The sequence below is a fragment of the Desulfonema magnum genome (assembly GCF_017377395.1).
Lineage (GTDB): Bacteria > Desulfobacterota > Desulfobacteria > Desulfobacterales > 4be13 > Desulfonema_C > Desulfonema_C magnum.
In genome coordinates, this window is the sequence record NZ_CP061800.1 from 1,268,775 (window position 1) to 1,326,445 (window position 57,671).

Consider the following 57,671-nt stretch of genomic DNA (forward strand, 5'->3'; position numbering starts at 1 on the left):
TAGTTGTCTCACCGTTGTTCAGATTAAGCATTGATACACGAAATGCCTCAGCTTTTTCCTCCGGTAATTCCAAAATAAACGAAGCGTCCGTGGCATAGGTCTCTTTTCTGATTTTCGCCTCATATAATTTTGCCATATGCCTGAAAGCAGAGATATTTGAGTAGTTCACAGTGACGGACACGCATACGGATATGATTTTTTCTTTGATATTCAGGGTGGAAAGAGCTTTTCTGACCATGCCGGAATAGGCCCGGACCAAGCCGCCAGTACCAAGTCTGATTCCTCCGAAATAACGTGTTACAACCACTGACACCTCACCCACGCCTGAATGAAGAAGCATATTCAGGAGGGGACGCCCCGCGGTGCCATGAGGCTCACCATCGTCACTCATGCCAATCTGATCAGTGCTTCCGGGAGGCCCGGCCACAAAGGCCCGGCAATTATGCGTCGCGTCCGAAAATTCATCCCTGATCTGAGAGATAAATATCTTCGCGTCATCGCGTGCAGGGGTATGCGCGACCGTGGCAATGAACCGGCTTTGTTTTACTGTTTCCTCGACACGATGAATCCCCCGGGGGACGAAATAAGACAACATATTAAATTCCATATTAAGTTTAGCAATAGTTCGGACAGGGAAATGTAGGGTGGGTGGAGCGAAGCGCAACCCACCTTGTGCGGTGGGTTGCGCTTCGCTCCACCCACCCTACTTGATTATCAAGTATCAGCAAACTGAAAATGATTGAAAATTCATGCTTCGTTCGTAGTTCCGCCTTTAGGCGGTCTTTGTAAATACAGACCCCTGCGACCGCCCGAAAGCGGAACTGCGAACTTTTTCAATCTGCTGAGTATCATAAAGAACATATTTCCGGATGGTTATCTGTCTGAAGCATATAAGACGGCTTTCCTGTTATTCAGGAATTAAGATGCTGGAACCCGTTGTTATTCGAGCTTCGAGGTCCCGATGGGCCTGGACAGCTTCGGACAACAGATAACTTTGCATAATTTCAACCTTGACAATGCCTTTCTCCACCACTTCGAACAGATCCCGGGCATGGGCGAGCAAATCCTCTCGTTTGGCAGTATAGGTCATCAGACTCGGCCGGGTGAGGAATAAAGATCCCTTTTCAGCGAGAATACTGACATCAAAAGGGGGAACCGGCCCCGAAGCCTGACCAAAAGAGACCATCATTCCCATAGGACGGAGACAGTCAAGAGACTTCATAAAAGTGGCCTGGCCAACAGCATCATAAACCACATCAACGCCTCTGCCCTGAGTCATTTCTTTTACCTGTAAAACCATGTCTTCCTGTTTATAAAGGATGGTTTCATCGCAACCGTGGGCGCGGGCGAGTTCTGCTTTTTCCGATGAACCGACCGTGCCGATCACCCGTGCTCCGATATGCTTGGCCCATTGACAGAGGATAAGACCCACACCGCCCGCCGCAGCGTGAATCAGGAGGGTGTCCCCGGGTTTTACATGGTAGCAGCCTCGCAAAAGATAGCGGGCAGTCATTCCCTGAAGCATGACTGCCGCCCCCTGTGATGTTGAAATGCTTTCAGGAAGCTTTACCAGACGATGAGCCGGAATGCGACGAATTTCAGTGTATGCTCCCGGCGGCAGGCCGGCATAAGCCACACGGTCGCCCACGCTGACTTCAGTGACGCCTTTGCCAACTGCCCTGACTATCCCCGCACCTTCCATCCCTGGTATGGCCGGAAGAGAAGGGAGCGAATAAAGCCCGGTTCGGTGATACACATCAATAAAATTCACTCCCACAGCTTCATGGCGGATTAAAGCTTCTCCAAGTTCCGGGCTGCCCGGGTCATAGTCCTTCCAGTGCAAAACTTCAGGCTCACCTGTCTCATACATTATGATAGCTCTTGCCATATTTCTCCTCCTTTTTTAAGCTTTCATCTCAGTTGAAATCTTTATGCCGAGGATCAGGAGTGCGAAAATTTTATTTTCGCAAACATTGCATTTTCGCAAACATTGCGTTTATCGCAAAATACGGTGGTTGCGAGTGAATGCGAAAATAAAATTTTCGCACTCCGGAACTTTAATTCCTGGCTTATTTGCCTGCGTGATCCTCGTCTGACAGTTGCAGTATTTCCGGCGGAATTCCTCGTGATTCAATTGTTTCGGGTTTCTTCTTCCCTGGCAGCAAAACCGTAAGGGAGAATGAATGGAGTCCCAGCCGATGAAAACCGCAATGATTTTTCAAATAGTTCAATGAGCGTCGCGTACCATAACGCTGATCTCCCACCACAGGATGTCCCGCCATTTTTGCATGTCTGCGAATCTGATGTTTTCGACCCGTCAGAAGTTCGCATTCCGCCAATGTATAGCGGAGCGTATGACGAAGTACACGAAAGCGGGTCCGGCATTCAACTCGCTTTCCTTTTCCCGCGGGACAGTCACGTCCCCCCGGAGTTTTGGACAACGGCCACTGCCAAAGCCCTTGTTTGTCCTCGCCTTCTTTGACGGATAGTTTTCCGTGCAAAAGGGCAATATAATGTTTTTGCACGGATCGGGATTCAAACTGCTTGGAATAATATCGAAAGATATCAGGACGGCAGGCGAGCAAAATAACCCCGCTGGTCTCCTTGTCCAGGCGATGAACCGCGTGAAGGCCAAACCCCGGTTCATAGTTCAGCGCATGAGAAAACAAAGGGGTTGTTTCGATGTAAGTCTTCAGAATTGAGCAGAGGTCCGTTCCGGGTTCATTGTGAACGCTGATATCACAGGGTTTGTCAACTGCAAGCCACCCTTTTCCTTTTGCAAGCACCGGAATCGGAGCCCGAGGGGTTATAATTGTCTCCATTATAATATCTCTGATTTATTTAAGCACATTGTATTTCAGACAAACCGCGTTTTGATTTAACCTTTCCACTTCTCTGAGTTCCAGTTCCATGGAGATTTCCTCGGTAAAAAGAGAAAGCCCCGATCCAAAAATTTTCGGTGAAATGGTCACGACAATTTCATCAATCAGGTTCTCTTCTGCAAACAAAGCGTTCACCAGTGCGCCGCCCGCCAAAATCACTTCTGAGAAACCTTCTTTTTCCAGATTATCCAAAATTTTTTCAGGCGTCTCATCTGTAAAAATCAGATTTTCCCATTCGGATTTACGATGTTTGTCACGGGTCAGAATAATATTTTTCCGGTTTGGCAGGGGTCTGCCAATCGTGTCAAAGGTTTTTGAACCCATAATGATGACCCCTGCTTTTTTTGTCAGTCTGACAAAAAGCGTTTTGTCTGCCTTACCTGTCCAGTCCGGAAAGTGATCATGACTTTTTCCGATCTTCCCGTCAAGTGTCATTGCCATCAACAGGGTTACTTTCATTTTTGCCTCCGGCCCGAATTGTATGAAGTCATTTCATAAGTTGAACTGTCAGGGGAATAGTATAAAGTTCTCTGGAAACTCCCCGGGTAACACCAATCTGCCAGTCTGTACATTTGCCATGCCCGTTCAGAAGTCCGTCAATTTCCCGAACCAGCCCCTTGATGTTGATAATCGGATGGCGGGAGAATACTTTCGGCAGGCCGTAAGTAAGATGACACGCCAGACATTTGCCGGGACGCTGCTTCAGACAAAACTCAAATTTCAGTTTGTTTTGGGTGTGTCCTCTGAATTCAAGACTTATATTATAAGCACCTTCCGACGCATCTCCAAAAAGGGCATCAAAAAAGCGGTCTGTCCGGTCTTCAGGGAACAGCTTTTTTAATGTATCCTGCGTGAATATGTCGTTAATGCTGTTTTTTGGCATAATGAATTCGCTCCTCTCTTTGAGAATAGGTGTTAGGTGTTAAGTGTTAGGTGTTAGGTGTTAGGTGTTAAGTGTTAAGTGTTAGGTGTTAGGTGTTAGGTGTTAAGTGTTAGGTGTTAGGTGTTAGGTGTTAGGTGTTAGGTGTTAGGTCTGTACCTCATGACCGAGGGTCATCTCGGTTATGGGTCTTTATGATTGAAATTCTGATACATAGCCAGGCCATTCGTGACCAGGTATTCTTGTCAGTGTGTCCCGATTCTTTTCAGATATTTTTATAACTGAGACATCTCCCCGTGACTTTATTTTTTCGATAAAGCTGTCCCCTTTTAATGCAATGGAACCGATCACGAAATGATCTGAATCTAATATTGTTATCAGGGTGTTCTTAAACAGGGGGGAAAAGCATTCCATTTTACCGATTTCATCAATCACCACCAGCTCATCCGGTGTCCGAGGTATCACGGAGGGAACAGCGATGCGATCAATATCCTTGGTGCTGACGCGGTAAGGCCCTACCCTCTGTAAGGGCCTGAGATATTTTTATGCGCCAGCACCCCCTGTTTTCCGTCCAGAGTGCTGATGGAAAAACCGACTCTTTTTCCTTTTTTTCTGATTTCACGAGTAAAAAATCCTGTGGCGGGTGTGTTCGTGTGTCTCACGATTTTTTCAACGAGTGTCGTCTTTCCGCACCCGGGCGGACCTGTGAAAAGAATATTCAGCGGTGTCGTCATTGCATCCCCCTGAATTTTCCTCCGAAAATGGGCGTGAACCGCCATTTTCGGAGTGTCGGATAAGAGACTGAGTTTTTGAAAAAACTTGGTCTCTCGTTTTAAGAGTTATACAAATAATCCGAGGGTTTTTCCGTGTTTTAAATTTACCAGTCCTTGTTCGCAGATTCTCAGATAAGGAATGGCCGCACCAGTAAGTGTAACTAAGGTGAGTAACGGATCCGGAAAAGGAACGCCCAGTTCAGATACCGTATGCTTAATATCTTTCATTCCCTGGGAAATTGTTTCCATGGACTTGTCGGAAATCAGTCCGAAAACAGGCAGGGGAAGTTCTGTCAGGATGTTTCCGTTGACACACACGACCGCTCCGCCCTGCAACTCATAAATTCTGTTGACTGCGGCAGCCATATCCGCATTGCCGGCCCCGATAACAATAATATCTGATGTGTCCCAGGACGCGCTGGATGCAATGGCTCCTGTCCGCAGTTGAAACCCTTTGATCAGCCCCACAAAGGTTTTGCCCGGCTGGTGCGTTCTGTCTATGGCGGCAATTTTTAAGATATCCTGATTTACATTTGATCTGATTTCGCCATCAACGGCCGCCAAGATCATGTTTTCTTCTCTTGTCACCAGATCCGTTATCAGTTCGATGACTCGGACCTCAGCACGGGAGACTCCTTTTTCTACTGGTATGGCAAAATCAGAGGGTTGCAGTTTTTTCGGAATGCGGACCGTTTTCAGGCTTGTTTCCGCGAACACATGCTCCCGGGGAGGAGAGAGAAGTTCGCCATTCTGATAAATGACCTGTCCGTTGCTGATAACGCATTCCGCTTCAATTTTTCTGATATCAGGAATAATCACCAAGTCCGCGTATTTTCCCGGGGCAATGCCGCCGATGAGTCCGTCCAAAGAGAAATGCTCCGCCACATTCAGACTGGCCATCTGAACAGCGGCAACCGGATCAAACCCGGAATCAATGGCCTTCTGAACAACAAATTCCATATAGCCTTTTTCCATAAGGTCTTCGGGTTCCACGCCGTCTGTCACCAGTGTGAGACGTCTCAGGTCCGTTCCCGCGTCCTTTATCTTGGAGATTTCTTCAATTTCTCTTCGGATGCTCCCTTCTCTTGCCATGACATGGATTCCCATTCTTAATCTTTCCAGAACCTGTTCCGCGTTTATGGGTTCATGACACGAGGAAATACCTGCCGCGACATAAGCCGCCAGTTTTTTACCGCTGGCCCCGGCTGAATGGCCTTCCAGGGTTTTTCCGGCAACAAGGGTTTCCTCAAAAAGCGGCACCATGATGTCCAGGTTCTGAAAAACCCCCTGCCAGTAAGATTCGCCAAGTCCGATAATGTCGTTTCGTTCAAGAAGTTTTCTGAGGATTTCCTTTGGGATGCCGAATGTGGCTTTGCTGGTTGACACCATGGCCGGAGCCGTGGCGAGAATCTTAATGGGCTGGTCTTTTAATGAGTCAAGAAAATCCGCAATTCCCTCATATCCAGCTACTGGAAAGACTTCCAAGGTTTCAGTAACAATGGTGGTGGTTCCGCCTTTCATGGCGTATTTCAAAAACTCGCTGATATTGAAAAGCCAGGCAAGATGGGCGTGTCCGTCTATCAGACCGGGAATGACGGTTTTTCCCTTCGCGTCAATGACAAGTGTCTCCGGGCCTATGGTATGATCCGGATCATGGCCTGTGTATGCAATCCATTTTCCTTTACAGCTTACGGAACAGCCGCTGAGGATTTCTCCGGTATAGACATTGACAAGGTTTGCGTTAATAACTGCCAGATCAGCCTTTTCCTGACCCAGTGCGACGCTTATTAATTGCTTTGAATCCCCGTGGCACAATGTTTCATGTATTGTCATGGCAATTTCGCTTTCTTTGATCTGTTTCAATGGAATGGCTTTGCAGATTTAATTCTTTCCCCTGACGATTTTAAAAAAAACGATCATATCTGACTTGTAAACCATAACTTTTCAGGCATGTCAATAATTATAAGACGGATGGGCGGAATATGGGCTTTTGAGACAACTGAACCGGGCAGGGATATTGGGGTAGTTTTCAAAAAAACAGACATAATCAGCAGATGAAAAAATTTTCAGTAAGTACCCGGACAAAAGTTTTTCGATATCCGAAAACCTGTGAGATTTCGTAAACCTCGCAGGTCTTATGTCAGAATCTATACCTGAAAATTTATGTCCGGGTACTTCCCCAACCTTCCGGAAAAAGCCGGGTTTCTCTGATCATAAGTTTTCAATATTTGTAAGGGAAAGAAACCCGGGTTTTTTTCCCGGAATGATGGGCCTCGCCGTGAAGGAAAAAGCCGGGTTAGCAAACCGAACCGAGCGAGGGAAGCAGGATTACAATTCCACTGTTGTCTCCTGCAACATGAGATGCACCCCTTTTACAGAAGGAATTTTTTCGGGCAGCGTCCTGACCAGATCAGCATTGCTTTTGTTCCTTTTCAGCTTAATATGATAGGCATAGTCAAGACGTTCTCCCTGTTTCATATCTCTCAGGCTGATCAGGGCAAATTTTTTACAGTGAGTTTTTAAAATACGCTCCAGTTCGCTCCGATTTTCATCGTTGTTTTCAATATTAAAACGGAGCATGCCGTCAAAATGGCTTGTCTGCCCCAGCGGTGTGAAATGAAGCACAAATGCCGTAAAAACAAAGCCTGTTGTTCCCACCACGGCAATAATATAAGCCCCCACACCGCATGCGATACCGGCTGCGAGTGCGGAAAACATAAAGAGAATATCTTTGGGATCCTTGAAGTTTGTGCGGAATCTGATAATGGCAAGTGCGCCAATCATTCCCAGACCCCGGGCAAGACTGTCTCCGATGGCCTGCATCACCGTCGCAGCGACAATGGAACCTAAAATAAGACCCTGCACATAATTCCGTGAATAGGAAAGCCCTCTGAATGTTTTAATATAAGTGACACCCACCAGCGTGGAAAGCAAAAAAGAGACAAGGACAGTGTAAACAGCAGTGAGCATCGCCGGATCAGGTGATGTGGTCTGAAGTGTCAGAAAATCAAGCATATCAGTTTTCTCCTGTAATTTGAAACTTGAAACTTGAAACTTGAAACTCGGTTTTGAAGATTCAGAAGTCGGAGGTTAGAACTGAAATTTTAACCCAGTTTCAAGTTTCGAGTTTCAAGTTTCGAGTTTCGAGTTTCGAGTTTCGAGTTTCGAGTTTCAAGTTTCGAGTTTCGAGTTTCGAGTTTCAAGTTTCAAGTTTCGAGTTTCAAGTTTCAAGTTTCAAGTCTCAAGTTTGGCTATTCTTGCTCCGGAATCGTATTGATAAAGCCCTAGTACTTCGATAACGCCGGTCATATATTTTGAAAAGCTTGTCCGTTGGAGATCGAAATACCGGATCAGATCAATCATCCAAAGCGGAACCTGTGAAGTATAACATTTCAGTTCGAGAATCACGGAACAGCCGGGGGCAAACGCTGTTTCTGCGTCACATGACACCATCTCCGATTCTCTGGGAATAATATTGTATTCGGTTTCAGGCATGAATCTCAGATCCGTGTCAAAGGTCACACGAGCGTAATCATCCACATCGCTGACATACGCCTTTCGGACGTACTGTGTCAGCACTTTGGGAGAGGCATTGTGAGCAATGATGTTTCGCTCAAAAAGCTCCATATTTTTTATTTCCGAAGGAGACGCATTGTTTTTTTCATGGGATTCGAAGCCTGGCTCTGTCCAGACTTTATACCATTCTTCATCCCTGACAGTGGCGCGATACTTCCGAATAACCCCTCCCACTTTCTGTTTGATCTCAAGAAAATAGGGCATCACCGGATCATCGCCATAGGAGCGCACACGCATGTTAAAGCGGTTTTCCGCCCCCTCGATCCTTTTCCTCAGAAACAGATAGCCGGGAGAATCCAGATAAAGATTATTCACCCTATAGAAACCTTTTTCCGCCCGCTCTGAGTATTTGTCAAGAGAACAATAGACTGCGGCAAAATCGGAAATGGGTTCTGTCAGTTCAGGAGGAATTGTGAACTTGAGTTCGTACCGGTCAAGCTGCGGTGGCAGTCCTTTTTGTTTATTTTTTCTCATTTTATATCCTCGGCACGGGCTGAAAGATAATTCTTCAGCGGCTTCTCAGAAAGTTTGCCTGTGATATTCATCAGATCAATATATTGGCGGCGGATGAGATAACCGATCCGCTTCAGCCGCATTTCGCTTTCCAGAATGCTTTTCTTTATTTTCAGCAATGTTAGCGGATTGATGCCTTCCATTTCCATATATTTCTTGAAAGAAATTTCCGCGTTACTCTCTGGCTTCCGATTCACAAGAATGCGGTGCTGTCGGATGAGGCGATTCAGAGACGCTGAAAGCGATCTGATCTTTTCAGAGGCTTTGTTTTTTTCTTCTTCATATTCCAGTTTTTCATCCAGCCAGTTTCTTTTCCTGCGATTGATATCTTCTCGGTCGGGATTGACAAAAGGCAGGTTAAATCCCACTTCCACGGAGAAAGCTTTTTCCGGTTCGTCATAATCATCCGTGTCATATTGCAGCTTGAGAAAATTAAAATATTTTCTGTTTTTTGCTATCTCAAACTGATATCTGTTCTCTGCAAGTTCCGTTTTGAGCTTCTGATACCTGATGCGGACATTATCCGGAGCCGGAACAGGCTGGATATATCGGATCATTTCTTCGATGCGTTCCGGCCCGATGAGGTTTTTCTCATCAAACGATATTTCCTCGTAATATCCTGCAATGGTTTTTATCTCTTCAATAATACCGGTTAGTTTATTTTCAAGTTTCACCAGATCCAGTTGAAGGTCAACATACCGGTCTTCTGCTGAAACAAGGGTGCGGATATCAAATGACAGGTCCCTCGTACTCATTTTTCTGAGTACATTGACCTCGTCATCATAAACAATCAGCAGGTTTTTTTTCATATTCAGCAGAGATAAGGTTTCCAGAAAATCAAGTACAAGTTCATACCGGTTTTTCAACACGTTGTTAAACAGGGCATCGTGTTCTGCCTTGACAGCTTTTCCGGTGGTCTGAAAAATTTTTTTGCTGCATTTGGTTTCTCCCCAGCCCCTGGGATGAAAGCGAAGGGAATATTTCTGCTTCTCAATATCAAATTCCTCGGTTTCAGTGCGGAATTCAATTCTGTCAACATAAGGTGTGCTTTCCGGAGAAGTTCTTATATGCTCAACCAGCTCGCGATGGCTTTGAAGCTGATGGTCATTTTCAGCAGTGCCAAGAAAGCGGTTTATGGTGAGTGGTTCTCCATTTGAAAAGGGGACGTAAAAGAGAAATGCAGCGATAAAAAACGGAAAAAGTTTTCTCATAATGCCCCCCTGACAGCAGCGATTTTTGACGGATTATTTCCTCCCTGATCAAAACTGATCATCAGTGTATCTTTGTCTTTGCCTGCGGCAATGCCTTCGGGCCGGAGTCCGTCAAACCTTGCAATGTGAATCATTTTTCCGGTATTTTCATCCAGTTTCCAGAGACTTCCGCCAATTTTCTGAGAAGATGTCCCTGTCACATAAAGCGTTCCGTTATGATGGAACATATCTGAAATATGCTCCTGATTTGATGCCTTATCTGTCTTCAGAATGATCTTTTTCCACAAGGAAACTTGATCATCATCTAATTTTTTCTTCCCCAGCATCTCCTCAATCCGGTCAATCCTGAGAATAACAGAATGCCCCCTATGAAAAGGAGATTTAAAACCGAGATACAGCGCACCGTCACGATGAAACATTCCTTCCATATCAAGCGAGCGTTCTCCCATGGCTTTCAGAATAAACTGTGCCCATTCCTCATTGTTATTTCGCACTGCATTTTCTCCAAGCAGTTCATAAAGATCAGCATTTCGGATAAGACTGAAATCATTTCCTTTCCGCTTTACAGAAATCAGAAGCCTCCGGGATTTGCCAAGGTTTCCCTTTTTGCTGGTACTTAGTGAGGACGCGATATAAAGCGTTCCGTCGTTGCTGACAGTTGCAGACTCCATATCACTGATCTCTTTAAGTCCTTTGATCAGGGTCTCTTTCGTAATTCTGCCCTGGTGATCCATGAGAAAGAGCAGGGGCGTTTTGTTCGGTGTATCATCGCTTAACATCAGCCAGCGGTCAATATCTTCCAGCCATACCAGGGCTGATGCTTCAATGCCCGAAGTCTTCAAAGGCGTCACCGGCAGTATTTCGTACATGGAGGTATCCGCTTTTTCGGGAAGTTCCGAATCTTTCTGCGGACGGTTTCTGGCGTATGTTTCTCCAGGTTCAAGCAGTCTTTTTAAATAAGAAAAAAATGTTGATTGCTGTTGTTTTAAATAAGAGATAAAACTTACTCTGGGTTCGGATGAAGTAATCACTACTTTTTCCCCGAGAATAAATCTGTTATTCCCGGGAATTTTAACCAGAACTTCCCTGCCCCATGTCTGCAAAACAGGATTTTTTCGCAGCCTCACGGGATATTCCACAATACGTGCGCCCACGCCCACCACAGTCCCGGCAACACTGCTTTTTGAATCTGTCTGAGATATGATTGTGACTTCTTTTCCCAATGACATACGGGTATAGACGTTCTCATGAATATAACCCTTGACAAACGAAGGATTCTTGGTATGCAGGGTCAGTATGGGAGCAAATGGCGACACTTTTTCCCCGGGCTTGAAATTCACGGATCCGATAATCCCCGATATCTGAGCATAAATATTCAGCTTGCTGTTTTCCGCTTTCAGCAGCGCAAGTTCTTTTTCAAGCTGCTCAACCTGTATTTTAATCGGGCTTGCAGATTCATCCAGAGATTTCTGAAGCAGTTCTATTTGGATGTTCATGGGCCTGAGTGACAGCGCAAGTTCCTGTCTGAGACTTTTGATTTTCAAGGTGACAGGATTGCTGACGCCTGATCTTCCTGTTTTTCCCACCTCTCTGATGCTTCTCAGACCCGATGCCAGTTCTTTGTTGAGGTTGTACTGATTTTCAATCTGCCTGATCCGATTGTTCACTTCGCTGGTGAGAGAGGCTTTTTCCGCTTTCAGCTGCTTTATCTTCGAGCGTATTTCATCTTTGTTGACTCCCTTTTGTGCTCTGAGCTGTTCAAGCTGATGTGCGATATGATTGATCCTGAGAATCTGCTCGGGGCAGACAAGTTCCACTAACAATTGTTCTTTGCTGACAGACTGCCCTTCCACCACATTGATTCGTCTGATCTCCACGGCACTTTCCGAGCTGATCACGATTTCCCGTGTTTCGGCAATGCCCTGAATGCTGTCGCTTTCACGCTCACAGTTCAATGTAATCAGAGCAACGGCGATAAAAGCCGTTATCCATACCACACAGAGCAGCCAGATGCTTCCGGTGCGATTTCCCATAATAGCCCTCCTCGTTCCCAGGCTCCGCCTGGGAATGTATATTGCAAGGCTCCGCCTTGCGTGACATTTAATAAGAATCATTGGCCGGACGATGACACACGAGGCAGAGCCTCGGGTATGCGTTCCCAGGCAGAGCCTGGGAACGAGGATAGTTGTCACTTCTCAATAAATTCTAATGCCGCTTCATAGCGAGCCTCGACATGCGTATTGAGGTATTCAATCGCCGCATCGAACTCGGCAGCGTTATTCAGGAATGTATAGCCCTCTTTTTCTCCCTCGTCTCCGACGACATAAGGACGTATCAGGTCGGACGCGGCCTGGTATATTGCCTTCATTTTTTCCGGTTCAAATGCGCCCCGGGCTGTTTCTCCGATAAAACTGACATATTTTTCCCAGTATGCGGGATCGTCTGCCAGATAGCGGATCAGGGGCCAACTGTCGGTGACTTCGGCAAGAGAAAGCGAAAGTGACCCTCTGTCTCCGCTGTCCGATCCTTTCAGGGCCTCATTATTATCCCAGGGAATCCAATTGATTCGTCCATCTTCAGAGTTGGTGTAGAGGTAGAAGTTGTGGGTCATGGCACCGTAAGTATCCCAGTTCTGAATCAGCGTATTGACTGCAAGCCACCGCAGAAATCCGTCAACATTCAGTGTCTTTTCCAGGCATGCTCTCCATGCGGTAGCGTTGTCCCTGCTGCTGTGAAGTGCGTCAAAAAGGGCGATGATATCACTCCGGTCCGCTTCATCTTCATTTGTTTCCTTGTCAAAGGAGGCCATGTCAAATGTGGCAAAGGTCGCACCGGATCCTTCAGGTTTGTAGAGATTGCCATCGGAATTTCCAAAATAACTGTCAAGCATGGGATCCGCAGGTACTTCCACCATGGTGTAGAGTCCGAAATATTCAGACCCTTCGCCGTGATCAATGTAAACACGGTAAAAAGCGGTTCTCGGTGCGGGAACTCCCGCATCTCTGAAAATGTCCGCTGCAACTTTTTCTCTGATAAGCGAATCATCTTTGTAACTGCTCGACAGGGTCAGTTGTTTGAAGCCGTAAAATCGCTGATTGTCAATCTCCGGGTAGTCATCCTCAAACTGATCAAAATCAAACCTGAACGGAAGCTTCCAGATACCGCTTCGCCATGTGCTGCTGAGAGATGAATTCCCTTTGAAACGGACACCGACATGGTTCCATACCTTGTTTTCAAACCGGAAGGTACAGGGTTTCCATATAGGATTGCGGTCAGCAAGCTCCAGATTGCCGTCGCCTTCCATGCCGCCATCGGGCTTTCCGGCATCAGGCATTTGATCACCCCCGCCTGCCATGCCGTCGTCGGGAATTCCGCCATCGGGCATTTGGTCACCAAGAATCTCATCGTCCATATTGTCCGGTCTGCATACAAAGACTTCTCTGTCCGATATGCAGGAACCGCTCACAGTTTGCTCCTGCATTGTCATCGTGCAGGCATCACCTTCATTTTTTCCGACACAGGCATCAGTTGCCGCCTGAATCATCTGGTTATCACCCGGAGGCTGATTGTCATTGGGAAACTGATCATTCTGCTGAGGCCGCTGATTATTATCGGCCGGAGGCTGGTTTCCGTCGGTGCCGAATTCACCATAGATATCGGTCATGTCATCCATCATGGCCTGCCAGTCTGCGGGATCAATAATAAGTTCTATTTTTCTGACCTGGCCGTCTGAAAAAACTGCGTCATAGTCCGGTACCGCTTCATTTCCATGAGTTTCGTCATTCCATCCCTCAGGCCGTGCAGCTTCTGAAGTTTTGGAAACTTCTGAAAGTTTTCGAACAATATAGATGACTTCTTCCAGCCCTGACTTGCCATCGCCATTAATATCTCCTGCTGTGAGAGTCGTGGGCATGCCCGTAAAAATTTTAAGTGCAATGATGGCATCAGCCATATCCACAGTTCCGTTACCGTCAGTATCTCCGCTCACTGTGTCTGTGTTCGCTGTGCCGGGGCTGGGTGAACTAAAAAATTGCCAGTCATCGCTTCCGTCCGTATATCTGCCAAAGGAGATATTTTCGCTTTGTGCTTCAAAAGTCACTGTATCAACGGCTGTCTGATCCGCATTAAACAGTCCGAGAGCTTCTCCGGATGCACTTAACTTGAAATCGCAGTGCATGCCTTCGTCTTCGAGGTCCTCATCTGCCCACACAATCAGAAAACCGCCGGGTTCCAGCGTGATATCGGGAAACTGCCATTTGGCAGGGTTGGTAAGATCATCGGTCAGATACATTCCCATAAGACTGACCGGATCATCTCCTTTATTATAAATTTCAATCCAGTCATCATATTCTCCCTGGGGGTCGGCAAATTTGCTGCTGTTGGATGCCATGAATTCATTGATGAACAACGAATTGCTGCTGTCAGCCAGCAGATTGCCGCCTGTAAGCAGAATGAAAATGATGCAAACCCCGAACAGTTTGTTTGAAAAAAGTTGATACGTCATTGCTTCTTCTCCCTCATTAAAGATGATTAAAAAATGGCAGTTAAGTACCTGATCATAAATTTTTAGACATAAGACCACCGAGGTTTTCAAAACCTCGGTGGTTTTTGATATTAAAAATTTTTGATCGGCTAGTCAAAATAAATCAGGCAGTTGGATTTCATTGACTAACGCTTGCCCAGATCAATTCTTAATTTGATTTTAACCTATTCATAAAATGTGAAAAAATTATGAATAAAAAATGTTTAAATTATGGAGATTGAGTATCCGGTCAGGGATTGGCCAATAACTAATCAGCTTCCTGCATAGCAGGAGGCATTTTACTTATTCGATTCCCCTTTTTACTTCTCAATAAACTCTGATGCTGCATCATAGCGGCTTTCGACATGCGTATTGAGGTATTCAATCGCCGCATCGAACTCGGCAGCGTTATTCAGGAATGTATAGCCCTCTGTCTCTCCTTCGTCTCCGACGACATAAGGACGTATCAGGTCGGACGCGGCCTGGTATATTGCCTTCATTTTTTCCGGCTCAAACGCGCCCCGGGTTGTTTCTCCGACAAAACTGACATATTTTTCCCAGTATGCGGGATCGTCTGCCAGATAGCGGATCAGAGGCCAGTTGTCATTTACTTCGGTAAGTGAAAGTGAAAGCGCTTCTCTGTCTCCGCCCATTCCGGACATCAGTGCAAAATTATTATCCCACGGGATCCAATTGATCAACCCATTTTCGGTATTGTTGTAAAGATAATAATTGTGACTCATGCAACCGTAGGTGTCCCAGTTCTGAATCAGAGTGTTGACAGCCAGCCACCGCAGAAATCCGTCAACATTCAATATTTTCTCCAGACTGGCTCTCCACGCGGCAGCATCGTCCCTGCTGCTGTGAAGCACCTCAAAAAGTGTCCTGACATCGCTCCAGTCCGCCTTATCTTCGTTGGTCTCCTTGTCAAAGGAATCTTCGTCAAATGTGGCGAAAGTCGCTCCTGGCCCTTCGGATTTATAGAGATTTCCGTCACAATTTCCAAAATAACTCTCAAGCATGGGGTTCGCAGGCACTTCCACCATGGTGTAGAGTCCGAAATATTCGAAACCTTCGCCATGATCAATGTAAACACGGTGAAACGCGGTTTTCGGTGCGGGAACCCCGGCATCTCTGAAAATATCGGCTGCCACTTTCTCTCTGAGAAGCGAGTCATCTCCATAATTACTCGACAGCGTCAGTTTTTTGAAGCCGTAAAATCGTTGATTGTCAATCTCCGGATAGTCATCCTCAAACTGATCAAAATCAAACCTGAACGGAAGCTTCCAGATGCCGCTTCGCCATGTGCTTTGGAGAGATGAATTCCCTTTGAAACGGACACCGACATGGTTCCATACCTTGTTTTCAAACCGGAAGGTGCAGGGTTTCCATATGGGATTGCGGTCAGCAAACTCCAGATTACCGCCGCCTGCCATGCCGCCATCGGGCCTTCCGGCATCGGGCATTTGACCGTCGCCTGCCATACCGCCATCGGGCCTTCCGGCATCGGGCATTTGACCGTCGCCTGCCATGCCGCCATCGGGCCTTCCGGCATCGGGCATTTGACTGCCGGGAATTCTGCCGCCCATATTGTCCGGCATGCATATCAGTCCCTCTCCTTCCACTATGCAAGCTCCGCTCATAAGCTGTTCCTGCATGGTTATTTCGCACGCATCCCCTTCATTCTTCCCGATACATGCCTCTGTCATTTCAAATGGCATCTGGCCGTCATCAGGAGGATTATTCTCGCTAGCGGACTGATTCTCACCTGCTCCGAATTCGCCATATATGTCTGTCATATCATCCATCATGGCCTGCCATTCTTCGGGATCAATAACGAGTTCTATCTTTCCGACCTCGTCCTCCGGAAATACGATATCATAATTTGGTTCAGCGTTATCTCCGTGGGTTTCTTTTGTCCATCCATCGGGACGTTCGCTATCCGCAGGCTGAGAACTCTCGGATATGATATCCGTGTTTGCTGAACCCGGAGTGGGATTCAGAAATCCCCATTTATCACTCCCCTCAGGATATCTGCCAAATGAGATATCTTCGCTTTGTACGTCGAATGTCACGGTGTCCAGCAATGTCTGGTCGGCATTGAAAAGAGCAAGTGTTTCTCCGGAACTGCTCAGTTTGAAACTGGCATGTATGCCCTCATCTTCGGTGTCCTCATCCGCCCATATAATGAGAAATTCCCCAGGATTTATAGTGATATCAGGAAACTGCCATTTGTCAGGATCGTCAGAATCATCGCTCAGATACATTCCGTTGAGACTCACCGACTCCTCACCGCTGTTGTAAATTTCAATCCAGTCCTCATACTCGCCCTGAAGATCAGCAAGAACGCTGCTGTTGGATGCCATAAACTCATTGATACACAATGAAGCCTGGGCGATATCCGAAGTCTCTGTGATCCCGTTATCAGAGTCATCGGTCTTGCATCCTGTAGTCAGAAGCAAAAGCATAAAAAAAATAATAGCGAATGCCTGTTTAAAAAAAATTCTGCGGAACATTAGTTTGTCCTCCTTTTCTGGTTAAAAAAATATGAGATTCTCTGGTTTCGGATCACATTGTGATTCCAAAGTGATAACTTATACTCGATGTTCAAGTTTTTTTCTGTCATTCCGTTCGACTGAGCTCACGCCGAAGCCTGCGAAAGCAGGAATCCGCTGCTCCCGGAAGCGCCGCACCTGCCAAAAACGGATTCCTGCTTTCGCAGGAATGACAGACTTTTTGTTCGATCCGGGTCAAAAAACTTGATTATCGAGTTATAATAAGTACCCGATCAAAAGTTTTTTATACATCTCTTTTTCTGCGAACAGCGGAGAAACCCGGCTTTTTCCTTCAGGGGCGGCGGATCATTCCGGGAAAAAAGCCGGGTTTCTTCCCCGGGCAAATATCGAAAACTTATGGTTAGGTACTTATCTTCAGCTTGTTCAATGATATCCTGCTTTTTACACAAACGCTGAATTGCACATATCCGGTCTGCGACTCTGACTCAGCGACGCTCCCGAAAACATCTTCTGCAATAAATGTTCCGGAATTGACAGATGGTCAGCGGTCGGAAGCGCCAGTTCGAATGACTGCGTCTTTTTATAAAAAACATATTACCGAGATTCAGTAGTTTGAAAATACTGAGAATTCCCCCTTTGAAGGGGGCAGGGGGATGTTTTTCAGGCCCCCCTCTCAAGGGAAAATTCCCATCTGCTCCAGCAAGTTGCAAGTTTTTCTTCTTTTCGAAAAAGAGGGGATTTTAACGCTTGCTATTATCACTGAAATTCGATAATAAGTACCTGATCAAAAGTTTTTTATACATCTTTTTTTTCTGTGAACGGCGGAGAAACCCGGCTTTTTTCTTCAGGGTCGGCGAATCATATTCCGGGAAAAAGCCGGGTTTCTTCCCCGGGCAAATATCGAAAACTTATGGTTAGGTACTTATGGGATTTGATCGGATGATAAATTCACCTCCTCTTGTTCGGATTGACAAACCGAACTGGCGGATTTGCTTTTTTGCTAGTTCTGAAAAAGTAGTGATGAATCCCGTTCAGTTCTCCGGTTATCAGGACACTGAATCTCTTTCATCACTACTTGTTCGGGACTACCGCTTTCTTTAAATCACAGAGTAAATCAAAGGATTCACAAATTCTGTGGGAGTCTTTTTCGATCTGCGGAACATATCCGTCAAATAAAGAGCATTTTTTTCTGACTTTTTTCAGTCTATCCATAAAATATGAAGAAAATATGAAGAAAAAATGTTTTAATTGTGAAAATTGATTATGCCAGAATAAATCTGGATAGTCAAAGGTAGCGATGAACGGTATGTGTTTGTTTATAGCTGTTCGTATATGAAAAATCAGATTGCCCTGACCGAATAAAGGATATAATTTTTTTTAATATTAATTAGTTGACACGGCATGACCCCATACAACGACCCTATACAACCGCTTCCCCATACAAATCCGTTATAAAGAATTCAGAGTAAAAAAAATAATGTAAGAAAAAAATTTTTGCTGTGTAATCTGAAGATTAAAAGAGATTTTAAGAGAATAAACAGAAATAATATATTATTGAATTTATTATAAATGTTTAAAAGAGAAAGGAGGGATGCAAACTATTTGAAGAAGAGGATGTAATTTTTTTCAACGACTAGTCCGTTGATGGGAAATCCTTCAAAAGGGGAATTTTCATCTGCACCAACAAAAAGAAAGGAGTCTTTCAATGCAAAAAAGAAAGAGAAAAACAAATTTTAGTTTTAGTCGGCTAGGGGTATTTATTCTCCTCAGCCTGATTGTTGTCATGAGTTTCGGCTGTAGCAGCGACAACGATTCAGACTCGGCACCTGTTGTGAAAGAGGGCGTTTTTACAGACAGTCTGGTGGCAGGAATAGGATACCGGACAGCCACCCAGACGGGTGTGACAGACTCAATGGGTAAATTTAAATATGCTGATGGTGAAACCATCACATTTTTTCTCGGAGAGATTGTTCTCGGAGAGGCAACCGCAAAATCGGTAATGACACCGGTTGATCTGGTGGAAGACGCATCAGATGAAACCCATCCGACAGTGACCAACATATCCAGATTCTTACTGACAATGGATGATGATGCTGATCCGGATAATGGAATTTTTATTCCGGAGCCTGTAACAAATGCGGCTGCGGATCTGTCTGTCAAATTTAATCTGAGCATAACGGCATTTGAACAAGATGAAGCTGTTATACAGGCGATATCAGTTTTAACATCCCTCACAAGCACAGGGCAGAGGCTTCTGGTCGCTGTTGCGTTTGCCCAGCTTCATCTTCATAATACCCTGGAGAATCCTGAAAATGATCTGGATGATGATGAAGACGGATTCACAGAAAATCAGGGCGACTGTGACGATACAAACGCTGATATTTACCCGGGGGCAGAGGAAATCTGCGGAGACGGCATTGACCAGGATTGCGATGAAAGCGATCTGATATGTGTCGGAGAGCCGGATGCGGATGATGACGGAGATTCCTTCACAGAGAATCAGGGCGATTGCGACGACGCAAACGCCGACATCCACCCCGGTGCAGATGAAATCTGCGGAAATGAGACAGATGAAAACTGTGACGGCAGTGATCTTTCCTGCGACGATGTGGACAATGATGAGGACGGCTTCACAGAGAACCAGGGGGACTGCGACGACACGAATCCTGCTATCCACCCGGAAGCAGAAGAAATCTGCGGAAATGATACAGATGAGAACTGCGACGGCAATGATCTTTCCTGCGACGATGTGGACAATGATGAGGACGGGTTCACAGAGAACCAGGGGGACTGCGACGACACGAATCCTGCTATCCACCCGGAAGCCGAAGAAATCTGCGGAAATGATACAGATGAAAACTGTGACGGCAGTGATCTTTCCTGCGACGATGTGGACAATGATGAGGACGGCTTCACAGAGAACCAGGGGGACTGCGACGACACGAATCCTGCTATTCACCCGGAAGCCGAAGAAATCTGTGGAAATGAGACAGATGAAAATTGTGACGGAACTGATCCCGTATGTCCGGATACAGATGATGACGGTGACGGCTTCACAGAGAGCCAGGGCGACTGCAATGATGCCAATGCCGCGATTTATCCGAATGCAGCAGAAATCTGCGGGGACGGCATTGATCAGGATTGTAACGGAACGGATCTCACCTGTCCTCCCCAGGACACAGATGATGACGGGGACGGATACACGGAAAACCAGGGCGACTGCAATGACGCGAGTGCTGCCATTTATCCGAATGCCATGGAAATCTGCGGAGATGGCATTGATCAGGATTGTAACGGAACGGATCTTATCTGTCCTGAAGACATAGATGATGACGGGGACGGATACACGGAAAACCAGGGCGACTGCAATGACGCGAGTGCCGCCATCAATCCCGAAGCCGAAGAAATCTGCGGGGACGGCATTGATCAGGATTGTGAGGGAACCGATACCATCTGTATTGCCGAGGATAATGTCGTAACCCTGTCCAATGGGTTTAAGATTACGTTTGCGGAAGTCATTTATAACGCGGACGGCACATCTGACTGGCATTACACTGTTGAAGAATTACCCGAAGCTCAGAACATGACCAACTGGGTGCTGGAAATGCCGGACTGCGTGACCGTGGCCGCAGTCTCAACAGAGTACGAACTTGTAACATCTGACTCCGATGCTGATTTAAGCGGCATCAGATGGGAAACAGATGATGAATTTCAGACAGGCGAATTTATAATTACCCTTGAAGCGTCACGGGCTGTGGGAACAGTCAAAGTTGCTGCCACAGGAACAGATGCTGTTCTGGGAGAAATCGCCGGCCCTGTCTGTGATCTCGTCATTTTTGATAAGGACGGTGACGGCTACACAGAAGGCGACGGAGATTGTGACGACACCAATGCCGATATCCATCCGGAAGCAGAGGAAATCTGCGGGGACGGCATTGACCAGGACTGTGACGGAACCGACCTGATCTGTATTGAAGACATAGACAATGATCAGGACGGCTTCACAGAGAACCAGGGGGATTGTGATGACACAGACGCTGACATCTATCCGGAAGCAGAGGAAATCTGCGGAGACGGCGTTGACCAGGACTGTGACGGAACCGACCTGATCTGTATTGAAGACATAGACAATGATCTGGACGGCTTCACAGAGAACCAGGGGGACTGCGATGATGCCAATGCTGAAATCAATCCGGAAGCAGAGGAAATCTGCGGAGACGGCGTTGACCAGGACTGTGACGGATCTGACCTGATTTGTATTGAAGATGTGGACGATGATGAGGACGGCTTCACAGAGAATCAGGGGGACTGCGATGATGCCAATGCTGAAATCTATCCGGAAGCCGAAGAAATCTGCGGAGACGGCGTTGATCAGGACTGTGACGGAATTGACCTCCTGTGCCCTGAAGACATAGATGATGACGGTGACGGCTACACAGAGAACCAGGGCGACTGTGATGATATGATGGCCTCTGTTTATCCGGGTGCGGTCGAAATCTGTGAAGATCAGATTGATCAGGACTGTGACGGCGATGATCCGGTATGTCCGGAAAATACAGACGATGATGAAGACGGCTTCACAGAGAATCAGGGAGACTGCGATGATGCCAATGCTGAAATCAATCCCGAGGCCGAGGAAATCTGCGGCGATGAGATTGATCAGGATTGTGACGGAACCGATCTCTCCTGCGATGACGTGGACAACGACGAAGACGGGTTCACGGAGAATGATGGAGACTGTGATGACACAGATGCAGAAATCAGTCCCGAAGCCGAGGAAATCTGCGGTGATGAGATTGATCAGAACTGTGACGGAACCGATCTCTCCTGCGATGACGTGGATAACGACGGAGACGGGTTCACGGAGAATGACGGTGATTGTAATGATCTGAATGCCGATATCCATCCGGATGCCGATGAGATTTGCAGTGACGGTATTGACCAAGATTGTAACGGAAAAGACAAAAAATGCCCGGAAGATAAAGACAGAGATGGGGACGGGTTTACACCGAATCAGGGCGATTGTGATGATACAGATTCGGACATCAGCCCCGTGGCACAGGAGATTTGCGGAGACGGCATTGATCAGAACTGTGACGGAAGTGATGCCCAGTGTTCTGATGAAGACGCGGACCAGGACGGCTATACTGAATACCAGGGGGATTGTGATGATATGAATGCCCTTGTCTATCCGGGAGCCGATGAAATCTGCGGCGACGGCATTGATCAGGATTGTGACGGAACTGATCTTATTTGTCTGGACGCGGACGTTGACGGAGACGGCTATTCGGAAAGCCAGGGCGACTGTAATGATAAGAACCCTGATATCAACCCCAAAGCCGAAGAAATTTGCGGCGACGGCATTGATCAGAACTGTGACGGAACTGATCCCGCCTGTACTGACGATGCAGATACAGACAATGATGAAGATGGTTACACAGAGAATGAGGGGGATTGTGACGACCTGAATGCCAATATCCATCCGGAAGCCGAAGAAATCTGCGGAGACGGCATTGATCAGGATTGTAACGGAAAAGACAAGAACTGCCCCGAAGATAAAGACAGGGACAATGACGGGTTTACGCCGAATGAGGGCGATTGTGACGACGCGAATCCGGATGCCTATCCTGGTGCCGAAGAAGTCTGCGGAGACGGAATTGATCAGGATTGTGACGGAACCGATATCTCCTGCGATGATAATGACGCGGATGGTTATACGCCCGAGGATGGCGACTGTGATGACGAGAATCCTGATATCCATCCCGGCGCGAATGAGATTTGCGGCGACGGCATTGATCAGGACTGTGACGGAGCAGATGTTATTTGCATTGATGACAATAACACCATAGAGACAGGCGTATTCTTTTATGGCAGCTTTGTGGCAGGCATACAGTATGAATCCTCGACCACCCTTTACGGTGTGACAAATTCAAAAGGTGAATTTAAATATACAAAAGGTGAAACCGTCACATTTTCTATCGGCGGTATTGTCCTGGGAACGGCTGCGGGAAAAGGCATGGTCACACCGGTTGATCTGGTTGAAGGTGCGACGGATGAGACAGACCCGACAGTCACCAATATCTGTCGGATGTTAATGACGCTGGACGATGACAATGACATCGCTAACGGTATTTTTATCTCACAACAGGTCATAAATGCGGCAATAAGTCTGACTGTTGACTTCAGTGTCAGCATAGAAGTATTTGAAACAAATACAGTGGGGATTATCGCTGATCTGACTGCCCTTTGCAGCGCGGGACAAAGAACCCTGGTTGCTGCTGATGATGCACAGGCGTTTCTTGTCACAACGCTGGCAAGCATTGAACTGACGGTGAGAAATATCGTTACTGTTGTTCAGGACGGACAGACAAGCGTTACCTGGGATCCTGTGGCTGCTGCTGATGCTTACATGGTCTATGTGGGATATGCTCCCGGGGTGTATGAGACCTCTTATGAAGTCACGACAAATGAGATTGATATTGCCATTAACCAGGGAGAGATTCTCTATTTTGCCATCGGTGTTCTCCAGGGCGGAATCGAAATCGAAGCTTCCATATCGGTGGAAACCCCTGTGTTTGTCAATGAAGGCACTGTATCCGGCCAGGTCGTTGCCTCTGAAGACGGGACCCCGATTCAGGCTGCGACAGTTCATCTGGATATTCCGGGACACTCCCTTGACGTACTCACAGATGCCGAAGGCAAGTATTCCGTTAATGTGCCGTCACTGGGCGACTTTTGTCTGATTTCAGCAGGAAAGAATGGCTATGTCCCGGCAACGGCAAACATATCCAAAGCTCTTCTTGCCGGGGTTGATATCCTGGTCATGAACTTTGAGCTTGATGCGGCAGATACACCGGATAAGATGGTCGTTATCCTGGAAGTCATTCCTGAAGTTCATCACCTCGGAGATGATGCGTATGGCGGTTCTGTGAACAGCCAGTTCCAGAAACTGAGTGAAGGCATTAGTTATGCCGGAACATTTACCCTGTCCGCGGATCAGTTGAACTGTATTGTGGCAACTGATGATTCAGATGATGCGGATGATTCAGATGGCGATGATTCAAATGCTGATGATTCGGACGGAGAGCCGGAAACCCGGTCAGGAAGAGATGATACGGCAGGTATTTCAAAAGCCGAGATTCAGCTGGTTGTCAAAGGCGCACAGTGCCACAACGAAGTTCTTATTAATGGCAATCCTGTGGGACTGCTTATTGATTCTCCGAAGGACGGAAGTTTCGGACCGGTCACACTCTCCATAGACACTTCATATTTGCTGGAAGGCGAGAATACGCTGACCATCACAAGCGTGGATGAGGGTCGTACCTATGATGATTTTGAGTTCGCAAACACGCTGATTTATCTGTATTGCGATGAAGACGAACCCCATGTTGTGACGGACACGGATTATACTGTGGGTTGGACAGATATGTCCGTCGGAACAACCAAACATTTTCGCGGTGTATGGGGAGCTTCAGCGGGAGATGTATTTGCCATTGGTGACAAAGGCGCGCTTTTCCACTATGACGGTATCAGTTGGAGTTCACTGTCTGTGGGAACAACCAAAGATCATTATTATGGTATATGGGGATGTTCGGCGGATAACGTGTTTGTCGTGGGTGAGGAAGGCATGGTGCTGCACTATGACGGCAGTGAGTGGACCGCCACGTCCGCTGGAAAATCTGCAAAACTCTATAGCGTGTGGGGAACGTCCTGTGACAATGTGTTTGCTGTCGGTGACAAGGGCACGATTCTCCGCTATGACGGTACCCAATGGACGTCCATATCTGTCGGAGGAACAGGTTCCAAAGATATCTATTATTCCGTATGGGGGAGTTCCGAGGATAATGTGTTTGTGACTGGTGACAAAGGTACGGTTCTGCATTTTGACGGTACCAGTTGGACCCGGCTGTCAGTCGGAAAATCCGCAAAATTCTACAGAATATGGGGAAGCGCGGCTGATAATGTATTTGCCGTGGGTGACAAAGGCACGATTCTCCGCTATGACGGTGCAGACTGGATTACGATGTCTGCTGTCGGCGGAACAGGAACCAAAAATATCTTCTATGGTGTCTGGGGAATTTCCGGAGACAATGTGTTTGTCACAGGTGAAAAAGGCAAGCTTCTGTACTATGACGGCGTCACCTGGACCACCATATCGGTTGGGAAATCTGCGAAACTCTATGGTGTATGGGGAATTTCCGGCGATATTTTTGCCTTTGGTGAGAGAGGCTCAATGGTCTTTTTTGACGGACCGGAGCCGACTGGTAGCGATAGCAACTAAATATCCGTGACCGTAAACGGTTAAGGATGAAATGAGAAATGGTAAGGGGTAAGGCCGGGTATCGAAAAAGCTTTATCCCTTGCCCCTCACCCCTCTGCCCACCCTGCACTTCTGTCGTTTTTCCACAAAGTTTTCGATCCTCCGGGATATTTTCTGACTCCCCTTTTTTGGGAATCCGAAAAATCGTCAAAGCCCGTGCTGGAAAGGCTGCTCAATGTGCACAGACTCAGCTTTGTTCTGCTGTTCAAGGGCGGGTCCGAGGGCATATGCATCAGGCTAAGATCGTAACTCATTGTTTTTATTAACCCGTGATCTGCCGGACGGGGTTTGCAACCCATATGCATCAGGCTAAGATTACAACCTACTGTTTTTATTAACTCTGATTTTGCCGGACGGGGTTTGCAACCCCGTCCGGAATATTTTCCGACCCCCGAAAACAAACGTTTCGGACGGGGTTGCAAACCCCGTCCGGCAGTCTTAGCCTGATGCATATGGGGTCCGAGGGCACCGCCGTCACCGACAAATTTCCCATCAGGCGTATTGTGTGGGCCGAGTGGCTCGCGGGGTATTATCTGCTGACCTGTCTGCTATATACTCTGTCCAACACATTGCCGCTGGTCAACACGCTGATAATGGGAGCAACGAAGGTGGGTTCCGCTGCGCTTCACCCACCCTACGAGTATTATTCATACCGAAGTGCCTCAATGGGATCCAGATGCGCGGCTTTTTTGGCTGGAAAATATCCAAAAGTGACACCCACAGCTCCGGAAAAAAAGAACGCGGCAGCCACAATTCCGGGTCTGAACACAAAGGGAACTCCGATAAGCTGGGCCCCGATTGCGGCCGCGCATAAACCAATGGCAATGCCAATCAGCCCGCCAAAGGAAGCCAGCACTACCGACTCTACCAGAAATTGCATTAACACCTCCCGTTCCAGAGCACCAATCGCCAGCCGGGTGCCGATTTCGCGAGTGCGTTCCGTGACAGAAACCATCATAATATTCATAATACCGATGCCGCCAACCAAAAGACTGACTCCGGCAACAGCACTCAGCAGGGCGGTCATGACGGTGGTTGTGCCGGTAAGGGTGTCAATGAGTTCCTTCATGTTGCGGACATGAAAATCATCATCTTGTCCGGATTTTATCCCGCGGCGTTCACGCAGGAGCGCTTCAATATCACTGCTGACAACCTCTGTGGAAACGCCATCATTCACAGAAACGATAATGGTTCGGACATCGCTGTTGCCTGCCATCCGGCGCTGCAAAGTCCGCAGGGGAATGATGACGATATCATCCTGGTCATTACCAAAATTGGACTGCCCTTTTTCTTTGAGGGTTCCTATCACTTTGAAGGAAATTTTCCCAAGCCGCATGGCCTTGCCTATAGGGGACTCATTTCCAAAAAGTTCCTTTCGGACGGTATTCCCCAACAAACAAACGCCCTTTCCCGCCTTTAATTCTCCATCGCTGAACGCACGGCCATCCGCCACTTGCCAGCCCTGTACCGTAAGAAACGCATTGGTCGCACCAGTGACAGATGTTGCCCAGTTGGCACTGCCATAGATGGCCTGACTCGAAGCATCGGAGATCGGAGCCACTGCTTTCAGACCGGCCACACTGTTTTTAATGGCTGTGGCATCTTCTATGGTGAAATCATCGGCCCTGGATCTGGCTCCGCCAGGCCCTCTCATGCCTTGTCCGGGGCGGATATGCAGCAAGTTGCTGCCCAGTTCGGAAATATCACTGGTCACTTTGGCCGTGGCTCCGCTGCCAAGCGTGACCATGGTGATGACAGCGGCCACGCCGATAACAATCCCCAGAATAGTGAGGGAAGATCGCAGCACATTTCGCAGGATCGTCCGTTGGGCCAGCAGATAGGTTTCCCACAACATCATAATGATGCTCCTTTTTGAGAATCGGTGATCATGTGATCATTTTGAGAATCGGTGATAATGCGACCATCCTGAAAATGAATTTGCCGGTCAGCATAGACCGCCATTTCTGGTTCATGTGTCACCATCACAATGGTAATGCTGTCCTGGCGATTGAATTCAAGCAGCATTTCCATAATTTCAGTGCTTCGCACAGAATCCAGATTCCCCGTAGGCTCATCAGCCAGCAAAATCCGGGGATTCCCCACAATGGCCCTTGCGATGGCAACCCGCTGCTGCTGTCCGCCGGATAGCTCACTTGGCGTATGGCAGGCCCACTTTTCCAATCCCACGGCGGATAATGCTTCCATTGCTTTTTCACGACGGAGTTTTGCGGGCATTTTACGATAGATCAGCGGCAATTCGACATTTTCAAGGGCTGATGTGCGGTTCAGAAGATTGAACCCCTGAAAAATAAATCCCAGAAAATGCCGGCGCAGCATGGCCCGGTGATCCCGGGACAAATTTTCCACCTGCACCCCTTCAAAGCGGTAAGTTCCTTGAGTGGCGGTATCAATACATCCGAGAATGTTTAGGCAAGTGGATTTACCTGACCCGCTGGGTCCCATCATCGCCACGAACTCTCCCTGACGGATGCTCAGATTAATACGGTCAAGGGCCCGCATGGCAGCCTGACCTTTTCCGTAAATCTTGGTGATATCCTGGAATTCAATCAGATTGTTCTGCTTCTGAGCGATTTCTTCCTTCTGGTAAATCTGTGCTGGTTCCATCTGGTCAGTTACTTGTGCGAATTGCATTGACAATGACTCCTGTTCCTTCCTGAATATCTCGTGATGTGACAGCGGTCAGCACTCCGTCTGTCGCGCCTTTTTGCACTGGAACAGGAAAAGGCCGGTTGTCTTTCAGAATCCAGACGGAGGGCTGCTTCCCATTCATGCCCGGAGGAGGCTCTCCTTCCCCGGCATTTTTTTTCGATTCCCTGCGATGAGGAGGCCCCGGCATCAGAGAACTCAGCAGACCTCGGCTTTCTTTTTTCCCCTGTTCCGGTCTCTGAGGAGTGAAACGCAGGGCTGTGTTGGGAACCAGCAGGGTTTTTTCAACTTTTTGAACAATGATGTTTGCTGTGGCAGTCATCCCGGGTCTCAGCAAAAGTTCGGGATTTTCCACTCTCAGCACCGTCTTGTAAGTCACAACGCCATCCGTGGTCTCCGCACCATATCGAACCTGGGTGATCTGCGCCTCAAACGTGCGATCAGGATAGGCATCCACCGTGAAAGTGGCGGACTGGCCTTCTTTCACCAGTCCCACATCTGCCTCATCCACATCCACCTGAAGCTCCATATGGCGCAGATCTTCGGCCAGCGTATAAAGCACGGGAGCTTCCAGAGAAGCAGCCACAGTCTGTCCTGGTTCCACGTCCCGGCTGAGCACAATGCCGCTGATGGGAGAGTAGATCACTGTCTTTTTAAGGTCTGCCTCATTCGATTTAAGCGAGGCTTCGGCGATGTCAATGGCCGCCTTGGCCGCTGCCACCGCTGCCGTGGATCGCTCTAATTCAGCTTCAGCCTGTTCCAGCGCTTCCAGTGACGGCAGTTTGCCCTTTGTGAGTTCACGCGTTTTCCGATAGCGTTTCAGGGTTTTTCTGTCAGCTTTGCGGGTGGCAAGGGCTTCTTTGTAATTGGCCCGGGCCGAGGCCACCTCTGCCCTGGATTTCATAACTGCTGCTTCATACTTGGAACTGTCCAGATACGCCAGGGGCTGATCAGCCTCTACCGTGTCATTGTAATCCGCAGTCATTGAAGTGATGATGCCGGATAACTCGCTGCCCACCTCCACCTGATTGGTTGCTTCCAAGTTACCTGTGGCAGTGACCGTGATCACCAAGTCCCCAAATTGTACGGGCCGGGTACGAAAACTCATAATATTAGCCGATCCGCGAGGATTCCATACTGCCCCGACCACTGCCACAATGAAAAGCAGCCCCAGTACTGCTATCCAACGGCTGAGGCGTTTCCGGCCTTTGGAGGATTCATTCTGTTTTATTATTTCTTTGACAGATAGTTGTGTGTTGTCTTGCATAATATTCAACCTTTGTTAATTTTTGACAGACTCGGATTGCTTCTGTTACTGATGGACTGCCAGCCGCCGCCCAGTGCCTTGTAAAGCCGAATCAGATCAGATAAAACGGATCCTCTGGTTTCAACCAGATCATTCTCAAAAGAGAGCAATGATCGCTGGGCATCAAGCACATCGCTGAAGCCGACCATGCCGGTGGTATATTGCTGTTCAGCCAGTTCCGCGGCCGAACGGGCAGCATCTGCCGCAATTTGCAGGTTTTTCAGTTTTTGCTGCTCATTGGCATAAGTGACCAGCGCATTTTCGATATCTTCAAGGGCAGACAGAACCGCGGCTTCATAGCGAATAAACGCCTGATTCTGCAATTCAGCCTGTACCTTAACGTTATTGCGAATATTGTCGGCATTGAAGATCGGCCAGCTGAAAGAAGGCCCGAAAGCCCAGTTTTGGTCTGTGGATGAAAAGAGTTTATCCAAAGAAAGTGCCTCCAGACCAATGGAACCGCTCAGGGTGAACTTGGGATAGAGGTCTGCCTCGGCTTCCCCGATTCGGGCGGTCTGGGCCGCAAGTTCACGCTCTGCCTGACGAATATCCGGGCGCTGTCGGATCACATCCGCGGGAACGCCAACAGCCAGTTCAATGGAAACGCTGGGAATTGGACGAACATCTGCCAGTTCAGCGCGTAGCGATCCCGGAGCCTGACCGATCAGCACAGACAGCCGGTTGATGGCTGCTTCCAGCCCTGTATTCAAATCCGGAATTCTGGAGCGTGAGCTTTCCAGATTATAGCGAGCCTGGGTCAGTGCCAGTTCATCCCCTCTGCCAGCCTGAGACAAGGCATTGAGCAGTTCCCAGGTTTCCTGCTGAGAAGCCACATTGCTTTTTGCCACTGTCAGCCGGGCCTGATAAGTCCTCAGATCAATATAGTTGACAGCAACCTCTGCCAGCAGAGTGACCATGACATCATGGAGACTTTCGTTTTCAGCCTCCAGGTCGGCCTGAGAGGCTTCCACTGCTCGTCTGATGCCGCCAAAAAGGTCAAGTTCCCAACCCGCGTCAAACCCCGCTGTGTATAGCTCGGACTCGTCTCTTGAATTACTGTTGTAACTTTTCCGGGCAGCACCGGACGCGTCCAGCATCGGGAAAAGGGATGATTTCGTTTTTAATCGTTGAAGCCGAGCCTGACGCACCCGTGAGCGAGCCTCTTTGATATCCAGATTATCAGCAGCAGCCCGGTTGATCAGACTTGTCAGCATGGGATCATTCAAAGCCTCCCACCATTTTGCCAATTGTTTTGCATTCTGCTTCTGAGCATCACCGGAGATGCTGTTCCATTGTTTCGGGAGTTGCAGTTCAGGCGGGACATAATCAGGCCCCACGGTGGCACAGCCCGCCAAAACCAGCAGACCAATCAGAATGATGATGGCATGATACCGGCCCGGGACGCGCCGTTCATACCTGTTTTTTATTTTTTCTGACATTTTTCAACCCTGACTATAATTTAACGCTATGTGCAAATTATAATGCCACGAAGGCGCAAAGGCACGAAGTCTCACGAAGGTTTCTTTGTGTGTCTTTGTTTCTTCGTGCCTTTGTGGCATTCTCTCTTTAACTTAATGTCGGATGACTGAGCCATGCGACAAGATGAAACTTAATCCTTTCAAGCGAACATAATTGATTTATAGTCTATCCATAAAATATGGAGAAATTATGAAGAAAAAATGTTTAAATTATGAAGATTGAACCTGCTTGGAACAAGCTTCAGTAAATTCCCTCTGAGGAAATGCCGCGTGAGAAAGACCTCCGAGGTTTTCAAAAGTTATCCTTCTTTTTAATTAACGTGATTTAGACAACCTTATGTTATAATATCAATAAATTATATCAAAAAAGTGTTGCAAAATAAATTTTTATGTGTCATAAAGTGTGTCAATACTTCAGATATTTTTTATAAAGCATTGTTTTTATTAGTTTTAAATATTTTATACCCCTGACACCTGATTCTTTCATATTAAATCATGAAGATATCCAAATTATTATCAAGTTTTATTTGTTTTTTTATGATAATCTCCGTCCTGTCGGCCGAGGTAGATGCTGCGGACTGGCATCATCTCCGCATCAGCGAAATCATGGCAGAAGACGGCGATTATATGGATTGGATAGAAATCTTTAATTCAGGAAGTCAGCCTGTTCTTCTGGAAAATTTGTATTTAAGCGATGATCCGGATGACCCGAAAAAATGGCAGTTTCCTTCCGACCTGATTATCCAACCCCGCGGATTTGAAGTATTCTGGGCTGACGGAATGGACGCAGGCCGCCACACGAATTTTAAATTAAAACAAAAAGGCGAAAACGTGGGCATATTTGACCCTGAGGGCGGGCGGATAGATTCGGTTGATTATGGAAAACAAACCTCGGGTGTTTCTTTCGGACGACATCCGGATGAAGGTTCTGTCTGGCTTTTTTTTGGCGAACCCACGCCCGGAAATGAAAACAACACAAAAGGATATCCGGAATATGATGCAACAGACACACCTCCGTGTCCTCAGTTTTCATTACAAGGTGGTTTTTATACCGGCCGTCAGCTAATTTCACTTTCAAGCCAATTACCTGATGCGGAAATCCGATATACACTTGACGGATCAGAACCGGCCCGTTCTTCAAGTTTATACACCAAGCCCATTATTATAAATTCCACAACAGTTGTAAGCGCACGCGTCTTTGATGCAGGGTGTTTTTCAGGGCCTGTAATGACACAGACTTATTTTATTCAGGAAAGCCATACATTACCGGTCATTTCAATTGCAACGGACCCGGCTCACCTGTGGGATGATGAAACCGGCATTTATACAGAAGGCACAAACTATGATTCCTTTGAGGGAATAGCGAATTATCTGGAAGATTGGGAAAGACCGATCCGTCTTGAATTTTACGAAACAGACGGAACCCCCGGATTTAATATGAATGCGGGGATGAAAATTCATGGCGGCTCCGGAAGAGATTATTTACAGAAATCCGTATCTGTTCACGCAAGAGAAAGATTCGGCGCGGACGAGATTGCTTATAAGATATTCCCTGATGAGGATATCAGCACGTTTAAATCATTTATCCTGCGTAATGACGGGTGCTGCGATGATCTGCGAACCCTGTTCCGAGATGCAATCTTGCACCGTATTGTCAAGGGGCGGATGGATATTGACTTGCAGGCATACAGACCCTCGGTTGTGTTTTTAAACGGAGAATACTGGGGAATTTTAAATTTCCGTGAAAAGCTGAATGAACATTATCTGGCTTCCCATCACGGCGTTGATCCTGATGATGTTGATCTTTTAGAAGAGAACAGCAGTGTTGTTGAAGGGGACGCGAAACACTACGAAAATTTGCTGAATTTCATCGAAACCGCTGATATGACTTCAGGTGAAAGTTATGAGTATATCCGGACGCAGATGGAGGTGAATGAATATATCAACTATCAGATTGCTGAAATATTCAGTGCCAACAGTGACTGGCCTGACAATAACATAAAATACTGGAGACCGAAAACTCCGGAGGGCAAATGGAGATGGCTGCTTTATGATACGGATTATGCCTTTACGGATTACAAATATGACGGAATTGAAAAAGCATATGGCACACAGATGTTGTTTCGCAAACTGCTGGAGAATCCTGAGTTTAAAAATGAATTCATTCAGCGATTTGCGTCTTATTTAAATACCACGTTCAGGCCGGAACGGGTCATATTTGTTATTGACAGTTTACGAAAAGGTATTGAAACAGAAATGCCGAATCATATCAGAAAATGGGGAGGAAAATATGGCAGTCACAGTATTTCCTCCATATCTGAGTGGGAAGACAATATTGAGAAAAGAAAAGAATTTGCAACTCAGCGTCTGTCTTATGTCCGTGAGCATATCAAAGACCACTTCGGATTAAGCGGAACTGTGAAATTCACCCTTGGTACTTCCGAACCCTGTACTGGCAGGATTCTGATTAATGGCGCACCAATGCCCACGGGTGACTTTACAGGTATCTGGTTCAAAAATGTTCCCCTACGGCTGGAGGCTGTTCCCAATACGAATTCCCGGTTTGTCAGATGGGAGGGGATAGCGGATGGAAATCAGGAGGAGATTTCAGTTACCCTGACAGAAGCTTCTGCAATAACTGCCGTGTTTGAAAGGATTGAACCGACTGAACCGTTCTCTTCTGTCCCCGGGGATATTGATTCTGACGGTCATGTGACGCTGTGTGATGCGATCATGGCAATTCGGATATGCGCAGGACAGACAACAGGTTTCGTTGTTTTACAAAATGATATCAGCGGAGATGGAAAAATCGGAACAGAGGAAACAATATATATTCTCCGAAAGGTCTCTTGTGCCTTTTAACTGAAAGCTGCTATTCAGAGCGGTTCGCATTTGAATTGGAATTTATGAGAGTATTGGCGGATCTGATTATCATGCAGAATCCAAAAGTACAAGGAAAAGGGATAAGAAAAGGAAAATGGGCTTATCCCCTTTCCTTGTACTTTTTGTGCAGGCCGGACCGCTGCTGAGACCGTTCACTGCTGTGATGAGAACGCTCCTGTCAGCAAAATTCGTCAGAGTCAGTATTTTCACGGGTGTGTCCCGCCTTTTACACAAGGACAGGTTTTATGTGTAAAAGGCGGGACACACCCGTTTTTTTGCCACGAAGACACGAAGGCACAAAGTTTCACGAAGTTTCTCTGTGTCTTTGCGGCTGATTTTTTCGGATGTGTGAAAAGCGGAACCGGCCATTTTTTTCGCCACGAAGACACGAAGGCACAAAGTTTCACGAAGTTTCTCTGTGTCTTTGTGGCTGATTTTTTCGGATGTGTAAAAAGCGGAACCAGCCATTTTTTTCGCCACGAAGACACGAAGGCACAAAGTTTCACGAAGTTTCTCTGTGTCTTTGTGGCTGATTTTTTCGGATGTGTGAAAAGCGGAACCGGCCATTTTTTTGCCACGAAGACACGCAGGCACAAAGTTTCACGAAGTTTCTCTGTGTCTTTGTGGCTGATTTTTTCGGATGTGTAAAAAGCGGAACCGGCCATTTTTTTGCCACGAAGACACGCAGGCACAAAGTTTCACGAAGTTTCTCTGTGTCTTTGCGGCTGATTTTTTCGGATGTGTGAAAAGCGGAACCGGCCATTTTTTTTGCCACGAAGACACGAAGGCACAAAGTTTCACGAAGTTTCTCTGTGTCTTTGTGGCTGATTTTTTCGGATGTGTGAAAAGCGGCTGATTATAACGGATTTAGGGGAGCCTCCGATTTCGGGAGACCGGCCGCAACTTTCCGTTTTTACAGAGAGCCGGACGGACTTTCCCGGAAGACGGCGGTTTCCGAAGGGGCAAATATCCCGGAGTTTCGGTTTCCGGAACCCCGGCACGGACAAATTTCCTGTTTTGTCATTTAATAATTTCAGGAAGTTGTGCCCTCCCCTAAATCCGTTATAATCAGGGCGTTTTCCAGCAGAGCTTTGTATGACATCATGTTTTTCCCAACAGCTTTGTCAGGGCCAGGACAAAGCTGTTCATGGAACCAGCATAAGTTTTCATTTCTTGCGCGGTTCCGGCCAGTTGCTCACCGCCGGCAGCGAGATTCTGAATCACTTTGTCCACTTCACCCACGGCCCGGTTAATCTCACTGATCCCCATGGCTTGTTCATCAGAGTCATTCGCTACCGCTTTGACCATTTTGCCGATTCTGAGAGTGTCCAGTTCCATGACGCTGAATGTCTCATTCACCTCTGAAACGATCTTTGCCCCGTCCGTCACTTTCCCCACGGTCTCTTCAATAATATCACTGGTCTCGCATAATGCCTCCGAGGAGCGGACTGCAAGATTTCGCACTTCGTCCGCGACAATGGAAAAACCGGCACCCGCCTCGCCGGCCCTTGCGGATTCAATGGAAGCGTTCAAAGCCACCAAATTGGTCTGAAAGGATAACTCGTCAATAAGCTTTATGATCGTCTGAATCTTACGTGTGGCTGTCGTGATATCCTCCATAAATTGCAACAGCCGCGTCATGGACATGTTCGCGGATTCAATGTTTTTCACGGCGTGATTGGCAAGCCCCCAGGACTGAACTGCGTTATCCGCGTTCTGCCGAACTTTCTCATTCATCTGCTCAAGCGCGGCAGAGGTTTGTTGGAGAAACGCTGCCTGTTCCGATGTCCCCTGGGAAAGCCCCTGGCTGGAGGATGAGACATGGCCTGCAGCCGTTATCACCCCGCCGGAAGAGTGTTCAAGCCCGCGAATGACACCCCGAACAGATTTGGTGACGGCCCGGCTCAACAGATAAGTAAACACCGTTACCGTCAGCATCACCAGAAGCGTGAACAGGCTTATTTTCAGGATACCTCCGGCAATCCGATCTTTCAGGGTCTGCTCTCCCTGTCTGGCTGAACGGGCGATATCCGCCTCCATTTCTGACATTATTACCAGCAGGGTTTCTTTCGCCTGATTCATCTCTTTGATCGCCACCCCCAATGTCCTGCCCTTAAAATGAAATTCCAAGATAAGTTCCCTGTAATGATCCACTTCAGCCCTGATCTGCTTTCCGTGGCTGAGAATATCCGGATCCGGAGAGGTCAGCGTGCGAAGCCTCAGACGGAGATCATCTGTCAGTGCGAGCATGGGATGCGCGGCTTTCTGTTCCATGGGCGACTCAAAATGTCTCAGATCTGCTTTCGCGAAATAAATCGCTATCTGCGGCAGAATCTCCCGGTATCCCGAGATCATAAAGGTGAGCTGTTCCATCACGGACGCGTCTTTTCCTTCAATGATCTTATCTCTTATCTTTTTGGAAACAATGTCATTCACTTCAGCGAGTAGCGTGCTGATTTTCTGATCCGCGGCTTCGATATCCCTTCGGGCCTGATTGATCTGTTCGCACTGCCCAAGGAGATTCCTGACTTTCTCCTCATAGAGACCGAGAGATGATTTTATGCGGGCATGATGATCCCCGGCCATGATCGCGGCGATCTCGCCGCGGAGACGCTCTCCTTCGGCGCTGAGAATATCCTCTCTGCCATAGAAGCGGCTCATCAGAAAATTGGTATCCGCAATCACCCGCGTCAGTTCTCTGCCCAGAACCGAGTTTCCGATCACCTGCTGTATCTCCCCGGAGAAAATGCGGGTCAGTTCCTTTTCCACATAGGGAAAGGAAAAAAAGACTGTGCCCTCGATGAGAATAAAGACCGTGCAGGTCAGCGCATTCATCAGGAACAGTTTTGCAGGAATGCTTTTATAAAATAGTGAAAAACGGCTTGCCATTTTCATCTTCTCTTTGCCTTTCTCATCCCTCGGAATGCTGACAATATTGCGGAAGGCCGGAGGCGGACATGATACGGACAATACCCTGCCATATCTCCGGGGTGAATATCTCCGGATACAGAAAACCGCCGATTCTGACCGCACCCTGTGCCAGTCTCAGTGTCGGGCGGGAGACCAAATGTTCCTCAATAATAAAGACCTGGTCTTCTCTCACAGCTTTGACATGCTCGAATCCCGGCTCGTTCTTAATCAGTTCCGCGGAGATGCGGTTCATCTTTCCTTTCTGAGCCAGATACACATCAATCTCATCTGCCAGTGAGAGAACCCGATGCTTTCCATAAGCCGCTATATTGCTTCTTTGCAGGGCCTCGGCATCGTTGCTCACATTAATTCCGCCGGCCATGGTGAGTACAAAGAGCTGCATGGATGTCGGGGTGAACGTCCTCATCTTGCGATGGGTGGCCTCAAAATAAACCCGCTTGCGTTTTGTATTGGGAATGGTGTGCGCTAAGATTCGGATGTTCCGGATGCCCTTTTGGAAACTTTGGATCATATCCTCGGCCTTTTCCTCACGTCCGATGAGAACTCCCAGGGTCCGCCAATATTCATACAGATCGTCAATGCCCACGGGCTGAATGGAGATGACCGAAATGCCCGCGTCTTTCAGGTTTCGCACAAACTCCGCATATTTTTTGGCAATCATTGGGCGGATCAGCACCAGATCCGGCCGGGCTGAAATAATCTTTTCCGGATCGTCTTTATAACTGAACACCGGTTTTTTCAAGGCTCTGGGCGGATAAACCTCATAAGGCGTGACCCCGATAATCTCCTTATCCAGTCCCAAATCAAAAAGATTTTCGCTATGAGCCGCGTAAAGCGAGATAATCCGTTTAAACGGTTTGGTAATCTCAAACTGTTCTCCGGAAAGATCAGTAAAAATTCTCGACTGCCCGGCAGAAGCATGTCCCAAGCATAATATCCATAAGCATCCCATTGTAACTATGATAATTTTTTTCATCTTTTCTCCGATGTGTTGTGTTCGAAAAACCGCTGCGCTCTGTTTTCGCACTCCGGGTAATCTTTTTCTTAAAATCTGTACTTAACGATAAGTTTTCGATATTTGCCCGGGGAAGAAACCTGGATTTTTCTCACAGCATCAGTTCCTTCTCCCAGCGGAAAAAAGCCGGGTGTTGCGGTGAAGCAGAAAACAGCTCTCTCTCCGACTTTGCTTTTCGCCCATATTTGCCCCCCCATGAGGTCCACAATGCGTTTTGAGATGGTTAGCCCCAGGCCGGTTGCCATATTCACGGGTTGTGGACGCATCTGCCTGGGTGAAGCTGTCAAAAATCAGCTTTTTTTCTCCGGGGGAATGCCGATTCCCGTGTCCCGAACCGAAAACAGCAACGCGCCGGGGGATTTTCCCTCGGGGTCTTTCTTCACCTCCACACAGTGTCGTACTTATGTTGCAATGCCAGAAAAAGTGTATGACAGATGTCATCCCTGACAATCAGGGATTCCAAGCAGGCGATCAGATCATTCTGAGAATATTTCATAAAAGTTCAAGAAAAATTCAGTGGCAAACGGAGAAATCCATCCGTAACCTCTTAATATTAATAACAAATAAAAAAAGCCCTTCAAGCTATAATAGCCTGAAGGGCTGCACCCAGTTTGCTTGACCCTTGCTTATATATCTCCGCTCCCGGATATTGCCCGGGGAACGGAGCTGAAAACGCAACCATTCTGTATCCGCGCAGAAAGCGTTGCTGATTTTTTCAAGGCAGGTCTTCTGACTTCCGGCTCATCCTAAGCCCGCGCCTTCCCATCCGATTCAGGCCGGACAGTGGCATTTTGCGGGTTTCGTCCCCGGTCACAGCGGCGGGACCGCTCCTGATTCTCACAGGATTTCCTATTAAGTATTCCAAACACCTTTAAAATATCATTTGTATAGAAATACCTGATACCAGATATTTTGTCAAGAGGAATTTTTCAAACAAAAAACCCGGAGCTTTCTCCTCATATATATTGGGCTGAAATTATAACTAATTGTTTTTTATTTTATAAAATAAGGTTTGCAATCCCGTCTGAAATATTTTATCGGACTACTGTCTCTAAACATTTCGGACGAAGTTACAAACCCCATCCGGCAAAATCCTGTCCGGCATTTCCGGCATTCGAAACGTTTCGGACGGGGTTGCAAACCCCGTCCGGCGTTTGAGGAAACGTTTCGGATGGGGTTGCAAACCCCGTCCGGCATTTGAGGAAACGTTTCGGATGGGGTTGCAAACCCCGTCCGGCATTTGAGGAAACGTTTCGGATGGGGTTGCAAACCCCGTCCGGCATTTGAGGAAACGTTTCGGATGGGGTTGCAAACCCCATCCTGCAAAACCCTGTCCGGCATTTCCGGCATTCGAAACATTTCGGATGGGGTTGCAAACCCCGTCCGGCATTTGAGGAAACGTTTCGGATGGGGTTGCAAACCCCGTCCGGCATTTGAGGAAACGTTTCGGACGGGGTTGCAAACCCCGTCCGGCATTTGAGGAAACGTTTCGGACGGGGTTGCAAACCCCGTCCGGCATTTGAGGAAACGTTTCGGACGGGGTTGCAAACCCCGTCCGGCAAACAAAAACCCCGTCCGGCAAACGGAAAAAAGAATACACAGGTCCGATTCCGAAAGAACTCCGTGAAAAAATTTTCTCTTGCTATTTGTGATAAAATATACTATTCATACTAATGTATGAGAACAGTTCAAATGATTAAGACATGAAAAGCTAAACTAACGGATTAATTATGCCAGAACAGCAAATGCTCCTTGAAAAAGGGTCTTATGACATTCTTTTTCAGCAGGTCAATCTGGGAATCGTGGTTCTGAACACAGATTTTACCATTGTTGACGCAAACAAAACCTATCTCAAGGCAGTAAAAAAATCCAAGGCCGAGGTGGTGGGAAAACCCTGTCATGAGATTATCGGGGGATATAATATGCCTTGCACGCCTTCGCAGACAGGGTTTGAATGCCCCTTGGTGAAAACCCTGAGAACCGGCAGATCTGCTCATATCATCCACGAGTATCACACTTCGACAGATGAGACACGTTACTTCAATATTGCCACCTATCCCATAAGGGATCAGAATGACACAATTGTACGAATCATTGAATTGTGGAGAGATATCACAAAAGAATTCTCATTCCGATGCGAAGAACGCATAAGGCGAATGGAGACGGATATGAAAAAGCTGATCCAGGAAGATCGGATGATTTCCCTGGGCAAACTGGTGGCGAGCTGTGTTCATGAGATAAACAATCCGATTCAGGGACTGCTGACTTTCAGCCATCTCATGCACACGATTTTGGAAGAAGGGGACCCGGGAAAAGAGGATTTGGAAAAATTTAAAAAATATGTTTCTCTGATGTCCGGGGAATTGGAACGCTGTGGGCAAATTGTTTCCGGTCTTCTTTCCTTTTCCAGGGAATCGCCCATTGATTATGCAGAGGTGGATATCAATGACGTTCTGAACGCGGTGATTTCACTGACCCGTCATAAAATGGAGCTTACGGATATCCGTCTGGAAACAAAACTGTCCTCCCGGCCCTTAGTGGTAATGGGAGACTCCAATCAGTTGCAACAATGCTTTCTCAATCTTATTTTTAACGCGATTGAGGCCATGCCCGGGGGAGGAGAACTCCTCATTGTTTCGGAACAGGACAATGTGTCAAAAAATTTCCGAATAGAAATCCGGGATACCGGTTACGGAATTTCTGACGAGGACCTTGAACACATCTTTGACCCTTTTTTTACCACCAAGGAAGAAGGAAAAGGCACAGGTCTCGGATTGTCCATTGTTTACGGCATGGTAAAAAATCATGAAGGAGATATTCAAGTGAAGAGCCGGCAAGGAAAAGGAACTTGTTTTGTTCTGACATTTCCGAAGCTGTAATTTTGTCGCTTGTCAGTTGCAACTGCTGACCAAACAAAGGAGAGCCATGGACCAGAAAATGAGCGTCATGATTGTGGATGATGAAATGATCGTCCGGGAATCCCTTTTTTACTGGTTTGAAAAGGCCGGGCATGTGACCGACACGGCTTCATCAGGGTCCGAGGCCCTGGAAAAGCTGGAGAAATTCCCCTTTGATATTCTGTTTGTTGATATGAAGATGCCCGGAATGAACGGCATTGAATTACTGGAAAAGGTTAAGGAGGAATATCCGGATACAACGGTGATTATCATTACAGCATACGGCTCTGTTGAGACGGCCATCGAGGCCATGAAAATGGGAGCCAGCGACTATCTGCTCAAACCCTTTAAGCCGGATCAGCTCTCCCTTGTGATGGAGAAAATTATTCAGCATAAGAAGCTGGCGTCCGAATACAGATATCTCAAAGGACAATTGGAAGAAGTCACCCGTTTTGACAACATTATCGGGCAGTCCCCTGAAATGAGGAATATCTTCAGACTGATTACAGAGGTTGCAGAAAGCGACGCGTCTATTCTGATTTTAGGAGAAACAGGAACCGGTAAAGAGCTGGTGGCAAAGGCGATCCACGCCAAGAGCTATCGGAACCATTTTCCTTTTATTGCGATCAACTGCGGCGCACTACCGGACAGTCTTCTGGAAAGTGAGTTGTTCGGGTATCAGAAAGGCGCGTTTACCGGTGCCAGTCACTCCCGCAAAGGGTTTTTGGAAGTTGTTTCCGGGGGAACGCTTTTTTTGGATGAAATCGGAGATATCAGCCCAAAAATGCAGGTTGATCTCCTGCGTGTTCTGGAAGAGAAGCAAATCATCAGGGTCGGAGAAACCCGTCCCGTTGATGTGGAGTTCCGTCTCATTTCCGCAACCCGGCGGGACCTTGACAAAGAGATGAGAGAAGGAACGTTCAGAGAAGATTTTTTCTACCGTATCAATGTGATTACAATTCACCTCCCCCCTTTGAGAAAAAGAAAGGAAGATATTCCTCTCCTGATTCAGCATTTCCTGGATAAATACAGTCATGAGACAACCCGGCATGTGGATCATGTCACCCGTGATGCCATGGAACATCTGAAATCATACGACTGGCCCGGAAATGTCAGGGAACTGGAAAATGCTGTTGAAAGAGCAGTGGTGCTTTCAAAGTCCCGGACACTTAAAACCGAGGATTTTTCTTTCCTCAGGCCCGTGTCGGATCCCCTGCTGAAGCAGCCGCGGTCCCTGCGTGATATGGAGAAGGAATATGTTTGCCACATACTTTCAGAGTATGACTGGAATATCACCAAGTCATCCGAAATTCTGAATATCAGCCGGGCAACCCTGCACAGAATGATCAGACGGTACAATTTGCAAAGGACAAAATGAGAATCCCCAACCGGTCAGCAACTGCCACAGCCTTATGAAGCCTGTAAACATCCGCGTCGGGGTTGTCCCCGTGGGAGAGGTTCCTGAGATCGCTCCGAAAGTCATTGCATCCCATTTTCTCGGTTATCTCAACCTTTCCGCAGATATTCTGCCGCGTCTGGAACACCCTGAATATGCCTTTGACAAACGGCGGTGTCAATACAACGCGGCGCTGATTATCAAAGCCTTTGAGTCCGAGCATTTCGACAGTTATGACAAGGTGATCGGCGTTTTTGATGTTGACCTTTTTGTTCCCCTTTTTACCCATGTTTTTGGCGAAGCAAGGCTGGGCGGCAAATACGCGATTATTTCCCTGTTCAGACTGGAGAAGAATTTGGAAAGGGCCGCAAAGGTGGCACTTCATGAATTCGGCCATCTTTGCCATCTTGAGCATTGCAGGGATATCAAATGTCTTATGCACTTCTCCAAAGGACTTGAAGAACTGGACAATACCCCTCTGTATTTTTGCAAGTACTGTTCCGCATATCTTGAAAGCGCTTTTTCACGCGTGCGTACCTGAGGGACAGAGGGAGGATCGGAGAAGCTGCACGAGACATGCCCTGTGTTTCCGAGTCCCCCCGGGAACGGCATCTTTGAAGCATCTAAGACACCCTCGCGGTTCGGAGAAAGGTCTGAACCAGCGTATTCCATCCGATTTCCGGATAATATCCGAAAAAATCATCTACCGGCTCACCACCGGTGGCTTCGAGATGTTCATATTCCGGTCCCATGAGCCTCATCAGATGACGGCTTTCCTGTTCCATCCAGTTCAGCGCATCTTCCCCGAAATAGAGCTTTTTCAGATTCTTTTTTGAAAATTCAGGCTCCAGGATAAAGAGCCACCCCTCCTGATACGGGTCTTCATGGATAAGTTCAGGATGATCCTTTGCCTTATGGTTCACTGTGACCACAGTACCTGAGACAGGAGACAATACCGCGGCTTTATGATTGTCCCGGGCAAATGTCCATCCCACCTGGTTTTGTTCCAGGGTGGCTCCCAGCGGCGGCGTATCCAATATCTGGGCTGTCCCGAAAAGCCTGACCATGAAATCATCAAATCCGATCCGAATGCGTCCCCCATGTTCGACCCTGGCCCAGCTATGACCCATATGATAATAATACCCGTCTGCCACCCGATAACCGGATGCGTTCTTATATTCAGGAGCAGTGTTTGCCATCGGGACCGTATCTTCCTGGTCCAGCATCTGATCAAAAGCACAATGCTGACACTCATAATTTGAAACGCATATTTTCGGTGTGTCTATGCGGCCCGTCAGCACATGGCGACAGGGCCGTGACGCGCCGTCATACTTCTCTCTCAGCAGATCAACCCAGCCTGGTTTTTTCTTGCTCGTGTCAGATGCCATGGCACGCTGCATTGCCTTGTCAAACATACAATTATTGCAATCATAGGCATTATCACAGGTTCGGAAATTTACGACACCTGCCTTCATCCAGATACATTCATTCTCCAGCACCTGAAATCCCATCACCCTGTTCTTTTTGGTTTTCGCTACCTTTTCTTTCATATCGGGACCTCCTTTCTTGTAGTCTGATATCAGATACTGGCGATATTCAGTATCTGATATTTTATATATGCAAAAAAAGTGCCAGAAAAGAAAAGCTTCAGTTATCTCAGCATCTAACCATTTAAATTATTTTATTTTTTATAATTTTTTTTGTGGTTTCGTTTGAAAGCGTGTCTCTCGGGGTAATTTGAATATGAAAAAATTCGTTACACCCTGAATGGGAAAAAGAATGGATGGATAAAAAATAAATAAATAAAATAAGCAGATTAAAGAACTGTCGCAGTTTGAAACACGCGGTGTGACAATTGTTTACGTTTTTTAAGGGTTAAACGAGATTCAGGCCGACTAAACTCACATGCCCTTTTTCGGCTGCTTACGGGGATTATGTTTTTTATCTTGATTTCCCGTAAAAGCCATGTTACTTTTCATTTTAATCTTTTGAATCAGTTTTTATGATAAAAATCAGAAAGATTGCCTCATATTCGGGCCCGTGGGGCCAAGTAAACGGTGCATCTGCCCAAAAACGGGCATAAAGGACTGCGGGTTCTTAAACTGAGGAGAAAATCCCTGATCCGTCCTTTGTGCCGCTTAACTTATGCGACAGCCATCAGAAACAGAAACTATTCTGTTATATAGTATTTAGATTTAGGTATGTCCTGGCACGAAAGTTGCATACAGAGGCGGCCTCCGGGATTCCGAACGGACGAATGAAATTTTCAGGCCCGGAAACGGCTTTTTTTCCGGGACAACCTTCCCATGCAAAAATCATGCCGGGACATACCTAAATCTAAGTACTATACATGAAAAAAATTTTTAAGACTAAATTTGGCAGCATCTGTCATGCTGACGCATTGCGTTACATGCCCACCTTAAAAGATGGCGAAGTAAATTTGATTATGACTTCGCCGCCTTTCGGACTTGTGAGAAAAAAAGACTACGGAAATGCTGATGCTCATGAATATTTAGATTGGTTTCGGCCATTTGCAGAGCAATTCAGGAGAATCTTAAAACATGATGGCTCCCTTGTCATAGACATTGGCGGTGCGTGGATACCCGGACAACCAACAAGATCACTTTATCATTATGAATTGATGATAATGCTATGTCGTGAATACGGGTTCCATTTGGCACAGGAGTTCTTCTGGTGGAATCCGTCAAAACTTCCTGCGCCTGCGGAATGGGTTAATGTACGCCGCATCCGGGTCAAAGATGCGATAAATTGCGTGTGGTGGCTGTCAAAAACCCCTTGGCCAAAGGCCAGCAACCGGAGAGTGCTTGTACCTTACAGTGATTCAATGAAAGGACTGCTTAAAAATGGGTATAAAGCCAAACTGCGACCAAGCGGGCATGATATCAGTGATAAATTCTCCAACGATAATGGTGCGTCAATTCCGCCCAACCTGATAGCAATTGCCAACACCGAAAGTAATTCATCGTATTTGGTCAGGTGCAAAGAAATCGGAATAAAGCCCCATCCTGCAAGATTTCCGGTAGATCTTCCGGAGTATTTTATTCGTATGCTGTCAGACAAAGGCGACTTTGTTCTTGATCCGTTCGGCGGTTCCTGCGTAACCGGAGAAGCCGCTGAAAAATTAAAACGTAAGTGGGTATGTGTTGAATTGGAAAAAGACTATATCGAGGGTGCCAAACTTCGATTTCCAGTCAGACAACCAGACAGAAAAATACCGACTTATACGCTTTCTCATCCTGCTGCTCTCTGGAATGGCGTTGATAACGAGGAACCGTTGCCGTCAGACGGAGGCAAGAAACGCCCCAAAAAAACCACAATAAAGGAATCACGGCCTTCCCATAAAAATATAAAGTATAATTTCAGTCAGTTAAAGATTTGCTGATTTTGATTTTCGGCTCTGAAATTCGGTAGTGTTCTAAAACTGGACTTAAACTTTTTAACCCCTTGAATCAATTTAGCAAATATCGGATCAAGTCCAGTTTTAGAACACCACCCTGAAATTCCATAAGATGGTCAGATCGTCGGTATTTGAAAAATCCGATTAATTTTATCAATCAATATATTATGACTTGTCAGGATATTGCAAATCAGGTGTCAGTTCAAATGTTCCACGAGCGGCGGAGAAACCCGGCTTTTTCCTTTATCGGAGACGCGTCATTCCGAAAAAAAAGCCGGGTTTCTTCTCTGTGCAGATATTAAAAACTTATGGTTAGCTACTTATTTTTATAAAGCTGTGGCTAAAAAATAAGGATTGAAAATTATCTGATAGTAGAAGTTTTCAGTTCCCAAATCCCTCTTTTTAATTTTCAATTTTCAATTCTCCCGGTGCGCAAATACCAGTTTTCCGCCCAGATGCCCTGCAATACCTGCTGCTGCCAGCATGATCAGGTGGATAAAAAGGAATGCCCATCGGCTTCCGGTTGTTACCACATCAGGGTTGATAATATACCAAATGACAAGTATGAGCGATGTAAAGAACACCACGCCTCCGCAGACCATTTTTGTATAAAACACAGAGGTCAGATTTCCTCCGTAAATCCTTTTCCAGTCATTATAACCGGAAAAAAGGACCAGCGGCATCGAAAGCAGGACAAATACCAGGTTATAAAAAGCTGCTTCTCCGAAGCTGGCAGCCTGGAAGATAACCGCCAGAAAAACAAAAATCACGGCAGCAGGGAGAACGCCGTTGGGCGTGTGAACGGAGATCGGGTGGATATGATATTTGGTCATGAGTCCGGTAATTTTATCATAAATATTCAGATAGATTGGTTTGCCAGTTTGCTTAACCGGTTCCTGAGTATCTGCTTTTATTTCTGCCGGAGCCGATTCTGGTTCAGCGGGTTCCGGTTTTTCCTGAGTATCCGGTTTCATTTCTGCCGAAGCCGAGTCCGCCACATCTGGTTTTTCTTTTATGGAAGCCGATTCTGGTTCAGGCTGCTCATCGCTTTCCTGCAATGTTTCTTCAAATTTGCTTCGGTCTGATCCGCAAACAGGGCATTCATCAGGCGGGGTATTGCCTGTTTCAGTATAAGCGCATACCGTGCATTCCCATGTTTTCAAAGACTCGGGTTCTGATATGGCTGATTTGGGTTCAGGCTCTCCCGCGCTTTCCGAAAATATTTCTATGAACATACTTCGGTCCACCCCGCACACAGGGCATTTTTCAGGGGGTTCTTCACTTCTTTGAATATAGCCGCATACCGTACATTTCCATGTTTTCATAAAAATCCTCCTTTTAATTCCTGTAAATGCTAAATTTTCAATCCGCTAAAACCGCATTATTAAAGCCAGATTTCACATTATAAGTACCCGGACATATATTTTCAGGCAGAATTATCAGCAAAATTCCCCGAACCGGCTTAAATGAGACTCGGATAAAAATACCGGAAAACTTTTGTCCAAGTACTTAAATAGCCTATAAATGTTTTCATAACAAGAACTTTTTTTCCATATGTATAAAAACTACTGATATAAAAGTAGCATTTTGCCCCCTCAGAATACTCCTTTTACCCCATTGACAATTTTCTCTGTTTTATGAAATGAGTAAAATAAAAAGTGAATCAATTCAAAACAATGAGTATTGTCATTCTTATAGCATTTGTCTGATTAGCCTATAATAGCAGTATTATAAATTAATTTCAGAGATAAAAACAACTAACTGTTTCATTGAGGTTGAATATGTACACTATCTCGGAACCTGTTCTTATGTTTGTCGGGGCCTGCATCTTTTTCGCTCTTTTAATAGTACTCGCTATTACTCTGTATTATTATGTGGGATTGGGTCTGGCGATTTTTTTGATAAGAGTTGCTCTTCCGGCAATTTTATCAGGAGGAATGTGCATGTGCCTGTTTGCCTTTCTGGGCTGGGCAATCAGTTGTTCAGCAGTTATTATGAAAATTTTTTTATTTGTCGGGGGCGTGTTAGGCATTCTCATTGAACTATATTTTTGGGGGATCAGAGAGCCTCCCCGGATAACAAAGCGATTTTTATACTGACACTGGCGGGATACTTCAAAATGGTGTCTGTCCGGCTTATGCGTCGGAAGCCTGCGGACTTTCATCAGAAGATTCAGGCTTGTTACTCTCAGGCGGAATATACATCCCCAGAAAGTCACTTATCTTATCAGCCAGGTTTCCGATACTTTCCTCTTTCTTTGCAACACTGATCTTTAAGTCCTTCTCCAGCTTTTTATCTTCAAGCGCTTCCGCTTTTGTCTTCAGCTCTCCCTTTTTCGCCTCTTTCTCTAACTTGTTCATTTTCATATCTCCCATTTTTTTCTTTATCTCTCTGGATTTATTAACAGGAAATTTTTCAAACAAAAAGTTGAACCGGTCAGGATTTTTATTTTCAAGCTGAACCAGAAAAAAAGGACACAGGTCCGCTATGTCATTTAACAGAAAGGGAATGATGGCAGGAGGCGATGCCACAAGTTCCAGAATTTTGAGAGAGGGATCAACAGGCCCGGTTTCAAATCTTTCTTTAAGAAGCGGCTTATTTGTATCTGCAACCAGCGTAATGATTTTGGTAAGTTTTTCCTTTAATGCATCTTCTTCAAGGTTAAAAAAAGTCTGGGCAGGCATTGTCAGCATCATGTTCAGCAGAACACCTGATCGGAAAGCAATGTTGCTGAATTTTTCGTTATTGTACCATTGATTAAGGATAGCAACTGCGATCTCAGGTTTTAATCCCATGAGGAATTTGCAGGCCCCGGGCATATCCCATTTTATTGCTTCATAGTTATTCATTGCAATACGAGCTTCCAGCGGAGCCAGTTTCTCAAACTTGGCTTTGATTAACGTGGCCGCTTTCTCCTGCATTCTCAGCCGGATATATAAATTTGCGAGGCCGCCGGGTATGTATTTTGCTATATGGTGAATCAGCCTGTTCCATAGATTTGAAAGTATGGGCATAGTTAAAATCTCCCTCTCAGGATTCACTACCGTACACTTTTTATAATAATCTGATTTTATTTTATAAATTGTATGTGACACAGGTTCCGTTTATGATTGATGACTAGAGAGTCGGATTGAACATTTGAAAGGCAACCGGAACAGGTATGTCGTAATTTAAAAAATATTCCAACAGGCTCAGACCTAATTGAAAGAGACTCAGATCACATCGGTCGGCACGGTGAATAATTCTGTCCCAGCCCTGTTCCGTTGCCAGTGTTCCCAGGAACACAATCCAGATGTAGGCAAGACACGCTCCGATCATAAGGCGGCGCAACCGGTCAGGGTCGGAAATATGACTTTTATGAATATTAAACCCCCGGCTTTTCTGGTCGGAAAAAAATGTTTCGATACGAAACCGTTTGGAATAATATTGGCAGGCTTCCCAGGGCGATCTCATATTCGTAACCAGATATATCGGTTCCTTATTTCCTTTCGCCCACCAGACGACAACCGTCACCGGTCCGTATTTTTTATTTGTGAACAAAACATTGCGTATGTACCGATAGCTGTCCGGAACCGTGAACACACCGAGAACATTAAGACGATGCTCCTCTCCGTCCCAAAAAATTTTGGTATTATATGCCGTTCGGCACACATACAGCCATCCCCGTTCGGCCAGATTTTTTTGCAAACCGACACCGTCGAACTCTCCGTCACCAAGAAAAATAACCTTCTGCGCGGATTCCGGTATCACGTTGGCAACCTCCCCGACCAGTCCGACATGGCTTTCTTCCGGGAAATGACCTTTCTTACCTCTGACCACCGTGTAAGCAAGGGGCAGGGCACGTTTTTTATAAATCACACTGATCATCAGGGTTACGCATCCCCGGCCGACCGTGCTTCCGTCCATTGCCAGCACAATTTCGGAAAGTCCCAGACTGATCAGCAGCGCCTGTGCGAACGGCAGAAAAAATGTTTCAGATTCAATGCTGTCATTGGAAATCCAACGTTTTATACGCTTTTCCACACTCGCCGGCGCGGCGTTCTCATCCGGAACTTTGCCTGCAATTTTCGGAAGCTGGCAGCTCCCGCTCCCCGTGATGCCGCTGATTATCGCGGCCAGCGTGTTCAGGCGCCGGGCCTCGTTTCCCTTCGGCTGTTTCGGATACATATTGTCCAAAGCCTTTCTGATCTCACGATATCTGTTCACATTGTCGCTCATGACAGCCTCCCTGTTATCTGTTATTTTCTGAAAGCTGTCATACCATTATTATATTTTTCTGTTAAGATTTTTTTGTGTCATAATCTCAGATGAGTAATATTTACTCAGAAAAAACAGCCGATGGTGAATTTTAAAAAAATTTAAAAAACAAACAGTTATTTAAATTTCAAACCAACTATGGTCGTCTTTATATAATAATTTAAAATAGTTAAAAAAAGTGTACGGTAGTGAATCTCAGGAAAGCTTTCAAGATGAGCGATCAGTTTTCAGTTCTTACTGTCGGTAACAACAAAATATTAGCGGATCGCAATTTTCTGATTATAACGGATTCTGATTATAAGGGATTTAGGGGAGGCCGGGAAAGCCCCATAGGGGCGGCATATTTGTAGCAAATCATGCCGGGCCGGGAAAGCCCCGTGGGGGCGGCATATTCGAGACATGATTTACTACAAATATGCCGCCCTCACGGGGCTTGGGGGGGCTGCAAACCTGCTGCTACAAATATGCCGCTCTTACAGGGTTTGGTCGGCCCTCCCCTAAATCCGTTATAATCAGAAAAAATTTTTGATCTACTGAATATGAAAGTTTAAAATTTTTTCTTAGCACCTGATACTTCCATATAAACGAAAAGCGGTCAGAGTGTCAAATCCAAAACAAGCGTTGTTTGGAAGATTGACAGATTGATAACAAGGGGATTGCAGTTGACGCTTACATATCAATGTTATATAAATTAATCAGTGGACGAGGTGGTTTACAGAACAGGATTTACAACCCCGTCCGACAAAGCGTGACAACTACAGGTGCAAGGAATAAGAACAAGAACAAGCTTTTTTTCCTTTTCTTATCTATTTTCCCTGTACTTTTTTGAACACCAGGATCAACAAAATCCTTCAGCATCAGAAAATGAAGTTTTGACCTTTCTGAAATCACGCTAAAGCCTTATCCAACGTGTGATTATTGGGAATAATACTCTGAAAATGCTCTTTGAAAATTTTTCGGACGTCAACGAACTTCGGGCAGAGTCTGACTAACTTGTTAATGGTCACATTTCGGAAGCGTCGGAGCTTCCTCAGATTCTGCTTCATCATATTGACGACGAGGTATGCGATGACTTTGACGCCGACGCAGGCATGAGCCCCCTTCCGATCTCGGAGATGCATTGCTCCCAGTTCGAGAGTGTCTTTGAGGAGCTTCCGGAATTCTTCGATGCGATGATGGAAGGCGAAGGCATGCAGTGCCTCGCTGCTACGCAGAGGTCGTCCTGCTATAATAAGGTAGCTGACCGCCCGTTTCCCCTTCGGAATATAGAAGACGAGAATAACCTCGCCGAAGGTTTCGCTTACTGCTTCGGTTCGATACACCGGCTGTCCGTCTGTTCCCCATCCGGGAGTAAGACGATCTTTGAAATTTTTCCGCCACTGGCCGGCCTTCCGGATTTCTCCGTCAATTTCAAAGACGTAGTTGTCCTTGCCGCGGAAAATTCCGGTAAGAGTCAGTAAGAGTGCGGGATCGGACGATTCGGCATCTTCGTTCGCAAGGCCGGTGTCTGTAGCTGACGCATCCGATTCGGACGAGGCTTCTTCCGAACATTCACCGCGGCAGAATGCCGCGATATCCTGAGAAAAATATGCCGCATCACCTGTAGTTCCGAGGCGGCTGATGTCAATGCCCGCGGCTTCGAATTTTGCTTCGGCGGCTTTCAGCATCTCCTCATATATCTCAGGCTTGGTTTTAAGCCCCCTGCCCTGTTTGGAGACTATCCGCACGTCGAGAGGGAGAATAATGTCGCCGATTACCAGAATCAGAGCGATCACGTTCTGCCCGTTCGCCACGCGTTTAAGCTGGCCGCTCCACCATTTCCATACATAGCCGAGTTCCGTGGCAATACGGGCAATCACGGAGTCATCGACTGCCATAATCAGTCCGTCCCGGCTTTTTGTGGCATCGCTCATGGTGAGCCTCTCCCGCAGGAGAGGAACAGCGATGCTGTAAAGGTGATTCTGCAGGAACTTACGCCAGCAGTAAACACTGACGTTTTTAACACGGTCATAGGTGGCGGTTTTCGGGAGTCCGAGCACCTGCATAACCTGGTAAACATTGTCCGCTCCGAGAAATACCGCCATGCTGATGAGAAGAAGGGTTTCCATATCCTCATCAGGCATCCGGCGGAAATACGGGCGGAGTATTTTTCCGAACTCCTCGGCGGCACGAAGCATTTCTTCGGTAAAATGTTCCTCAGCGGTTTTCGTTGTCATAATAAGAACCTCCTTATAATATCGGCACCCGGAATCAGGGCGGTCAGAGGCTCGGACATATATTTCCGAACCGTATATTTGTACAGTATATCACGAAGTCCGTCGTATGCCAAGAAAAATTTTAAATCCGAGTGTCTGACTACAGATTCGCATTCTTAAAATATAAGCTGGTTTCAAACGCATTTTCATGAGATTAATTTATGTAAACTCAATATAAACAGCATGTTAATTTCAATACTGGAAAGGTCAAAAGTTTAAATCTGTGATTGCCCCGCGTCGCGGCCTGATATGGATTTTCAGAAATTTAATTTCATTAACGGACAAAATTTATGCTGCAATATCATATTTCAGACAAACTTGAAGTAACAGTTAAAATTAGCAATAATCCCTATGACATTCCGCCCGAAAAATTATTTACCATGGCTGCCCGGAAAAATAAAAAAAGAAGCTTTTTGTTTGTCAGTAACGTATTGGGTAAGCATATACCGGTAAACCCGAATCTGGCAATACTGAACGGCATGGCCCTTGCAGCCAGATATTATGAAGAAAGCTGTAAGACTCAGCTTCCGCAGACGAGAGATATTCTTTCTGTTTTGAAAACTGGCAAAGGTTTGGAGGAAACCTGTCGTAAAATAAAAGAAAATTTGTTTCCGATGACACAGCCGACTTTGTTTATAGGATTTGCTGAAACAGCTACCGCTCTGGGACATGCTGTGTTTGAAAGTTTTTCAGACAATGCCTTTTACATTCATACCACGAGAGAAAATATTACGGAAGCAAAAAACAAAATTGCATTTGAGGAAGAGCATTCTCACGCCACATCGCACAGAATATATCCTCTGGGATTTGATATGCTGGAATCTGACTGTCCGGTCGTGATCGTGGATGATGAAATAACAACAGGAAAGACCGCCTTAAACATCATAGAAGCGATTCATCGCATTCATCCGAGAAGAGCATATTCTGTGCTTTCCATATTGGACTGGAGAACAACTGAACACAGGGCGTTGTTTGATGAAAAAGAAAAGACGTTGGATGCTGAAATTCAGACAGTTTCACTTCTGGCCGGCACGATGGAGGTAAACAGAACCTCTCACAATAAATTACCTCTCCGGATATCAGATGCGTTAAAAGAATCCTGCCCAATGAACAGCATCGCTATGAATACTGCCGGGGCTTTTCCGGCAGAGGTCGAACATCTGAGTTTGGACTCGTTTTTCAGCCAATTTGTATTATGTTCCTCCACAGACAGTAACGGAGATAAAAATACAAGCCCCTATATAAAAGGGACGGGGCGTTTCGGCATTCAATCGGAGGAGAATACAGTAATGCGTGAGCAGCTCAGACAGGCCGGTTTATATCTGAAAAGATTCCGAAACAGCAAAAAAACGCTTTGCATGGGAACCGGAGAATTCATGTATATCCCCATGAAAATTGCCTCATTCATGGGAGAAGGGATTTCATATCAGTCAACAACACGAAGTCCCATCTGGCCGAATAATACGGACGGATATGGCGCAAAAAACGCGTTTGTCTTTAAAAGCCCTGAGGATGCCAATATAACGAATTATTTTTATAATATTCCATATGGACATTATGGCGAAATTTATATCTTCTTTGAAAGGGAAATAAAAAAAGAAAGGCTGGAGCCGTTGATTGAACAGTTGAAAAAATCAGGGGCCGAGAAAATATTTATCATAACCTGTTCGAGAAACAAAGATTCACTTCCGGATCCCGGATATCTCGGAAGCTATCCGCGGGAAGATGTTGTGTTTCTCTTAAAGGATGTTGGCAATCTGATCAGAGAGCAGGGAAATGAGGAGCGGGAAAAGGCCATTCAGTCGGGGGTGCATTATTCGGAGATGCTTCCCATAGAATACCGGCCCTCTGACGAATATATGGAAATATTTCATGATTCCCTGAAAAAGTATGATGAGAAGATCGCCATAGCATCGGGTCTGGTTGCGGAAAAGATCATAAAAAAAAGAGGGCGGAACATTGTGCTTGTATCTCTGGCAAGAGCCGGCACGCCCGCGGGGATACTAATCCGCCGATATTTGAAACACAGATACGACATTGATCTTCCTCATTACAGCATCTCCATTATCAGGGGAAAAGGAATTGATGAAAACGCCATTCGGTATATTCTTCAAAACCATCCGGGTTTGGAAATCCAATTTATAGACGGCTGGACTGGCAAGGGATCAATTACAAAGGAACTGCATCAGGCGTGTGCGGCCTTTGAGAAAAAATGGGGCCTTCCTCTCAGCAGTGACATGGCAGTCATTGCCGATCCCGGGTATTGCGTGAGCTTGTTCGGAACCAGAGATGATTTTATGATTCCGAGCGCATGTCTCAATTCCACCGTGTCCGGTCTTGTCAGCCGCACAATTCACAGGGCTGACTTAATCGGAGAAAATGATTTTCACGGGGTCCGGTTTTATAAGGAACTCATAAAGGATGATGTGTCCAATCTGTTCACAGATTCCATAACAGAGAAATTTCCCTCCGTCACAGCAACAGTGCTTGATCTTCTCCCGCAGGCATTAAACACGAGGACCGAGATATCCTGGAGAGGAATGAAAGATGTGGAGAAAATTCAGAAAGACTTTGGCATAGAAAATGTTCATTTTGTAAAACCCGGAATCGGGGAAACAACACGGGTTCTGCTCAGGAGAATTCCCTGGAAAATCCTTGTCCGTCCCGGTGCGAACCATTTGGAACACATCTTGCAGCTTGCCAAAGAGAAAAACATTCCTGTTGAAACTTACGCACTTTCAGCATACCAATGCTGCGGAATTATTAAGCCGTTGGAGAAAAAATAATGATGATGTTTGCGAGTGATTTGGACAGAACCCTGATTTATTCACAAAAAATGATAGACGCCTCAGAGGAGCAGCCTGATGAAATACGCGTGGCTGAAACAAAAAACGGTGAGGTCATCACCTATATCACCGAGAAAACCATTCACCTGTTAAAACAAGTATCTGAAAGAGCAATGTTTGTGCCGGTTACGACACGCACAACAGAGCAGTATTCCAGGATTGATGTCATTTGCAAAGATATCATGCCTAAATACGCTGTCACCGGCAATGGCGGGAATATTTTAATGCAGGGAAAGGCAGATATGGCATGGCATGAACTCATAAAAGGCAAAATTGAAAACGAATGCCTGTCTATCGGAGATGCGCTCAACGAATTTGAAAAGATAAAATCAGATCAGTGGGTAAAGATGTCCAGAGTGGCAGATGAATTATTTTTCTATTGCGTGGTTCACACGGCGCAGGTTCCGAAAGATGAAGTTTGTGGCTATTCTGAATATCTTGAGGAAAATAATTGGAGAATCGCTCTGCATGGCAGAAAATTATATTTTATTCCCAACTGCGTGAACAAAAGGGATGCTGTCGCACATCTTGCGGAACAGGAAGGACTGACAACAAAGATTATATCCGCAGGAGATTCTGTGCTTGATCTGGATATGGCCGAAATATCAAATCTGTTTATTTCGCCCTGTCATGGAGAAATCTGTCAGTCACACCGGGAGGAAGATGATGGGGTGACATACACAAAAAATTATGGAATTACAGCCAGTGATGAACTCCTTGAGAATATTATAAGTGTTTTAGACGGCTGATTTACCAAGTGTCTTTCAGAACTCCCCCGACATCAACCGGAACCGTCTGCTCCTCCCATACCAGCCCTAATTCCAAGCCTGTGTCATACGGCAGGACGGACATCGCCGCTCCGGAATCCACCAGAGCGGGAACGGTGATCTTATGCCCTCCGTGATAAAGAGCGATTTCTATGAAAGGCATTCCCCCGCGCAGGTGGGGAAATGCCGGAGAACGGGTGTACTGATAAGTACCTGATCAAAAATTTTTTATACACCTTTTTCTCTGTGAGCGGCGGAGAAACCCGGCTTTTTCCTTTGTCGGAGAAGCATCATTCCGGAAAAAAAAGCCGGGTTTCTTCTTCGGGAAGATATTAAAAACTTATGGTTAGGTACTTATTTCATGTGTTGTCATTCTCCTCCCAAAGCTGCTGAAGCTGAAAGGCAGCTTTATATGAAGTGTCATCCGGCGTGACTGTCGGTGTCATGACCGGATAGCTGACTCCTCTCTCAAAATATTTTTCAGGATGTTCCTCCTCCTGTTGCAGCATCTTCGTTATGTCCGCAATGAGCTGCAATTTGTCCGACACCGGGAGCGGTCTTATGAATTTCCTTTCCAATTCAGCCAGTAACATATCATACCTCCTTCAGTCTCCTACGCCGGAATGACAACCAATTTTTACGGATATATGAAAATTGGTGTCATCCTGCTTCGGTTTGTTCGGCATTTTACAAGTTTTTTTGCACATCAGCAGCCTTGTCTCTTCAACATTTCATTTTCATCTTTCAAGTGTCTCAGTCATGCGGGCCGGGCTGAGGAACGAAACCCGGCACTTTCGTGATCCGTCAGTTGGGAAATGATTGTTGGTGTTGGGTTTCGTTCCTCAACCCAACCTACAGAACTATCTTAATTTAAATCAAAAATTAATACACAACAAAGCACCCCGGCACAGACTCATGCAGCCGGGCTGAGGAACGAAACCTGACATTTTCGTAATCCGTAAGTTGGGAAATGATCGTTGGCGTTGGGTTTCGTTCCTCAACCCAACCTACAGAACTGTATCGCTCTTTTTGGCCCCGAAAAGAGCAACATAGGCACATCTTACAGCCAAAATAAACGGTTAATTTATTTAATATCAGTCAGTTATCATGAAATAACCGCCAATGGCGGCCCAAAAAAAATCAGAAGATTCATACCATAAAAAATTTAACCTGATTCAGGGAGGATCAAATTCATTTCAAGTCTTCCGCCAAGAGCTGACGCAGCTTGAGAAATAGTGTTTAAAGTTACTGATTTTCCAGGTGAAAGGAGTCTGTCCAAAGAACTCCTGCTGGTACTCATTTTCTTAGCCATTGCACTTTTAGTCAGACCTTGTTTTTTCATTGCCTGTTCGATCTGGAATGCCAAAACTCTTTTTATTGCTTCTGTCTGACACTCGGCAAGAATACCTTCTTCTTCTAAAAACGCTTCAAAATCACTGCCAATATTATTGTGTGTCTTACTCATCTTCTATCCCTTTTTCATATTTAATCTGCTGAAAAAAAAGATCAGATACGATCATCTTAGTTTTTTTGATTTTTCAGGAAAGATTTTTTTCTTTTTTCAGCAATATCAATATCTTTTTTAGGTGTTTTTTGAGATTTTTTGATTATTCCGTGTAACAGAACGATAACATCTTTATAAATGGTGAACATAATACGGGCTATGCCGCCTTTTAATTCTGTTCTCACTTCCCACAGTTTTTTATAACCTGACAAAGCCCTTACAACCGGCATTCCTATCGGCCATCCGTATTGAACCGTCATCATATCTTTACCGACAGCTTTTCTCGCATCCTTTTGTAATGTTTTCAGCCAATCTTTGACAGGCTCTTTTCCAAGGTCATTTTGGTAAAACTTAATTCGTAATTGCTGCCCTTTTATTTTTTCTTCATCAGTTTTCATAAATTTATATTTGTACCATTTTTAGTACAATGTCAAGAATAAGTTTATTGCGATAATAAAAATTAAAAGCGCAGCATTTTCTTTAGGTTGCAGGTCTGAGAGTCATGTAGGCTGGGCTGAGTCATGCAGGCCGGGCTGCACTGCCATTAAGTTAAGCTTCCGGAGTGCGAAAATTATTTTTCGCACCCTCGCCGGAAACTGTTTTTGTCACTTCGGATGCTCCTTAACTTAATGGCAGTGAGGCCGGGCTGAGGAACGAAACCTGACATTTTCGTAATCCGTCAGTTGGGAAATGATTGTTGGCGTTGGGTTTCGTTCCTCAGCCCAACCTACAGAACCATATTGCTCTTTTTGGCCCCGAAAAGATGATTATAGGCACATTTTAAAGCCAAAACAAACAGTTAATTTATTTAATGTTAGTCAGTTATCATAGACAGGTCCCCAATGACCCCGATCAAAA

The 57,671-nt window shown here is 46.2% G+C and carries 40 protein-coding genes and 1 riboswitch (1 of these 41 only partly in view); of the genes, 8 read left to right on the forward strand and 32 right to left on the reverse strand.

Annotated features, from left to right (window positions below):
• The 14 genes from dnm_RS05055 to dnm_RS05120 all read right to left on the reverse strand — a co-directional run.
• Nucleotides 1-595: the 5' portion of a YigZ family protein gene (locus dnm_RS05055; RefSeq protein WP_207681614.1), read on the reverse strand. It extends 14 nt beyond the left edge of the window; only the first 595 of its 609 coding nucleotides appear in the window; the start codon lies at nt 593-595; its stop codon lies off the left edge, out of view.
• Nucleotides 596-907: 312 nt separating this feature from the next.
• On the reverse strand, nt 908-1,888 hold the full coding sequence (locus tag dnm_RS05060; protein ID WP_207681615.1) for a quinone oxidoreductase family protein: 981 nt from the start codon (nt 1,886-1,888) through the stop codon (nt 908-910).
• Nucleotides 1,889-2,069: 181 nt separating this feature from the next.
• A complete protein-coding gene (locus dnm_RS05065) occupies nt 2,070-2,822 on the reverse strand; it encodes an RluA family pseudouridine synthase (protein WP_207681616.1) in 753 nt (250 codons plus the stop codon).
• Nucleotides 2,823-2,837: 15 nt separating this feature from the next.
• Entirely contained in the window at nt 2,838-3,341 is a 504-nt protein-coding gene (locus tag dnm_RS05070; protein ID WP_207681617.1) for a dihydrofolate reductase family protein, read from the reverse strand.
• A 28-nt stretch (nt 3,342-3,369) separates the two neighbouring features.
• Entirely contained in the window at nt 3,370-3,765 is a 396-nt protein-coding gene (locus dnm_RS05075) for a pancreas/duodenum homeobox protein 1 (RefSeq protein WP_207681618.1), read from the reverse strand.
• Between the two features lie 189 nt (nt 3,766-3,954).
• Complete coding sequence (locus dnm_RS31145) at nt 3,955-4,227, reverse strand: nucleoside-triphosphatase (protein WP_276571852.1); 273 nt, start codon at nt 4,225-4,227, stop codon at nt 3,955-3,957.
• A gap of 50 nt (nt 4,228-4,277) precedes the next feature.
• Nucleotides 4,278-4,496, reverse strand: a complete 219-nt coding sequence (locus dnm_RS31150; protein WP_207681619.1) for a nucleoside-triphosphatase — start codon at nt 4,494-4,496, stop codon at nt 4,278-4,280.
• Between the two features lie 105 nt (nt 4,497-4,601).
• Entirely contained in the window at nt 4,602-6,398 is a 1,797-nt protein-coding gene (locus dnm_RS05090; protein WP_246556206.1) for an adenine deaminase C-terminal domain-containing protein, read from the reverse strand.
• 465 nt (nt 6,399-6,863) lie between these two features.
• Nucleotides 6,864-7,550 carry a DUF4956 domain-containing protein gene (locus tag dnm_RS05095; protein ID WP_207681620.1) on the reverse strand — a complete coding sequence of 229 codons (687 nt, stop codon included), beginning with the start codon at nt 7,548-7,550 and terminating at the stop codon, nt 6,864-6,866.
• Between the two features lie 219 nt (nt 7,551-7,769).
• Nucleotides 7,770-8,585 carry a polyphosphate polymerase domain-containing protein gene (locus dnm_RS05100; RefSeq protein ID WP_207681621.1) on the reverse strand — a complete coding sequence of 272 codons (816 nt, stop codon included), beginning with the start codon at nt 8,583-8,585 and terminating at the stop codon, nt 7,770-7,772.
• Nucleotides 8,582-9,835 (reverse strand): TolC family protein, encoded by a 1,254-nt coding sequence (locus dnm_RS05105; protein WP_207681622.1) that lies wholly within the window; start codon nt 9,833-9,835, stop codon nt 8,582-8,584. The genes dnm_RS05100 and dnm_RS05105 overlap by 4 nt, the downstream gene beginning before the upstream one ends.
• A complete protein-coding gene (locus tag dnm_RS05110; protein ID WP_207681623.1) occupies nt 9,832-11,868 on the reverse strand; it encodes an HlyD family efflux transporter periplasmic adaptor subunit in 2,037 nt (678 codons plus the stop codon). The genes dnm_RS05105 and dnm_RS05110 overlap by 4 nt, the downstream gene beginning before the upstream one ends.
• Before the next feature lie 155 nt (nt 11,869-12,023).
• Nucleotides 12,024-14,339 carry a CotH kinase family protein gene (locus dnm_RS05115; protein ID WP_207681624.1) on the reverse strand — a complete coding sequence of 772 codons (2,316 nt, stop codon included), beginning with the start codon at nt 14,337-14,339 and terminating at the stop codon, nt 12,024-12,026.
• A gap of 338 nt (nt 14,340-14,677) precedes the next feature.
• A complete protein-coding gene (locus dnm_RS05120; protein WP_207681625.1) occupies nt 14,678-16,873 on the reverse strand; it encodes a CotH kinase family protein in 2,196 nt (731 codons plus the stop codon).
• 1,705 nt (nt 16,874-18,578) lie between these two features.
• Between dnm_RS05120 and dnm_RS05125 the strand changes: the two genes are divergently transcribed.
• Nucleotides 18,579-25,154 (forward strand): MopE-related protein, encoded by a 6,576-nt coding sequence (locus dnm_RS05125; RefSeq protein ID WP_207681626.1) that lies wholly within the window; start codon nt 18,579-18,581, stop codon nt 25,152-25,154.
• Between the two features lie 682 nt (nt 25,155-25,836).
• Here the strand turns inward: dnm_RS05125 and dnm_RS05130 are convergent.
• From dnm_RS05130 to dnm_RS05145, 4 genes are read right to left on the reverse strand one after another with little or no spacing between them, the layout of a single operon-like run.
• The gene (locus dnm_RS05130; RefSeq protein ID WP_246556209.1) at nt 25,837-27,051 is read right to left on the reverse strand and encodes an ABC transporter permease; all 1,215 of its coding nucleotides are present in this window, start codon (nt 27,049-27,051) and stop codon (nt 25,837-25,839) included.
• On the reverse strand, nt 27,048-27,845 hold the full coding sequence (locus tag dnm_RS05135; RefSeq protein WP_246556211.1) for an ABC transporter ATP-binding protein: 798 nt from the start codon (nt 27,843-27,845) through the stop codon (nt 27,048-27,050). The genes dnm_RS05130 and dnm_RS05135 overlap by 4 nt, the downstream gene beginning before the upstream one ends.
• Nucleotides 27,823-29,127: an efflux RND transporter periplasmic adaptor subunit gene (locus dnm_RS05140; protein ID WP_207681627.1), complete on the reverse strand. Its 1,305-nt coding sequence runs from the start codon at nt 29,125-29,127 to the stop codon at nt 27,823-27,825. Before dnm_RS05140 ends, dnm_RS05135 begins: the two co-directional genes overlap by 23 nt.
• 5 nt (nt 29,128-29,132) lie before the next feature.
• Nucleotides 29,133-30,605, reverse strand: coding sequence for an efflux transporter outer membrane subunit (locus dnm_RS05145; protein WP_207681628.1), 1,473 nt, complete (start codon nt 30,603-30,605; stop codon nt 29,133-29,135).
• Between the two features lie 576 nt (nt 30,606-31,181).
• On the opposite strand from dnm_RS05145, the gene dnm_RS05150 reads away from it, so the two are divergent.
• Nucleotides 31,182-33,506, forward strand: a complete 2,325-nt coding sequence (locus tag dnm_RS05150; RefSeq protein ID WP_207681629.1) for a CotH kinase family protein — start codon at nt 31,182-31,184, stop codon at nt 33,504-33,506.
• 264 nt (nt 33,507-33,770) lie between these two features.
• Here dnm_RS05150 and dnm_RS05155 read toward each other — a convergent pair whose 3' ends face one another.
• The 4 genes from dnm_RS05155 to dnm_RS31535 form a co-directional block, all read right to left on the reverse strand.
• Nucleotides 33,771-34,094: a hypothetical protein gene (locus dnm_RS05155; protein ID WP_207681630.1), complete on the reverse strand. Its 324-nt coding sequence runs from the start codon at nt 34,092-34,094 to the stop codon at nt 33,771-33,773.
• A 534-nt stretch (nt 34,095-34,628) separates the two neighbouring features.
• Complete coding sequence (locus tag dnm_RS05160) at nt 34,629-36,497, reverse strand: methyl-accepting chemotaxis protein (protein ID WP_207681631.1); 1,869 nt, start codon at nt 36,495-36,497, stop codon at nt 34,629-34,631.
• Complete coding sequence (locus dnm_RS05165; RefSeq protein WP_207681632.1) at nt 36,439-37,434, reverse strand: ABC transporter substrate-binding protein; 996 nt, start codon at nt 37,432-37,434, stop codon at nt 36,439-36,441. The genes dnm_RS05160 and dnm_RS05165 overlap by 59 nt, the downstream gene beginning before the upstream one ends.
• Nucleotides 37,435-37,502: 68 nt before the next feature.
• A complete protein-coding gene (locus tag dnm_RS31535; protein WP_353740338.1) occupies nt 37,503-37,739 on the reverse strand; it encodes an ATP-binding protein in 237 nt (78 codons plus the stop codon).
• A 436-nt stretch (nt 37,740-38,175) separates the two neighbouring features.
• Nucleotides 38,176-38,361, reverse strand: a riboswitch (cobalamin riboswitch).
• An 842-nt stretch (nt 38,362-39,203) separates the two neighbouring features.
• Here dnm_RS31535 and dnm_RS05175 point away from each other — a divergent pair.
• From dnm_RS05175 to dnm_RS05185, 3 genes are read left to right on the forward strand one after another with little or no spacing between them, the layout of a single operon-like run.
• On the forward strand, nt 39,204-40,352 hold the full coding sequence (locus dnm_RS05175) for a two-component system sensor histidine kinase NtrB (RefSeq protein ID WP_207681634.1): 1,149 nt from the start codon (nt 39,204-39,206) through the stop codon (nt 40,350-40,352).
• A 46-nt stretch (nt 40,353-40,398) separates the two neighbouring features.
• Nucleotides 40,399-41,748 (forward strand): sigma-54-dependent transcriptional regulator, encoded by a 1,350-nt coding sequence (locus dnm_RS05180; RefSeq protein WP_207681635.1) that lies wholly within the window; start codon nt 40,399-40,401, stop codon nt 41,746-41,748.
• 34 nt (nt 41,749-41,782) lie between these two features.
• Nucleotides 41,783-42,307 (forward strand): archaemetzincin, encoded by a 525-nt coding sequence (locus dnm_RS05185; protein WP_207681636.1) that lies wholly within the window; start codon nt 41,783-41,785, stop codon nt 42,305-42,307.
• 82 nt (nt 42,308-42,389) lie between these two features.
• Here dnm_RS05185 and dnm_RS05190 read toward each other — a convergent pair whose 3' ends face one another.
• On the reverse strand, nt 42,390-43,316 hold the full coding sequence (locus dnm_RS05190) for a glycine cleavage system protein H (protein ID WP_207681637.1): 927 nt from the start codon (nt 43,314-43,316) through the stop codon (nt 42,390-42,392).
• A gap of 800 nt (nt 43,317-44,116) precedes the next feature.
• Between dnm_RS05190 and dnm_RS05195 the strand changes: the two genes are divergently transcribed.
• Nucleotides 44,117-45,169 (forward strand): DNA-methyltransferase, encoded by a 1,053-nt coding sequence (locus dnm_RS05195; RefSeq protein ID WP_207681638.1) that lies wholly within the window; start codon nt 44,117-44,119, stop codon nt 45,167-45,169.
• Between the two features lie 431 nt (nt 45,170-45,600).
• Here dnm_RS05195 and dnm_RS05200 read toward each other — a convergent pair whose 3' ends face one another.
• From dnm_RS05200 to dnm_RS05220, 5 genes are all read right to left on the reverse strand, one after another.
• Nucleotides 45,601-46,509 (reverse strand): rubredoxin-like domain-containing protein, encoded by a 909-nt coding sequence (locus dnm_RS05200; RefSeq protein ID WP_207681639.1) that lies wholly within the window; start codon nt 46,507-46,509, stop codon nt 45,601-45,603.
• A gap of 545 nt (nt 46,510-47,054) precedes the next feature.
• Entirely contained in the window at nt 47,055-47,348 is a 294-nt protein-coding gene (locus dnm_RS05205; RefSeq protein WP_207681640.1) for a hypothetical protein, read from the reverse strand.
• Nucleotides 47,320-48,198 (reverse strand): hypothetical protein, encoded by an 879-nt coding sequence (locus dnm_RS05210; RefSeq protein WP_207681641.1) that lies wholly within the window; start codon nt 48,196-48,198, stop codon nt 47,320-47,322. Before dnm_RS05210 ends, dnm_RS05205 begins: the two co-directional genes overlap by 29 nt.
• Nucleotides 48,199-48,301: 103 nt before the next feature.
• Nucleotides 48,302-49,402, reverse strand: coding sequence for a transposase (locus dnm_RS05215; protein ID WP_207677902.1), 1,101 nt, complete (start codon nt 49,400-49,402; stop codon nt 48,302-48,304).
• A gap of 926 nt (nt 49,403-50,328) precedes the next feature.
• Nucleotides 50,329-51,657, reverse strand: a complete 1,329-nt coding sequence (locus dnm_RS05220) for a hypothetical protein (protein ID WP_207679484.1) — start codon at nt 51,655-51,657, stop codon at nt 50,329-50,331.
• 329 nt (nt 51,658-51,986) lie between these two features.
• On the opposite strand from dnm_RS05220, the gene dnm_RS05225 reads away from it, so the two are divergent.
• Nucleotides 51,987-54,482 (forward strand): phosphoribosyltransferase, encoded by a 2,496-nt coding sequence (locus dnm_RS05225; protein WP_207681642.1) that lies wholly within the window; start codon nt 51,987-51,989, stop codon nt 54,480-54,482.
• Nucleotides 54,482-55,291 (forward strand): HAD family hydrolase, encoded by an 810-nt coding sequence (locus dnm_RS05230; protein ID WP_207681643.1) that lies wholly within the window; start codon nt 54,482-54,484, stop codon nt 55,289-55,291. The genes dnm_RS05225 and dnm_RS05230 overlap by 1 nt, the downstream gene beginning before the upstream one ends.
• A gap of 1 nt (nt 55,292) precedes the next feature.
• On the opposite strand, the gene dnm_RS05235 is transcribed toward dnm_RS05230, so the two are convergent.
• The 4 genes from dnm_RS05235 to dnm_RS05250 all read right to left on the reverse strand — a co-directional run bounded on the left by dnm_RS05235 (nt 55,293) and on the right by dnm_RS05250 (nt 57,211).
• Entirely contained in the window at nt 55,293-55,472 is a 180-nt protein-coding gene (locus dnm_RS05235; protein WP_207681644.1) for a pepsin/retropepsin-like aspartic protease family protein, read from the reverse strand.
• Between the two features lie 196 nt (nt 55,473-55,668).
• The gene (locus dnm_RS05240) at nt 55,669-55,902 is read right to left on the reverse strand and encodes a hypothetical protein (protein WP_207681645.1); all 234 of its coding nucleotides are present in this window, start codon (nt 55,900-55,902) and stop codon (nt 55,669-55,671) included.
• A 572-nt stretch (nt 55,903-56,474) separates the two neighbouring features.
• The gene (gene relB / locus dnm_RS05245) at nt 56,475-56,774 is read right to left on the reverse strand and encodes a type II toxin-antitoxin system RelB family anti-toxin (RefSeq protein ID WP_207681646.1); all 300 of its coding nucleotides are present in this window, start codon (nt 56,772-56,774) and stop codon (nt 56,475-56,477) included.
• A 56-nt stretch (nt 56,775-56,830) separates the two neighbouring features.
• Nucleotides 56,831-57,211 (reverse strand): type II toxin-antitoxin system RelE/ParE family toxin, encoded by a 381-nt coding sequence (locus tag dnm_RS05250; RefSeq protein WP_207681647.1) that lies wholly within the window; start codon nt 57,209-57,211, stop codon nt 56,831-56,833.
• Nucleotides 57,212-57,671 lie beyond the last annotated feature (460 nt).

Excerpts from the sequence above, each read along its gene's own strand:
- dnm_RS05060 (WP_207681615.1), bottom strand. The coding sequence starts at position 1,888 with ATGGCAAGAGCTATCATAATGTATGAGACAGGTGAGCCTGAAGTTTTG.
- dnm_RS05065 (WP_207681616.1), bottom strand. The coding sequence starts at position 2,822 with ATGGAGACAATTATAACCCCTCGGGCTCCGATTCCGGTGCTTGCAAAA.
- dnm_RS05070 (WP_207681617.1), bottom strand. The coding sequence starts at position 3,341 with ATGAAAGTAACCCTGTTGATGGCAATGACACTTGACGGGAAGATCGGA.
- dnm_RS05075 (WP_207681618.1), bottom strand. The coding sequence starts at position 3,765 with ATGCCAAAAAACAGCATTAACGACATATTCACGCAGGATACATTAAAA.
- dnm_RS31150 (WP_207681619.1), bottom strand. The coding sequence starts at position 4,496 with ATGACGACACCGCTGAATATTCTTTTCACAGGTCCGCCCGGGTGCGGA.
- dnm_RS05095 (WP_207681620.1), bottom strand. The coding sequence starts at position 7,550 with ATGCTTGATTTTCTGACACTTCAGACCACATCACCTGATCCGGCGATG.
- dnm_RS05100 (WP_207681621.1), bottom strand. The coding sequence starts at position 8,585 with ATGAGAAAAAATAAACAAAAAGGACTGCCACCGCAGCTTGACCGGTAC.
- dnm_RS05105 (WP_207681622.1), bottom strand. The coding sequence starts at position 9,835 with ATGAGAAAACTTTTTCCGTTTTTTATCGCTGCATTTCTCTTTTACGTC.
- dnm_RS05110 (WP_207681623.1), bottom strand. The coding sequence starts at position 11,868 with ATGGGAAATCGCACCGGAAGCATCTGGCTGCTCTGTGTGGTATGGATA.
- dnm_RS05115 (WP_207681624.1), bottom strand. The coding sequence starts at position 14,339 with ATGACGTATCAACTTTTTTCAAACAAACTGTTCGGGGTTTGCATCATT.
- dnm_RS05120 (WP_207681625.1), bottom strand. The coding sequence starts at position 16,873 with ATGTTCCGCAGAATTTTTTTTAAACAGGCATTCGCTATTATTTTTTTT.
- dnm_RS05125 (WP_207681626.1), top strand. The coding sequence starts at position 18,579 with ATGCAAAAAAGAAAGAGAAAAACAAATTTTAGTTTTAGTCGGCTAGGG.
- dnm_RS05130 (WP_246556209.1), bottom strand. The coding sequence starts at position 27,051 with ATGATGTTGTGGGAAACCTATCTGCTGGCCCAACGGACGATCCTGCGA.
- dnm_RS05135 (WP_246556211.1), bottom strand. The coding sequence starts at position 27,845 with ATGCAATTCGCACAAGTAACTGACCAGATGGAACCAGCACAGATTTAC.
- dnm_RS05140 (WP_207681627.1), bottom strand. The coding sequence starts at position 29,127 with ATGCAAGACAACACACAACTATCTGTCAAAGAAATAATAAAACAGAAT.
- dnm_RS05145 (WP_207681628.1), bottom strand. The coding sequence starts at position 30,605 with ATGTCAGAAAAAATAAAAAACAGGTATGAACGGCGCGTCCCGGGCCGG.
- dnm_RS05150 (WP_207681629.1), top strand. The coding sequence starts at position 31,182 with ATGATAATCTCCGTCCTGTCGGCCGAGGTAGATGCTGCGGACTGGCAT.
- dnm_RS05155 (WP_207681630.1), bottom strand. The coding sequence starts at position 34,094 with ATGGCCGGTTCCGCTTTTCACACATCCGAAAAAATCAGCCACAAAGAC.
- dnm_RS05165 (WP_207681632.1), bottom strand. The coding sequence starts at position 37,434 with ATGAAAAAAATTATCATAGTTACAATGGGATGCTTATGGATATTATGC.
- dnm_RS31535 (WP_353740338.1), bottom strand. The coding sequence starts at position 37,739 with ATGCGTCCACAACCCGTGAATATGGCAACCGGCCTGGGGCTAACCATC.
- dnm_RS05175 (WP_207681634.1), top strand. The coding sequence starts at position 39,204 with ATGCCAGAACAGCAAATGCTCCTTGAAAAAGGGTCTTATGACATTCTT.
- dnm_RS05180 (WP_207681635.1), top strand. The coding sequence starts at position 40,399 with ATGGACCAGAAAATGAGCGTCATGATTGTGGATGATGAAATGATCGTC.
- dnm_RS05185 (WP_207681636.1), top strand. The coding sequence starts at position 41,783 with ATGAAGCCTGTAAACATCCGCGTCGGGGTTGTCCCCGTGGGAGAGGTT.
- dnm_RS05190 (WP_207681637.1), bottom strand. The coding sequence starts at position 43,316 with ATGAAAGAAAAGGTAGCGAAAACCAAAAAGAACAGGGTGATGGGATTT.
- dnm_RS05195 (WP_207681638.1), top strand. The coding sequence starts at position 44,117 with ATGAAAAAAATTTTTAAGACTAAATTTGGCAGCATCTGTCATGCTGAC.
- dnm_RS05200 (WP_207681639.1), bottom strand. The coding sequence starts at position 46,509 with ATGAAAACATGGAAATGTACGGTATGCGGCTATATTCAAAGAAGTGAA.
- dnm_RS05205 (WP_207681640.1), bottom strand. The coding sequence starts at position 47,348 with ATGAAAGTCCGCAGGCTTCCGACGCATAAGCCGGACAGACACCATTTT.
- dnm_RS05210 (WP_207681641.1), bottom strand. The coding sequence starts at position 48,198 with ATGCCCATACTTTCAAATCTATGGAACAGGCTGATTCACCATATAGCA.
- dnm_RS05215 (WP_207677902.1), bottom strand. The coding sequence starts at position 49,402 with ATGAGCGACAATGTGAACAGATATCGTGAGATCAGAAAGGCTTTGGAC.
- dnm_RS05220 (WP_207679484.1), bottom strand. The coding sequence starts at position 51,657 with ATGACAACGAAAACCGCTGAGGAACATTTTACCGAAGAAATGCTTCGT.
- dnm_RS05225 (WP_207681642.1), top strand. The coding sequence starts at position 51,987 with ATGCTGCAATATCATATTTCAGACAAACTTGAAGTAACAGTTAAAATT.
- dnm_RS05230 (WP_207681643.1), top strand. The coding sequence starts at position 54,482 with ATGATGATGTTTGCGAGTGATTTGGACAGAACCCTGATTTATTCACAA.
- dnm_RS05235 (WP_207681644.1), bottom strand. The coding sequence starts at position 55,472 with ATGCCTTTCATAGAAATCGCTCTTTATCACGGAGGGCATAAGATCACC.
- dnm_RS05240 (WP_207681645.1), bottom strand. The coding sequence starts at position 55,902 with ATGTTACTGGCTGAATTGGAAAGGAAATTCATAAGACCGCTCCCGGTG.
- relB (WP_207681646.1), bottom strand. The coding sequence starts at position 56,774 with ATGAGTAAGACACACAATAATATTGGCAGTGATTTTGAAGCGTTTTTA.
- dnm_RS05250 (WP_207681647.1), bottom strand. The coding sequence starts at position 57,211 with ATGAAAACTGATGAAGAAAAAATAAAAGGGCAGCAATTACGAATTAAG.